Origin of the sequence: Pseudomonas sp. PA-1-3F, from assembly GCF_021609665.1 — a bacterium.
Lineage (GTDB): Bacteria > Pseudomonadota > Gammaproteobacteria > Pseudomonadales > Pseudomonadaceae > Aquipseudomonas > Aquipseudomonas paracarnis.
The window spans coordinates 56417-110787 of record NZ_WJZD01000014.1 but is presented as its reverse complement, the minus strand read 5'-3'; the positions used below and the strand labels follow the sequence as shown (position 1 = coordinate 110787).

The following is a 54371-nucleotide window of genomic DNA, read 5'->3' as shown; positions in this document are numbered from 1 at the left end:
GAACCCCATGAGCACGTCTCTTTCCCTGACGCCCGTGCGCAAGCCCGTCGCGCCACTGATTGCCTTTATCATCCTGGTGGCGGGCGCGCTGTTCCTGCAGAACATGGTCGGCGCACGCCAGGTGTTGCTGCTGGTGGTCGGCGCCGCGCTGGGCCTGACGCTGTATCACGCAGCCTTCGGTTTCACCTCGGCCTGGCGCGTGTTTATCAATGATCGGCGTGGCGCTGGCTTGCGTGCGCAGATGGTGATGCTGGCGGTGGCGGTGCTGCTGTTTTTCCCGGCGCTGGGCGCAGGCACTTTGTTCGGTCAGCCGGTCGTGGGGCTGGTGGCGCCGGCGGGTGTGTCGGTGGTGTTCGGGGCGTTTATCTTCGGGATCGGCATGCAGCTGGGCGGCGGCTGTGCGTCGGGAACCTTGTTCACCGTCGGCGGCGGTAATGCGCGGATGTTGGTGACACTGCTGTTCTTTATCTGTGGCTCGTTGATCGCCACCCATCACGTCGACTGGTGGTTTGCACTGCCATCGTTCCCGGCGGTTTCCATTGTCAAAAGTTTCGGTGTGCTGCCGGCGCTGGTCCTGAGCCTGGCGGTGTTCGCGCTGATTGCTATGGTGACCGTGCGCCTGGAAAAACGTCGCTATGGTCAACTTGAACAAGGCGTGCAAAGCGAGCACCAAGGGCTACGCCGCTTTCTGCGTGGGCCATGGCCGTTAGTGTGGGGCGCGATTGGCCTGGCGCTGCTCAACTACGCCACCCTGGCCTTGGCTGGGCGGCCGTGGGGCATTACCTCGGCGTTCGCGCTGTGGGGCGCCAAGGTGGCGAGCGGGCTGGGCGTGGACGTTGCCAGCTGGGCATTCTGGGAGATGCCGGGCAATGCCAAGGCCCTGGCTGCACCGGTGTGGGAAGACATCACCAGCGTCATGGACATCGGCATTGTCCTCGGCGCGCTGCTGGCCTCTGGCCTGGCCGGGCGTTTCGCGCCCAGCCTGAATATTCCAGCGCGCTCGTTGATCGCGGCTGTGATCGGCGGCCTGATGCTTGGCTACGGTTCGCGCCTGGCCTATGGCTGCAACATCGGCGCGTACTTCAGTGGCATCGCCTCGGGCAGCCTGCATGGCTGGGTGTGGCTGGTGGCGGCCTTTATCGGCAACGGCGTGGGCGTGCGCCTGCGGCCCTTCTTCTTTGCGGGCGAACGGCCCCAGGTGGCCTTGAGTGGCTGCTGAGCAGTCCACCCACATTCGCCTGGCGCGCGCGCAAGATGCCGGTTTGTTGCCCGCCATCGAGCAGAGCGCAGCCCAGGCATTTCGCGCAATCGAAGGGCTGGCTTGGCTGGCGGATGCCGCGCCGATCGGCGTCGAGTGCCATCGGCAGTGGATCGCGCTATCGACCTGTTGGGTGGTGGTTGATCACCACGATCACCCTCAAGGCTTCCTCAGCGCAGAACGCTTTGGCGACGACCTGCATATCCATGAAGTGTCGGTTGCCCAGCCGCTGCAAGGCCAGGGCTGGGGGCGCAGATTGGTGGAAACGGCGATAGAGCATGCCCGCGCCCAACACCTGCGTGCGGTGACGCTGACCACCTTCGTGCATGTACCCTGGAATGCTCCGTTCTACCGGCGCCTTGGCTTTGCCCCTTACCTTGATTCGCGTATGGAAACGATCCTGGCGGATGAGTACGCCCATGGCTTCGAACCCGGCAGCCGTTGTGCCATGGCGTGCCCGGTGACATGTCCGAATCCGTCCTGAAGTAGTCTGCCTTGCGTCTGTCGCGCACTGTGGGTGGTCCTTACCATGGCGTGCATCGCTTACCCGCAGATGCAAGCCACAAGGACTGTCCATGACCCATAAAGCCCTGATCGTGATCGACGCGCAACATTCCTTCCGCCATTCAACCTACTGGTCCGAAAATGACCTGCCCGACTACCTGGAAAAACAGCAGGCGCTCATCGACGGCTGTATTCAGCGGGGCATCCCGGTGATACAAGTCTTCCATGTTGAAGACCTGGGGCATTTCTCCATGCAGTCGGGCAACGTCAGGGCATTGAGCGAGCTATCGATCAATCCGCAGTTGGTCATCCACAAGCGCTATCACAGTGCTTTGGCCGGTACGCCACTGGCCGCTCGGTTGGTGGAAATGGGCGTCACCACCTTGATCATCAGCGGCATCCGCACCGAGCAATGCTGCGAGACCACCACGCGGCAGGCTGCGGACAGCGGCTTCAAGGTGGATTTTGTCAGCGAGGCGACGTTGACCTTCCCGATGACCCACGCGCGTAGCGGCCGGGTCTATACGCCGGCCGAGATTCGCGAACGCACGGAGTTGGTCCTCGATGACCGCTTCGCCCGCATCGTAACGGTCGCCCAGGCCCTGGCAGAGTGAAGCGGTGAGCGTACCGGTGCTGTTCGTGCTATTGCCAAACGTGCTGATGCTCGACCTGGCCGGGCCTGCGGAAGTGCTGCGCCTGGCCGCGCAGGTCGATGACCCGGCGGCGGTGGATTTCGACTTGCAATACGTCAGCCCGGTAGCAACGCTGCACACCTCCATCGGCTTGCCGCTGACGGGGCTGGCGCCGCTGCCGCCGACCCTGGTCCCCGGTACGCTGGTGGTGTTGGTGGGCTCCACGATGAACGTGTCGAAAACCCACCAAAAGGCCTTCGAATCGGCCAGCCATCAGCTCACCCAGTGGCTGCATAACGTCTTCGCGCCCTCGGCCGAGCATCTAGTGTGCGTGTGCGCCGGCGCGTTGAGTGCCGCCAGGGCCGGGCTGCTCGATGGGCGCCAATGCACCACGCATCATTCTCTGTGCGCCACCTTGCAGGCCCTCGCCCCCAAGGCCCGGGTTTTGGAAAACCGCCTGTACGTCACCGATGGCGCGGTCAGTTGCAGCGCCGGTGTCACAGCGGGTATCGACCTGATGCTGCACCTGGTTGCCGAACTGGCCGGGCCACGGCTGGCGTGCGCGGTGGCGCGAGACATGGTGGTGTACCTGCGCCGCAGCGGCAGCGACCCACAGTTGTCGCCCTGGATAACCGGGCGTAATCACCTGCACCCGGCGGTGCATCGCGTGCAAGACGCCATCGCCGCCGCCCCCTGCGAAGCCTGGACACTCACCCGCATGGCAAGCCTGGCCTGCACCAGCAGCCGGCACCTGGCGCGCCTGTTCCAGGAGCACGTACAGATCAGCCCCTTGGATTACTTGCACCGCCTGCGCCTGGCCGTAGCCCGCGAACTGCTGGCCGAGTCGGCCCTGGACATTGAAACCGTCGCCGAACGCGCAGGCTTTGGTTCGGCGCGTCATCTGCGGCGGATCTGGGCTAAATATGAAGCGGCAACCCCTTCAGCCATGCGCCTTACTCAGCAGGCGTCTCGGGGGACGTAACCGGGTCCTGGCCAACTTCGGTTTCCAGCTTCAAACGGTCGGCCTTGCTGATGTATCTGTCTTTGCTTTTTGGCGCCAGCTTGGCACTGGCCTTTTTGGCTTTGGCCTTGAAGAGCTGCTGGAGTTTTTTCTGGCGGTTCATGTTTCGTTGCCTGAAGGGGAAAGGTGCGGATGATACCAGTTTCAACAAATGTGACCGGGCGCTGGGTTAATACCAGTCAGTTAAGGCGGAGCCGGTAACTGTGGCGAGGGAGCTTGCTCCCGCTGGGCTGCCTAGAGGCCCCAAAAAAGCTGGGAGCGCTGCGCACTCCAGCGGGAGCAAGCTCCCTCGCCACAGGCTCAGCGCGCCAGGAACTGGGTGATCAGCGTGGTTATCTGCTGCTGGATCACGGGCCGTGGCCGTGCGCCTTCGCCGTCCTGGCAAATGATGCTGTCACCGGGCACATCCGCGTCGAGTACCGCCGCCGCGCCGGGTTTGCATTGCAACATAAAGCTGAAGTGATTGGCGTCGCTGATCTGCACGTACTGCGTCGAGGCTTTTGGCAGCCGCTTGGCCATGTCGGCCGATTCCATCTGCGCTGGCAAATCCGCTGACGGTACACCGGCCGCTAGCACCAACGCCCGCACCGGCAGCGCCGCCAGGCTTGCATCGGTAAACCCGCGCGACAGGCCCAGGTCCAAAGACACCACGGCGCTGACGCGCTTGTCGCTCAAGTCCGCGGCCAATTGCGCCTTCCCGTTCGGAGTGCCCTCAGGGTTCATCTCACGGTAGGCGGTACACGCGACCAGCGTCGGATGGGCGCTGCAGTCCCGGGCAAACAGCGCCGGGTCGAAACGTGCACCGGCCGTCTCCATCACCGTCCAACCCCCGAGGGAATGACCCACCACCGCGATCCGGCCGCTATCCACTGCACCGAATGGCTCGCGCTGCGCCAACAGCGCATCAATGGCCCGGCTCAAATCCTTGGGCCGTTGCCACAACTGCGCAGCGGCCTCGGCGCTGCGATCCTGGCTGGTAGTGCCAGGGTGGTTCAACGCCGCCACGATATAACCCTGCCGGGCCAGCGCACTGGCCAGCCACGCCTGCTTGCCCCAGTTACCACCGTAGCCGTGGGAGAGCACCACTAAAGGATGCTTGCCGGGCGTTGGTGCGGCATCAGGTACCGCAAGCACACCAATGAATACCAGGTTGTCGGCGATCAGCTTGGGTTGCGCGGTGGTAGTGGCGGGGTACCAGACGGCCATTTCCAATGGGCGGTTGTTGTGGGTGTCCGGCAAGGTGGTGGTTTGGAAGCCGACGGGGTTGTCTGCGGCGAATGCGGGAGCGTTCAGGCACATCAGCAGCAGAGCGGCGAGGGGGGCTTTCATGCTTTTTTCGTCCTTGAAATGAAGGGCGCAGCATGACCTGAAACGGACCGTTCAGGTAGAGGGTAACGGGCGCCTTGGCCGCCCAATGACTTTAGGTTTAAAGTCAACTTCAAGGTCAATGGTTTTTATGGATGGGACATGAGAATAGGCGAGCTGGCAAAAATCAGCGGGTTGGCGGCCTCACGCATCCGCTTTTACGAGGCGAGCGGCCTGATCCAATCGGTTGCGCGTAAATCCAACGGCTATCGAGACTATGCGCCCGGCACCGAGGCGGTGTTGGAGATCATCAAGGGTGCCCAGGCGGCAGGTTTTTCTCTGGAGGAAATCCGGCAGTTAATGCCCAGAAGTGCCGGTGGTTGGCAGCATGACGAGCTGCTCATCGGGCTCAAGCACAAGGTCGAGGAAATCGAGGTCCTGCAACAACGGCTGGCTCACAACAAGGCTCAGTTGTTGAACGTCATCAAGGGCATCGAAGGTAGGCCCGAGGGCATGGCATGTGCCGAGAATGCGCAGATGCTGATTGATCGTCTGCGCGAGGATGGGGCGGCTCCAGCGTCTTCCAAGAGAAAGAGCGCCCGCCAGGCTCCGAGGGCCTGATCGGCGCAAGGCGCTGTCGAGTCGTCGTGAAGTCGATCTTCGCTACTAAACGAAAGGGTGGCGGCTGTACGCAGGTTAGTAGACAGGGGAAACACACAAAGCCGGCGCGCCCGAGGGCGCCCTGCGCACAGCCACCATCAAGCACAGACAAGAACATCTGATTGATGAGGCTCATGCACTTTATGTTGTCACTCGGGCTACTAAACCCGATCACTGAATTGTCAGCGACCGAGCCACCTTAGAGACGCCCATCCAAGCGCACAAGCCGGCGGATTCTGACGCAACTGTAGGCAACGGAGCAAGGTGGTGCAGCGCGCTGTAGGACATGTCTACAGGCTATCGCTACTCGTAGGCGAACTGGTCAATCAACCCCAAACGCGGAACACGACTGTTTGGCTCTAATATTGCGCCTGGAGCAATGACGGCATTTGCGCCGATTTTGCAGCCGTCACCTACCAAGGCACCAAATTTGTTCACGCCAGTCTCGATCACATCGTCTGCGTAGCGGATCTTGATAGCCGCCCCATCCAGTTCGTTACGGTAATTGGCAATGATCGCCCCGGCTTCAATATTTACGCCTTCGCCTATCAACGAGTCGCCGACAAAATTGAAGTGCGCCAGCTTGCTCGCGGCAAGCATGAAGCTGCTTTTCAACTCGCAGCTTGGGCCCACGATGCAATTTTTGCCCAGATAAACGCCGCCACGCAGGTAGGCGCCTGTGGCTACGAATGAGCCTTCACCGATGATGATCGGCCCCTTCAGCACAGCGCCTTCTTCGACAGTGGCCGTTTCGTGGATGGCGCAGTTTCCGTGGCGGCGGTAGCCTGCGCCGAGGCGTGAAAGCAATCCCAGGACTTGGTTTTCGCAGTCCTGGGCTATCAACCAGGCGGCGCGAGTGCCGATGCCGAGTGAGGGCCATTGGGGAATGAATGTGCTGATCTCAGGGGGCTTCATAGGAAGTCCTTCGAAGTGGGTGTGGCGGATAGAATCGTTCGCTCATCTGGAACTCCAAGAGGTTCAGATAAGGTGAAATTACTCTATCGGCGCCGGCATTGCCATTGGGCGTTCAACGATCACTAGCATTAACTGATAAATGAAATTCGACATCGTGTCATTCCAGATATCGTCATGTCCCGTCATCACCGATGCGTCAGTTCGAATGTTTGAAATCGGAAATCGATAGGGGATGAAGCCTTCGTCAATAGGACCTCGTGCCAAATATTTATCCCCTATTACACGTTCGCAGTCATAAGCTTTCTCGCAACGAGTAACTAATAAAGCTGACACTCCGTCGGCTCCAGTACCTGGAATGCATAAGTCTTTTGGGGATTTATTGATGGCCTCCAGTGGAAGTGGGTCGAGCGTAGAGCTTGTGCAAGTTGCTGCCACTAACTGATGAGTGATGTAGGGCTCATAGTGCCCTATCGCCGTAGTATTCAAAGCCCGGTAATATTTGTCCGGGTATGCTTGAAATAAGGTTCCTAAATTTCTGCCCCATGAGAAGGCATCCTTCGTAGCCCAATCAGCAGTGGTCGTGACGACCACCAAACTCGGTCTGAGAGGACTGTAGTACTCATAGGATCTTGCCAAGTCAAAGAGCGGTTTCATGCGCATAGCTTCGAAGGCAGGATTAACTAGAAGCGTTAAGTCGGCAACCGATGTCGCTTTCGAGCTTTCGCTCCCGTATGCGTCGCGGCGGATTTGGTCCCCAAGCGTCTGTGAGATGGAGGAATAAAGAATTGCTCCGCCAAAGCTGTGCCCAATCACGATTAAACGGGAGTCGGGGTTCATTTCGCGGATATTAGATAGCTTGCGTAGAAGCTCCGAAACCCCGCCGCCATTTCCAACGTTATGCGCTGTAGCTTTTCTATCCCAGAATGTAAGTAAATAGCTGCTCCAGCCGACGAGCGGAGTTTGCTTGTCGATAGAGTCGCCGCGCCAAGCGACATAAATGCCCATTGTTTTATTCGGTGTGTTTTTTGTATTACCGAATCTGGTTACCAGGTTTTGAAAATTATCAATGTCACTGTCGTCGACTCTGGAGGAGTGATGCCACCCGTGGATATAAACAATAATGTTGCCCCCAGATCGCGCGACGTCTCGAGCTGTATTCACGCCTGAGTCCAACTGGCGCCGACTAAATGAATTACCAAACTCGTCAAATTCAACAAAGTAAATACAGTTTTGGTTTTTCTCGTCTGAGTCCGCACATTGCATGGTTTTTTGCGCGTCGAGTGTTTTATGTGGGGTAATCCGGCCGTCTGGGCCAGGCGCAGGATCAGGCGTTACTCGATAGGGCCCTTGTGGCATACAGGCGGTACTAAGTGTCGCCATCAAAACGAGCATAGCCAGTCGTTGTACTGTGCTCATTTTCGAGTCCTTTTGTTAGATGGCGTTGTGCCTTTATGGACGATAGCTGACAGTCAGACGCTCTGCAATATCGGGTGAGGGGGGCTGATTTAATTACCCTAGATAAAATCGCCGAGCAGTCATGAATGTGGTCACAACCACTCAGCGATCTTTCAAGTGGGTGGACGATGTGTGAGGGTTGATGGCGCTACTCCAAGGCGACTCGGTGCCTGAGGACACAAGCGCTAATAGTATTGCCCGGCTGCCTGCGCGGAGGCTGGACTAGGATTTTTTCTGGCGGTGCACACCGACATTAAAAATTCACTGGCATCTACAAGAAGTAGCCAGTAGGCTACATATGACTCTGTGATCAATACGATTGGCAGGACGCCCGAGTTCGATACATGGCTCGACGGTATGAGGGATGTGTGGGGAAAAACGGCTGTGCTGATCCGCCTGGATCGAGCCGAAGAAAACAATTTTGGCGATTGCCAGCCTGTAGGCGATGGCATGAGTGAAATGCGCGTGTTTGTCGGGCCCGGCTACAGGATTTACTTTGTGCGCACGGGCGTCACCGCTTACCTGATGCTGTGGGGGAGCGATAAAACCGACCAGAAACGAGGAATCAAGCGGGCAAAAGAGATTCTTGATGCCCTGAGAGGTCAATGACATGAGTCAGTCAACATTCAAACCAGAGGACATGCCGATCCTCGAGCTGGATACATCCGGCACCAGTGCCTATGAGGCTTCACGCTTCCTTGATAGCCCGCAAACCATCAGTGCCTATCTTGCGCAAAGCATGGCGTGCCATGACCCGCAAGTCCTTATGAAAGCGCTGGCCGAGGTTGCCAAGGCCCAGGGTGTGAACAAGGTTGCCGAAGCGGCGGGGGTGAATCGGGAGAGCCTGTATAAAACCCTGAAAGGCGGCTCAAAGACGCGTTATGAGACGGTCCAGAAGCTGATGCTGGCATTGGGGGTGGAACTGACGGTGCGACCGATTACTGCGACCCCCCCTAAAAAAACGGCTGCCATCGGTACAGAGAAGCTGTATTGAAATGCGCATGGTCTTGTAGGAAATCGACCTCTGGAAGCGTAAGGGTTTCCCTATAATACTGTTTATATATCCAGTATTTGCAGGTCTGCGCGCTCATGAACCGAAAATGAGTGAAAAATGGGCCTGTGGCAAAAAAAAGCCACTCCGTTAGGTTGAGGTCCTCTCCTTCAAGAAAGGGAGAGTTCTTAATCAAGTGAATGGAGTCACAACATGAACAAACCACAAACCCAGACACCTCTTCGCCATGGTCGTGTCACATCCCCTTCCAGCCGTGGCGCAGTCGCCGTGGATCTTGGCCTGCTGGAGACCTGGCAGGTCAATGAAATGGAAGGCGGCAAGAACTTCCCGGCACTGACGGCCGGTCCGTTCCCGGCGCCTTACCAAACCGACAGTGACAGCGTCACCCCGCCAGCCGACGGCTTCATCCTCAGCGGTGGCAAGACCGATGCCCGTGACTGCATCAACTTCACCCACGAGGAAATGGCCAAGCAACTCGGCCGCGCCTTCACCTGGCCGTTGCTCAATGTCGAGCCGGGTCAGACCTTCAAGGTCACTTGGGCATACACCGCGCCGCACACCACCCGTGGCTATCGCTGGCTGATCACCAAGGATGGCTGGGATCCGAAACAGCGCATCACCCGCGCACAACTGGAAACCCAGCCGTTCGCTGAAGACTTCTATGCCCAGGTGCCGTACTACAGCCATGCAGGCGAACTGAAGGCCAAGGTCAATCATGAAGTGAAACTGCCGGCCAACAAGAAGGGCCAGCATGTGATTGTGTTGATGTGGATCGTCGCCAACACCGGCAACGCCTTCTATCAAGCCTTCGATGTGGACTTCAAATAAGCCCGCACCGTTAAACCCACACGTTCTGAAGGATTAGAACATGTCAAAGATTGACTTTACCTCACTGCAATCGCCGCTCAACGATGCCGCTTCGCTGATGCCGAGCATTGCCGGCAAAAAGATCCTCATGGGCTTCTGGCACAACTGGCCTGCCGGCCCGAGCGATGGCTACCAGCGTGGCCAGTTCGCCAATATGAGCCTGGTGGATGTGCCAAAGGATTACAACGTGGTGGCCGTGGCCTTCATGAAGGGCAGCGGTATCCCAACCTTCACCCCGTACAAGCTGTCCGACGCCGAGTTCCGTCGCCAGGTGAGTGTGCTGAACAGCCAGGGCAGGGCGGTGCTGATTTCCCTTGGCGGCGCCGATGCACACATCGAACTGCATAAAGGCAACGAACAGCCACTGGCCAGCGAAATTATCCGCCTGGTGGAAACCTATGGCTTTGATGGCCTGGATATCGATCTTGAACAGAGCGCGATTGATTTCGCCGACAACAAGACTGTCCTGCCCGCCGCCTTGAAACTGGTCAAGGACCACTACGCAGGTCAAGGCAAACACTTCATCATCAGCATGGCACCGGAGTTTCCGTACCTCACCACCGCCGGCAAATACGTCGGTTACATCCAGGCGCTGGAAGGCTATTACGACTTCATCGCCCCGCAGTATTACAACCAGGGGGGCGACGGCATCTGGGTGCAGGAGGTCAACAATGGCAACGGCGCCTGGATTGCCCAGAACAACGACGCAATGAAAGAGGACTTTCTGTTTTACCTGACCGAAAGTCTGGTGAGCGGAACGCGCGGGTTTACCAAAATCCCGGCAGACAAGTTCGTCATTGGCCTGCCCGCCAACGTCGATGCGGCTGCCACCGGTTATGTAGTCAACCCGACAGCCGTGACCAATACATTCAAGCGTTTGCACGACAAAGGATTGTCGATCAAGGGCCTGATGACCTGGTCGGTGAATTGGGACAACGGGATCAGCAAAGACCACGTGCCCTACAACTGGGAATTCAGCCGCCGTTATGGGCCGATGATCAGTGGCACTGATCTCGCTGGCCTAGGGCAGGACGAGGCGGATCTGGAGGTCGCCAATCGGCAGTAGCGCAAAAGGGGCCTCTGGCAGACGTGCCAGAGGTCCAACAGCTAAGCTTCTGATCTGACTAAAATCCGATGCCTGTTTGGGCATCGGATTTTTTGCGTCACGCTCAAATTGCGCTGAGCATTCCTAAAGCCGATTTACCGCACCAGACAAGGCCGCTTGTTATCAAAGCCCCAACCCGGGATCAGAAACTGCATCGCCACACTGTCATCCCGGGCTCCAAGGCCCATGCCTTTGTACAGTTCATGAGCCTTGGTCACCGCGTCCATATCGATATCCACACCCAGGCCCGGCTTGGCCGGCACCTTCACATAGCCCCCTTCAATCTTCAACGGCTCCCGCGTCAGGCGCTGGCCGTCCTGCCAGATCCAGTGGGTGTCGATGGCGGTGATCTCGCCCGGTGCGGCCGCCGCCACCTGGGTGAACATTGCCAGGGAAATGTCAAAGTGGTTGTTGGAATGCGAGCCCCAGGTCAGGCCCCACTCGTTGCACATCTGCGCGACGCGCACCGAGCCCTGCATGGTCCAGAAGTGCGGGTCGGCGAGGGGAATGTCCACTGATTGCAGCTGGATGGCGTGGCCCATTTCACGCCAGTCCGTGGCGATCATGTTGGTGGCGGTTTTCAGGCCCGTGGCGCGGCGGAATTCGGCCATGACTTCGCGGCCAGAGTAGCCGTTTTCTGCGCCGCACGGGTCTTCGGCGTAGGCCAGCACATGATGCTGGTCGCGGCACAGGCGGATGGCTTCCTTCAGCGACCATGCGCCGTTGGGATCAAGGGTGATGCGCGCATCGGGAAACCTTTCGGCCAGCGCGGTGACGGCTTCGATTTCCGCGTCGCCACTCAATACGCCGCCCTTGAGCTTGAAATCGTTGAAACCATATTTGGCCTTGGCCGCTTCGGCCAGGCGCACTACCGCGTCGGCAGTCAGGGCTGTTTCATGACGCAGGCGGAACCACTCATCGTCGGCATCGGCCTCGTTGCGGTAGGCCAGGTCGGTGGCGTTGCGATCCCCCACATAGAACAGGTAGCCGAGCATCTTCACTGCGTCGCGTTGCTGGCCTTCGCCAAGCAAGGCGGCCACCGGCACTTCGAGAAACTGGCCCAGCAGGTCGAGCAGCGCGGCCTCCATGGCGGTGACGGCGTGGATGGTGATGCGCAGGTCGAAGGTCTGCAGGCCTCGGCCCGCGCTGTCTCGAGACGCAAAGGTACTGCGCATCTGGTTGAGAACGCGCTGGTACTGGCCAATCGGCTGGCCGATCACCAGGCTGCGGGCATCCTCCAGGGTTTGGCGAATGCGCTCGCCGCCGGGTACTTCGCCCACGCCAGTGTTGCCGCTGCTGTCCTTGAGGATGACGATATTGCGCGTGAAGTAGGGGCCGTGGGCGCCGCTGAGGTTCAGCAACATGCTGTCGTGGCCGGCGACGGGGATGACTTGGAAATGAGTAACGACAGGGGTATTCATGGCGCGTTCCTGGCTGAGTTCAAAGAGGTTTGCTGATGGCGGCGCCGCTGGGCACGGCCGGTACGGCAGAGGGGGAGGTCTTGGCAAAGAACACCAGGATGGCCGCGAGCACCGAGGTGCAGGCCAGGCCATACAGCCCGCCCTGAATCGAGCCGGTGGTTTGTTCCAGAAAGCCGAAGGTAGTCGGTGCCACAAAGCCGCCCAGATTGCCGATGGAGTTGATCAGCGCGATCACCGCGGCAGCGATGCGCACATCCAGATAGCCCTGGGGGATCGGCCAGAACAGCGACGACGCAGACTTGAACCCGATGGCCGCAAAACAGATCGCCACGAAAGCGAAGATCGGCCCGCCGGTGGTGGACATGAACATGCCGGCCGCCGCGATCAGCAGGGCCGCCGCGACCCAGGCCTGCTGGAACTTGAACTTGCCCGACAGCGACGCAAAGGCGTACATGGCAATGATCGAGATCAGCCAGGGGATCGAGTTGAAGAAACCGACCTGCACATCAGTCAGGTCACCCATCTTCTTGATGATGCTGGGCAGCCAGAAGGTGGCGGCGTAGATCGTCAATTGAATGCAAAAGTACAGGGCGCAAAACAGCAGGATCTGGCGGTCCTTGAGCAGCTTGCCGAGGGTGGGTTTCACCGTGGTCAGGGCTTCGCGATCACGTTGCTCCTGATCGATGGCACCCACCAGCGCATCCTGCTCTTCGCGGCTCAGCCACTTGGCGTCATGGGGCTTGGAGTCGAGCCAGAACCACACGAAGAAGCCCAGCGCCACCGAGGCCAGGCCCTCGATGCCGAACATCCATTGCCAGCCATGCAAACCAAAACCTTCGATCTGCAACAACGCACCCGACAATGGCCCGGAGATCAACGACGCCACCGCCGAGCCACTGAGGAAGATCGCGATGGCCTTGCCACGCTCCACACCGGGCAACCAGCGCGTGAAGTAATAGATCACGCCGGGGAAGAAACCGGCCTCCGCCACGCCCAGCAAGAAACGCAAGATGTAGAAGTGGGTTTCGTTCTGGATAAACGCCATCAGCGTGGCGACGATGCCCCAGGTGAACATGATGCGGGTCAGCCAGATGCGGGCGCCGACTTTTTGCAGCAGCATATTGGACGGCACTTCGAACAGCGCATAGCCAATGAAGAACAGCCCGGCACCGAAGCCGTAAGCCGCTGCGCCGATTCCCAGGTCATGCTCCATGTGCGTGCGCACGAAGCCGATATTGACCCGGTCGATGTAGTTGAGGATGAACATGACCACGAACAGTGGGAGCACATGGCCCTTCACTTTGCTCACGGCGCGGGCGAGCGCTGAATCACTTTCGGGTACGGCAGATGCTGGGCTTGAATGCTTCACGAATGAAAACTCCCCCTGATTATTTTTATGCGGGTTTGGTGTTTTGTTGACAGACATCATACAAGTTGTTTTTTAAAGGCCGCAATCCTGTCAGGGCTGTTTTTGTTCTTATAAGCCGGTATTGAGATTGGCTATTTTGGTTATTTGCCAGATTTTATTGGGATTTGTCTCGCTGCTGACGGCTCGGGGTGTGCGCTTCTCTCAAAGCGAAGACAGAGTCTGGTGATGTGGCAAGAGTATGTTGTCATACAAGTTTGGTGTTTTTCGCCACCACCCGTCGCCCCGTGCGCTCAGGGTGATAAGCTCCCCCCAGCCCAACCCCGTGGACCCGTCTCGATGCCGATTAAAAGCACACCGCCTGTGCGCAAACGTTCCGCCAACCTGGCCCAAGGTGTGGTCGAGGCACTGACCCAGCGCATCCAGTTGGGGCAACTCAAGCCGGGTGAAAAACTGCCGTCCGAATCCACCATCGTGCTTGAGCATGGGGTGAGCCGTACCGTGGTGCGTGAAGCCTTGTCCAAGCTGCAGGCGTCGGGGCTGGTGGAGACGCGTCACGGCATCGGCACCTTTGTGCTGGAGCAGCACACGCAGCCGGGCCTGCGCCTGCATGTGGACACGGTCGCCAGCGTGCGCAACATGCTCGAATTGCGCCTGGGCCTGGAAGTGCAAGCGGTGGCGTTGGCCGCGCTGCGCAGGAGCGAGGCACAACTGGCCCACATGCGCCAGGCACTGGACGACTACCAAGCCTCCCTGGCCAACAACGACAGCTGTGTGGAGGAGGACAAGCGCTTTCACCAACTGATCGCCGAAGCCACCGGCAATACGTTTTTCACCGACATCATGCAGCACCTGGGCACGGCGATGATTCCGCGCACCCAGGTGAATGCCGTCGAGCGCGGCGGCGCGGACTTTGCCCAACTGGGGCAGTTGGCGAACCTGGAACACGAGGCCATCTACAACGCTATCAAGCGCCAGGACCCGGACGCCGCACGGGCGGCCATGGTGCTGCACTTGACCAACAGCCGGGATCGATTTTCCGGGCACTCTTAAGGAATCACCGTTGAACGAACACACCTTGTCCCAGCGCCTGGAGCGCGTGGCCGCGCACATACCCGCGGGTGCCCGCCTGGCCGATATCGGCTCAGACCACGCCTACCTGCCGGTGGCGTTGATGCGCCGTGGCGCTATTGCGGCGGCCGTGGCGGGGGAAGTGGCCGCTACGCCGTTTCAGGCGGCCAACCGTACCGTGGCCGACAATGGCCTGACGCAGCACATCACCGTGCGCCTGGCCGATGGTTTGGCGGCGATTGAAGCGGGCGATGACATTACCGCTGTCAGCCTGTGCGGCATGGGTGGCGAGACGATCCGCGACATTCTCGACAGCGGCAAGGCGCACCTCAATGGCCGGGAACTCCTGATCCTGCAACCCAATGGCGGTGAGCAGCAGCTGCGTCAATGGTTGATGGAGAACGGCTACCAGATCCTCCATGAAGAGTTGCTGCGGGAAAACCGCTTCTACTACGAAATCATCGTCGCCGAACGCACCGAGGCGATGACCTATACCGCCGAGCAGCTGTACTTCGGTCCGTTGCAAATGCAGGCGCGTAGCCCGGAATTCCTGGCGAAGTGGCAACGTATATTGCGCGAGAAACGCAAGACATTGGCCAGCCTCGAACAGGCGCGGCAGGCGGTGCCCGAGCAGAAAGTGCAGGAGATCGTGCAGCAGGTGAAGTGGATCGTTCAATTGCTTGCCTGAGCGCCACCGGTCCAGTGTGGCAGATGTGGAGCCTTGGCCAGGCTTCGAGCGGTGTATCAGGCAACATCCATGTCGTGAATGCCGCAGCCTTCGAAGCCTCGCTAAAGCTCGACATCTCCCACATTTGATCGCGCAGGCCGGTGCTGCCTGGCCACATTCGCGGCACTTCACCGCTACGCTGTAGTCTTCTCTTAAATCCCCCCAAGGTGTCGCCTCGATGATCACTGTTCACCACCTCAACAACTCCCGCTCGCAACGTATCCTGTGGGCGCTTGAAGAACTGGGCCTGCCCTACGACATCAAGCGCTACCAGCGCGACGCCAAGACCAACCTGGCGCCGCCTGAACTCAAGGCCATTCACCCCCTGGGCAAATCCCCTGTGATCGAAGACGGCTCTCGTGTGCTGATCGAGTCCGCCGCGATCATCGACTACCTCATCCGCCGCCACGGCAACGGCCAACTGCAACCCGACCCGGCCACCGATGCCTACGACAGCTATGTGCAATGGCTGCATTTTGCTGAAGGCTCGGCGATGTTGCCGTTGATGCTCAACCTTTATGTGGGACGACTGGGTGAAGCAGGCGCACCGCTGCATCCGCGGATTGAATCGGAGCTGGCCAACTACCTGGGGTACCTGAATGACGTGCTGGGCCACACGCCGTACCTGGTGGGCGACGCACTCAGCGGCGCGGATATCCAGATGAGCTTTATCGGCGAAGTCGCCCAGGCCCAGGGCAAATTGCAGGCCTACCCGAACTTGGCCGCGTGGCTGCAAAAGCTCCAGGCGCGCCCGGCATACCGCAAGGCGGTGGAGCGGGGCGGGGAATACGCGTTCGCCAAATAGCGGGCCCACCGACACCGCCTCCTGTAGGAGCGAGCTTGCTCGCGAAAAACGTAAACGATAACGCGTGTTTTCTGGATGAACGCGGCGCCTTTGGGTTTTTCGCGAGCAAGCTCGCTCCTACAGAACCCGTTTCGGCAGGTGAACCTTCGAGTCTCCCAGCGCTCACTTAAAGGTGGCACTGGCTTTTCTCGAAAGGAATCTGCATGCACTCCACCTCGTCAATCGCGCCCGTAGAGCGCGAACTGAGCCTGCGGGCAGTCATCACCGGGATCGTGCTGGGCATCCTGCTGACCCCTTCCAATGTCTACGCAGGCTTGAAGATCGGCTGGTCGTTCAATATGTCGATCATCGCCTTGCTGATCGGTTATGGCATCTGGCAAGGCCTGGCCCGGCGTTCCGCTGAACACCTGCCGTGGACCCTGCACGAGAGCAATATCAACCAGACCGTGGCCTCTGCGGCGGCGTCGATCATTTCCGGCGGGCTGGTCGCGCCCATCCCGGCTTATACCTTGCTCACCGGCAACCAACTGGCAGCGCTGCCGATGATCGCGTGGGTATTTTCGGTGAGCTTCCTGGGGATCTGGATCGCGTGGTACCTGCGGCCTTCATTGCTCAATGACAAGGCGCTGAAGTTTCCCGAAGGCATGGCCACCCTGGAGACCCTGCTGCACATCTACAACCATGGTCGCGAAGCCGCCACGCGCTTGAAAGTGCTGCTCGGCGCAGCGTTGTTGTCCGGGTTGGTCAAGTGGGTGGATACCTTTATGTGGGCCTTCCCGCGCTGGTCGCCGAACGCCCAGTTGGAGCGCCTGACCTTCACCGCCGACCCCTCTCTGCTGTTGCTGGGGTTCGGCGGCATCATCGGCATTCGCGTGGGCCTGACCCTGCTGCTCGGCGCCTTGCTGGCATGGGGCGGGCTGGGGCCGTGGCTGTTGGCCAACGGCCTGGTGAGCCTGCCCGCCGACAGCAGCGGCCCACAGTTTGCCGCGCTGGTGGAATGGCTGCTGTGGCCTGGGGTGAGCCTGATGGTGTGTTCCACCCTGGCGTCCCTGGCGATTCGCCTGTGGGCGTTGCATCGCTCAACCCGAGCGGCTGGCGGCACGCCTTGGGCGGTTCCCAAGCCTGGGCCTGCCGTGGGGTTTGCCTTGGCGATTGCGTTGGTGGTGAGCCTGCAAGCGCTGTTGTTCGGTATCAACCTTGGGATGGCGCTGCTGACCATTCCCCTGGCGATCTGCCTGGCCGCCGTGGCGGCGCGGGTGGTGGGGGCGACCGGTATTCCGCCGATTGGCGCCATCGGGCAACTGTCTCAGCTGAGTTTTGGCATCGTTGCGCCGGGCCAGGTGCCGATCAACCTGATGAGCGCCAACACCGCCGGCGGTTCGGCAGGGCAGTGCACAGACCTGATGAATGACTTCAAGGTGGGCAAAGCGATTGGCGCGACGCCGCACAAACAGGTTATCGCCCAGATTCTCGGGATTTTTGTCGGCAGCATCGTCGGCGTATTCGCGTACCTGGCGTTGATCCCCGACCCGCAAACCATGCTGCTCACCGAACAATGGCCAGCCCCGGCCGTCGCCACCTGGAAAGCCGTGGCCCAAACCCTGACCCACGGGCTGGATTCGTTGTCACCCAGCATCCGCTGGGCCATTGCTGTTGCGAGCCTGTGCGGCGTACTGCTGGGCATACTCGATAGCACGCTGCCCACCCATCGCGCCCGCTATCTGCCAAGTGCGGCAGCCTTGGGACTGGCGTTTGTCTTGCCTGCGTCGGTGTCGCTGATGATGGCCCTTGGCGCGATCATGACCTGGGCCGTGAGCTGTCGCTGGCCAAGTGTGACGCAGCGCTTTGCGATCACGGCAGCGGCGGGGCTGATCGCCGGTGAGAGCATTACTGGCGTGGGCGCGTCGTTATGGCAGATGCTGGGAAGTGGATAAATGGCCCTCGTGGATTTACAACTCTTCACGAATTCAAAAGGCTCATCGTTATAGGCTTGGCGCTGCTACGTCTGGATCAAACCCATTCAACTGACCGTTGAGCCTAGCCCATGAAACTGCCTGCCATCGCTGCCACGTTTCTCGCCGTTGCTACGCTGCATCCTTTACCCGTACACGGCGCAGGCCCCGTCACCCATGTCGCCATCTACCGAGGCCCGGCAGGCTGCCCCGACTGCTCGGAAAACGTGAAAACCGCCCTGCAGCGCCTGGACCCCAATTACCAGATCGACTTCGTCGGTGCCGACGAACCCATCGACATCACCCCGCAAACCCTGGCGCGCTACGATCTATACGTGCAACCCGGCGGTGGCCAGGACATCCCGGCCGCCCTCGACAGCCTGGGCGATGCGCGTGCCGAAGCCATCCGCGATTACGTCGCCAAAGGCGGCCGCTACCTGGGCCTGTGCATGGGCGCCTACCTGGCCGACGACAACAACCTCGGCCTGATTCCCCAGGCGCTTGATACCGAAGCTGGCCGTCCCGGTTTTGAAGTGTCCGGTATTGAGGACGCCGCCGTGCGGGTGACGTGGGACGGGCAACCTGACTCTGTGTTCTATCAGGATGGCCCTTACTTCCCCAAAGCCAGCGCCGCGGCGCCCTACAAGGTCATCGCCACCTACCACAATGGTGACGTGGCGGCGGCGCGCTACACCTACGAACATGGCGTGGTGGTGCTGAGCGGGCCGCACCCGGAAGCCGGGCGGGAATGGTTTGAAAATGCCGATATCGAGCTGAGCAAGATGCCGCGTGGCGAGCTGTTCGGGTCGTTGATACGTAGCGCGCAAGAGTAGGGCGCGCCGCCCGTTACTTCAGGATGCCACTATTCCCCATGTCGATATCAGGCACGATGGTGGCGTAACCAGGCTACTTGTGCCTGGCCTCGGGCACTTAAGGTGAAGGTCATTGGCCGCCCGAGAACAACAAAAACAATGACTAGCCTCAACTGCAACGATTCCAACGGTCAGCTTGCGCAGGGCTTCAAGCCGCGCCATGTGACCATGTTGTCCATCGCCGGCATCATCGGCGCGGGGTTGTTTGTCGGCTCCGGACACGCGATCGCCGCCGCCGGGCCAGCGGTGTTGCTGGCTTATCTGTTTTCCGGCCTGTTGGTGGTGCTGGTCATGCGCATGCTGGGGGAAATGGCGGTGGCACGCCCGGACACTGGCTCGTTTTCCACCTACGCCGACCAGGCCATCGGCCCGTGGGCGGGGTTCACCATCGGCTGGTTGTATTGGTGGTTCTGGGTGCTGGTCATTCCCATCGAAGCCTTGGCCGCCGGGCATGTGCTCAATCAGTGGTTCCCTCAGGTTGATGCGTGGCTCTTTGCCTTGGTTTCAATCGTTCTGCTGGTGATCACCAATCTGTTCAGCGTGGCCAAATACGGCGAATTCGAATTCTGGTTCGCCATGGCCAAGGTGATTGCCATCGTCGGCTTTATCGGCCTGGGCTTCAGCGTCCTCATGGGCTGGATCCCGGATCGCGAAGCCAGCGGCTTGAGCCGCTTGATGGAGGAACACGGCGGGTTTGCTCCCAACGGCCTGTCGGCGGTGGTGGGCGCGTTCATTACCATCATGTTCAGCTTCATCGGCACTGAGGCGGTGACCATCGCCGCAGCCGAGTCGAGCAACCCGGCGCAGAACATCGCCAAGGCCACCCGTTCGGTGATCTGGCGCATTGGCGTGTTCTACCTGTTGTCGATCTCCGTCGTGATTTCCGTGGTGCCCTGGAACGATCCGCTGTTGGCCTCCGTGGGTTCCTATCAGCGCGCACTGGAAATTATGAACATCCCCAACGCCAAATTCATGGTCGATGTGGTGGTGTTGATCGCGGTAGCCAGTTGCATGAACTCCTCGATCTACATTTCTTCGCGCATGCTGTTTTCCCTGGGCAAACGCGGCGATGCGCCGCCGGCGCTTAAAATCACCTCGAAGGCGGGCGTGCCCAGGGCGGCGGTGATCGCCAGCACCATCATCGGTGCGGGCGTTACGTTGCTGAGCTACTTCATGCCGGCCGGTCTGTTCCAGTTCCTGCTCGCCAGCTCCGGGGCCATCGCGTTGTTGGTGTACCTGGTCATCGCTATCTCGCAACTGCGTATGCGTCGCTTGCTGCTTCGGCAGAACGTCGAACTGACCTTTCGCATGTGGCTATTTCCGTGGCTGACTTACCTGGTGATCGTATTCATCTGCCTGGCCCTGGGGGTGATGATGGTGACGCCGGAACATCGCACCGAAGTGTCCTCGACCATTGGCCTGGCGTTGGTGATTTCCTTCATCGGCCTGGTCACGGCGCGCCAGCACAACCGGGCACCCAAGCCGGTGGCGCTGGAACATTCCTGATCACGCCTGTGGGGTAGCGGTGATGGAAACCGAGGCACCTGTTTGCCAGACCATCGGCTTTTTGCTGCTGGACCAATTCACCCTGATATCGCTGTCGTGTGCGGTCGAGCCGCTGCGCATGGCCAACCAATTGGCGGGCGAAGAACTCTACCGTTGGCAAACCCTCAGCCTGGACGGCCAGCCGGTGTGGGCCAGCGATGGCGTGTCGGTGACCCCGGACGCGTGCGCGCAGGACCAGCGCGGCTTCGATGCGGTGATCGTGTGCGGCGGCGTGGGCATTCAACAGGCTATCAGCCCTGCGCTCATCGCCTGGTTGCGCAGCCAGGCGCGCCTGTACTGTAAACGTCTCGGCGCGGTGTGCACCGGCAGTTGGGCACTGGCCCAGGCGGGGTTGCTCGATGGCTTCCAGTGCAGCGTGCATTGGGAGCTGATGGCGTCGATGCAGGAGGCGTTTACCCGCGTCAAAGTCAGCTCCAGCGTATTCACGCTCGATGGCAACCGCTTTACCAGCTCTGGCGGCACTGCGCCGCTGGACATGATGCTGCACCTGATCGGCCGCGATCACGGGCACACGCTGTCGGCGGCGATTTCCCAGATGTTCGTGTACGAGCGCATTCGCAACGAGCGCGACCACCAACGCGTGCCGCTCAAACACCTGCTCGGCACGCAACAGCCCAAGCTGCAAGAAGTGGTCGCCCTGATGGAATCCAACCTGGAAGAACCCATCGACCTCGACGAACTGGCCGCCTACGTGCACGTGTCCCGACGCCAGTTGGAGCGCATGTTCCAGAAGCACCTGTACTGCACGCCATCGCGCTATTACCTCAAGCTGCGCCTGACCCGTGCGCGCCAGTTGCTGATGCAGACGCCCATTTCGATTGTCGAGCTGGCGGTGATTTGCGGCTTTGTGTCCACGCCGCATTTTTCCAAGTGCTACCGGGATTTCTTCGGCGTTGCGCCCAGCGATGAGCGCTCGGACATGCGCCTGCATCCGCCGCCTGCGTTACGGCCAGAGGGGCAATCCCGGGCCCCGCAACAGCCCAGGAATACACTGGAGCAGGCGCGCGACGAGCCGACGTTTGCTACGGTGCAGATTCAAAGGCGATAGGGCTTGGGGCTTGCCCGAATGCCAGTAGGAGCGAGCTCGCTCGCGAAAAATTCACAGGCGCCGCGCTCATTCAGGAAGCACGCGTTATCGTTGGCGTTTTTCGCGAGCAAGCTCGCTCCTACAGAAGGCAATAAGCCTCGGCGCTCAAATCCATTGGTCATTCAGCGCGGTACGCTCACCGCCTTCATGCCCGGTATTCAGAATGCCCCTAGGCTCGATCATCATCAGCCTGGCTTCACCTTCGGCCGCCGTCCTGTGCTCAATGCCACGCGGCACCACATACAACTCACCCGGCTTCACATACACCGGGCCATCCGGCAGGTCGATACGCAGCGTGCCTTCAAGCACCAGGAACGCTTCATCGGTTTCGGGGTGCGAATGCCAAATGAATTCACCCTCGATACGCACCACCTTGAACTGGTAGTCGTTCATTTCGGCAACCACTCTTGGGCTCCATTGTTGGTCGATGAGCGAGGCTTTTTGCGCGAGGTTTATCGGTTGGGCGGGTTGCTGTAGGTGAGTCATGCTGAGCCTTCCTGTCGGTGAGAAGGCCAGATTATCCGGGCCGACAGGTCATAGGCTTGTACGATCCTGCAACGCTTCCACTCCTACACCCCCGCATTCCCCACGGGAATGCAGCACATAAAATTAATGCATTTTTCTTACTGCCACGGTTAACGTAATTTCCTTCAAGGCCACGGAGAACCGCCTTGAACTCATCCAAACCCAACCCTGCTGAAAAATTCGATACCTCAAGAGCCAACGAGTACGCGCGACAAAGCCGTATCGCGTTGGCGGGCTATGACGCGTGCCAGGATCTGGCAGCCTGCATGCTCGCGGCGAGCCTTGGCGATGCCCCTTCGGCCAAGATACTGGTGGTCGGCGCCGGCGGTACGGCGCAGGAGATCATCGCCATGGCCAACCTTGAACCAGGCTGGCGCTTCATGGCGATTGATCCCTCGCAGCCGATGCTGGACGCGGCAAGGCAGCAGTTGGAAGCCAACCACTTGCTTGACAGAACCACCCTGCATCTCGGGACGCTTGAAGACCTGGCAGCAGACGCGTCATACGACGCCGCCACCTTGATCGGTGTGCTCCACCATCTGGAGGGGGATGACGCCAAGGGCCGGATGCTGCGATCGATTCGGGCGCACCTGAAACCCGGGGCACCGCTGATCGTCGCGGGCAATCATTACGCGTATGCCAGCCAGCCGTTGCTGCTGGCGGCATGGGGCCAACGCTGGCGTCAGCATGGCGCCACCCCGGACGAAGTGAAGGCCAAGCTCGGCAAAATCCTTCAAGGCGCTGACCCGCCCCATTCCGAGGCCGCGGTTCAGAAGCTGTTGCATGACGCTGGCTTCGGCGACGCGACGCGTTTCTTCAGCAGCCTTTTCTGGGGGGCTTGGTTGACGTGCAAGGTGGGGTAGCGAGGTCTCCCGTTGCTCAGTGAGCCGTGGCGCGATTCAGTTCGCCCGGAGAGTAGCCAGCCGCCGACGCCAATCGCCGCCATGCCGAAGGTGGCATTCCTCTTCGGAGTCGAAACTGACGCAGCGGCCGATGTTCGGGACGTGCACGTCAGCGTCATCCAGCGCGGCGGTGGTCAGCTCGCGCATACGGGCGTCCGCGCCGGTCGCAAGGGCGCGAGCCTTGCTCGCAACGCTGTCGAACACCCAGATCACCCGCAGGCTTTGGGGAAAGGCGCGGTAGTCGACGGTGTGGGTCAACCATTCAAAGCCTGGCATTTCGGTCTTTGCAATCTCGCAGGCGTCGGTCAGGGCCGCGATGAGACGGCGTTCGATACGGGCGTGGTCGCGTGAGGCAGGCGGCATAAAGGAAATCCGTGAATCCTGGGAGTGGGTTGGGGCGTCAGGCGATAGGCTGATCAGAGCGGGGGTTATTGAAGGGCGGGGCGCAAGCGTTGCCACTCATTCAAGCAATCCTCGGCAACGATATCCGGGTATCCCCGTTTGTGTTCCATCGCCAACGCGGTGGAGAAGGGTACCGCAATGCAAGTGGCTTGGTCATTGCAGCGAAGTGTCATCGACCATCGGCCTGGTCACGGCGCGCCAGCATGGGCGGGCGATCAAGCCGGTGGTGTGGGAGCAATCCTGACAGCGCGGCCCTACCTGTGGGCCGCGTCACTTCAGTGCTGGCGCACCCCTCTTGTCATACGCCGCAGCACCTGCTTATCGCCCTGCCTATAGTGCATGACCACCGCCCCGACATGCCCGAGGATAAGCACCAGCATTGTCCAACCCAGCAAGCTATGAAAGTTGCTGCCCAGATCAACCATCCACTGGATTTTTTCCCCCTCGAACCCCTCCATGACCTGCACGCCAAACGCAGAAAAAGCCCGGCCGGAGCCGTACTGGCGGATCACCCCGATCAGCGGGATCAGGAACATCAGTGCATACAGCATGCCGTGCCCGGCGGCGGCGAAACGGCTGATGCTGAGTGGGCGCCGGTGTTGGTTCAGCAGACTCCAGCCGACGCGTAGGATCAGCAACATCAGTAATAACAACCCTACGGGTTTGTGAAAGGGCCACAGCCATTTATCCAGCGTTGAGTCTGACGCCAGGTAATGGGTTATGGCTGAGCAATAGATCCACGCAAACAACAGGAACATCAGCCAATGCACTGCTCGGCTTACCGAGTCGTAGTGTTCATGTGACCCAGCAGGGGGGGCGCAAGTCGTCATTGTCGTATCCTTCTGGCGAGTCGCCTTGCGTTCTTTTTCAAGGGCATTGAGGCGACAGATGATAAGCGGCCAGAATGAATCTGGCGGTGGCCAGATCATATACAAGGAGACACAGGCAGCGGTCTTGTCGAAACATCAAGAAAACATGCATCCCTCAGGGTGTGATCTGGATGCCCAACGGCATGGGCGTAGCCTGTTCAAATCCACCGAGCATTTTCAGCGGTACGCTCCCCACCTTCATGCCCGGTATTCAAAATGCCCCGTGGCGAGCCTTCGAGCATCAGGAATGCTTCGGGCGCGTGTTCGTTCTTGCGCAGGGCGTGGATCGATCAAAAGCTGTGGCGAGGGAGCTTGCTCCCGTGACGGTCTAAAGCTGACGCGTTTATGGTCGATAACCCGTATGAACCCCGCTAATCAAGGACCGATTAAATGGCACTTTCCGTTAGCCCTGCCTATATTCCACCGGCCAATCTCAACCTCACGCCTTCTGAGCAGAAGCTCGTACCCCAGGCGTCGACGGACCCCGCCAAGCAAGCCCTGGCAAACGCCGGCCCCGCGGCCATTTACCATCCCAGTGAAGCGGCGACAACCACGGCACAAGCCCCGGAGGCCGTTGATACCTGGGTCGGTCGCTCCGAATCGCCGCACTTTCCTCGCTTCGTCGACATGTTCAATGGCGCGCAAAGTGCGCTGAAAGCTTCCTTCCAGACATTCGAAGCGAACCTGGCAGCCACTGCGCCCGACCTGGCCAGCACCGGGTACGGTTTTACCGTTGAGGCTGACGGCCGGCTGAAAGTGCTCGATACGGCTGGCCAGCTCAGCCGTGAGGCGACCGAGAGGCTGACGGTTCTGCTCAATCAATCCGTTGAGCTGAAAGCCACAGCCGTGGCCTACCGCAACGCCGCCATCGACATGGTAGACGCAGGTTCACCCTGGTCGGGAAGCACCCTGGGCTACTACAGCCTGACCAATGAAAACTTCGCCAGCACTATTGATCTGGCGCCCTTGTTCAGAACGCATGACCCGTCGGATATTAAAGCGGGCAGGAACCAGTTTTTCATAAACCAATTGTCTTCCAACGGCGAGCGCGCGACGCAAGAGACTGAGCGGGCGATGTTGGAGCGGCGTGCCGCCCAGGGGGTCAGCACCCAGGCTTGATCGGCGCAGCCTGCGCCTGTCGTCGAGGACCGATCGGCGGCAGTCAGCTCGCGCATGCGTGCGTCTGCCTCAGTGGCAGGGGGCGCTTATTGTTCAGGGTTGATCAACGATCTCAACGTATGGTCCTCCCAGATGCCACCGATTTTCAGATAGGCTCGCGCATGCCCTTCCTTTTCAAACCCCAGCGATTCCAGAAGGCGTTCACTTCGCACATTGCGAGGCAAATGATTGGCCATGATCCGATGAAGACCCAACTGCTCAAAGCAGTGTTGATTAGTGATCTGAAGCGTTCTTTTCATCAGGCCGCGACCCTGGGCAGATTCCGCCAGCGAGAAGCCGAGATGACTGGCCTGAAAAACGCCCCTCACAATGTTCGTGTAGTTACACCGCGCTATGACCTCTCCGCTCTCGGGTTCAAGCAAGAGGAAACACAGAGCATTGCCAGCGTGCATATTGTTCACCTGTTGCTCGACCCTGGCCTTGGCGTTGCCCATGGTGAAATATTCCTCGTCCCTGAGCGGCTCCCAGGGTTGCAGATGCCTGCGATTGACGCGTTCGTAACGGCTGATCCTCTCGAAATCGTCGCCCCACAATGGCCGAAGGCAGTAGCCTTCAACGCAATACTCCATAAGCCCCTCCAGATTTACCAATGCCCCAATCTGACTGCGTAGCCGCAAAGAATAGCGCCGCTGCGCGTAAAGCGACCCCTTTCATGGCAAACAGGTCTACCATGCCAGCCCCGGCAGTGGTTCCACTCGCTCCCGAACTCAATTTTTCAAGGTAGCGATAATGTCCATCGACCAGATCTCCCTCCCCAAAGGCGTCGGCCCTCACGCCGCCAAGCTGCTTGACGCTATTACTGGCGCCTCCACCCATGAAGAACTCAACCGTGCTGGCGGTAAAGCCGAGGGTTTTGTGCTGGGGCTGGAGGCCACCAAGGCGATCAAAAGCCAAATTGCAGAGTCGCTGTATGTGGCGTATGACGACGCGGCGAGCAATCGAGCTGGTGAACTGAAGGGCTAGTGCACCTCAGCCCATGGTTCCGGAATGAGCGCCAATCGCCGGACTAGGCTGACGAACATAATAATTGTCGAACTCACTGCTTTCGATGAACTGGAAGCCATGGCGGGTATAAAAGCGATTCGAAGCGCTTTCTTTGAGAGCCCCTACTTTGATAGGCAGCGCAGCCGCATCCGCCTCTTTGAAAACCTGAGTGAGAACAGCAGACCCTACCCCTGACCCCTGCGCGCCCGGCCTGACATACAAGTGGTCGAGCAAGAGTTCATTGGGGTGATGTTTCACCACTACGAAACCCACCCGCTCTCCAGATGCCTCGATATAGCGTGTGTCGCGAGCTTCAAAGCCGCCAACAAACCGCTCCCGCGCACGGGCTGGATCAAATCGCCCAACACGCTCCAGACTTTCGCGCATGGCCTCAATTCGAATGGCTACCAGATTATCCAAGTCGCTTTGTTGAACTGGGGCCAAAGTGATGGGGGAATTTTGATTGGGTGCGACGGGCATATTGGGTGCTCTAGCTACCATCCTGGGGGCTCAGTATAGAGAGCCCGATACTGATGAAGCGACCCGCATGGTATGTTCACGGCATACATGGAGTAACGAACCCCAGGAAGGAAATTGCAATGCCAGTGGACACCCACCCAATCCGCATTCTCTCGCAGCGCCTGAGCATCGAGCCCTTCTGCGAGCAGGACGCTGTTGAGTCGTTCTCTTGTATCTCACTGTCTCTGACTCGCTACATGTCCTGGGAACCGCCTGCCTCACTGGAAGAGTACGCGCAAGTCTGGGGGCAGTGGCTGCCTGCGATAGCGGATGGCAGCGACATCGTGTTCACAGTCAGGGAGCGGGTAGGTGCTCGTTTTACCGGCTTGGTCGGGCTGCACCATACCGGCAGTGAAACGCCGGAGTTGGGGATCTGGGTTCGTGAAGATAAACATGGGTTGGGGTTTGGTGGTGAAGCGCTGCGGGCGGTTGTTCAGTGGGCTAGCCAGTGGGTGGTGGCAACGCACTTTATCTATCCTGTTGCGACGCAGAATCGTGCGAGTCGACGTATTGCTGAAGCTTTGGGGGGAGTGGTCATCGAAAGGCGGATGGCGGAGAAATATGATTCGGTTGTGTACCGGATACCGGTGGTTTGACTCTGGGTATCAGGTTGGCCGATTGCTGTCCTTCACGAACGGCAGAAATCGGCCAGGAGCGGACGATAACACTAGTCCACTCTCGCTCGCAGCAAGCCGTCGTCACCCCGCGATTTGCAAAAAACGAACGCACATTGCCTATCAGATTTAGAAGCCAGTGGAGGCTGCATACTTAGTACTAGCTATCGCAATGAAAGCTCCCGGTGAAAGTATCGACTGAGTGCTAGTCTAAGGGTTGCCGTGATTATCTATAATTTAGTTGAGTGTCCTCTATGCCGACGCACGAACAGTACAACGGAATTTTTCTCTCGACAAACAGCCAATTTGCCGGGCTACTCAAAATTGATGGTGCGGATAGCATCCTTAATCTCGTAGGAAAAAGTTTCTGGGATCATCCCGAAAACGGACCTGCTGATATTCATGGAATGCTAAACGATGGCAAGAAAGTCTCGCTTCTGGATTGCGTGCTCCATGGTAAAAACCAACACCGCTTCGATGAGAATTCTCAGTTTGAGAGCGTTTTTTTTCCGCACTACATTGTAGTAGGTGAAGAGTCTATTACTTCTGATGAACCTGTTATTCAGGCAGTTCGCTATCATTTTCAGAATGTCGATTGCCTTGTGAGCGGGCGTGAGACCTTTCAATCAATATATCCAGAAATAGAAGAAATCCATCAGATTCTAGAGATGGATTACAAGCGCAGTGAAAAGATAGCAGAAGAGTATGGTTGGGAAAGCCGCGCTTTCAAGCCTCAGATCAGCGAGCACCCTCACTTGCTGTATTTTAGCGGTTTGTGGGAAATCGTAGCGAGCAACGCAAAGATTGGGAAAGTCTCACTGACGAATCGGTCCTCCCATAACTCGGGAAGTGCTGCTGGCATAGGCATCAACAACGAAGTCACCGCCAATATCGAATTCGCAGAACCTAAGACACTGGACGAAGCGATCGATGCTCTTCGCACCTTACACGGGCTGTTTGAGCTTAGCCTCGGGCATCGTCAGCGCTTCCGTTGGATCGAGTTGGAACTGACTCAGCGCTCAAAGGAGCCCTCGCCCAATAGACCTCAGACTGCCCGACTGTACTGGAGCTTGTGCAATGAACGCGTCGAGGGGGATTCCTCAGCTAGCTTAGGTGACATTCTTCTTTGCCCAGATCATAACCCTGAAGAATTTGCCAAGGTGGTGACAGGTTGGATGGATAGTGCGGATACTATGGGTGATCCAAGGGTACGATTTGCGACCGCATTTTTTGGGAGCTACAGCATCAATCGTATAGTTGGCGCTGCCAACATGTTTGATTTGCTACCAGATAGCCATGCTCCTAAAACGAAGGCAACTGATGCGTCGCTGAAAGATGCGGTGACGCAGTGCCGAAAAATATTCGCAGGCATGCCGGAAAGTTTCGCTAGACAGTCAGTTCTCTCAAGCTTGGGACGCATTGGTAAGGCAAGCCTGCGCGACAAGATACATCATCGTGCCGACAAGATAATCGAGGTGGCCGGCGATAAGTTTCCGGAACTTTATCTGCCATGCAATCATGCAGTTTTGTCTCGAAATCACTATGTGCATGGCAGTGCCGGGTCGTTCGACTATCAAAAACACTTCACAGAATTCGCGTTTATAATTGACACGCTAGAATTTGTTTTCGCTGCCTCAGATCTACTTGATCTTGGGTGGGATATGAGAAGGTGGATGGATCAAGGTGTAACGATGACGCATTCATTTGGGGCCTATATAGTAGATTACTCACAAAATATTAGTCGACTAAAGAGCCTGGTAGGTCGGTAGGTGTTGCGATAAAGTAATGCAAGCTGCGCGGAAAAAGGGGACAGATTTATTTAGGAAAAAATAAATCTGTCCCCTTTTCGCCCGTGGGGCGAAAGTACTAGGTTTTTTAGCAGTACGATTTAACTTTACTCTTCGAGATATTGATCAGCTTGTTGTTAGGTTAAGATTGATGCTGCGCAGCATTCCAAAGGATCATTTCTTAGATATTCCTTTGCTAATTCCTCTAATGGTATTGCGCCAAGAAAATTCGGACCTCTATCATAGATATACGGCAAATGCTTCATGCGCAAATGAAGTGGCCGAGTTTATCCTGGGTGGCCCAATCGGAAATGTAGTCTTTGACCATTCAATGGCTGTGGTTGTCGGTTATATAATCGCAGCGGCACGAGATCCATATGAGCAAGTTTCCGTTGAGCATTTGATTGTTCCTTGGAGAGACTGGGTTGGACAAATGCTAGATAAAGACCCGCAGGAAGCAGTTGTACGAACTGTTATAGATTTTGCATCTGCTGCTAGAGATTTTCGACGTCGTAGAGAAATGCAGAAGCTTGCATTTTCACGGATCGAACTCGTCAATAAAATGGATGTTTCTTGAATTCAAGCTGCAAGAAGCAATCGCGGTTTTATGCTGTTTCTCGGCCTGGCTACTTTTGGGTGCTGAATCGAATCTGATTTTTAGGCGCTTCCGAATGGCTGCTGTTGGCAGAGGTTGTATGAGAACGTTTTAGAGAAAGTTTGACAGTCAACGAAAAAGGAGACGGATTTTTCTCTAGAGATAAATTTGTCTCCTTTTCGCGTTTTTTGCGAAAATCTAGAAGGGGATATCTCTATCGAAATCAACGGTATCCACTTTCTTATTTGCTTTATGAAGCAACTCCTCATTTTCCAACAGGTAATCTATTCCGTCGGCAGTTATTGAAAATGTATAATATTCAGAGCCATTATACTCGTGATCTATAGCGATGCTCTTATCTAGAAATCCGACCCTTTCTAGCTTAATTGCCGCTAAACTCAGTACACCTTGTTCAACCCCTTTCAAATCGTTAAATGTACTCCATACAGATACGCCATCCGGTGAGCTAGCGTAGCTTTCAAGAACTTTTGCCAATAGGCGATGTTCAACGTCACCAAGTTTGTAATTGTATCCGGCTTGCCTGCGGGGTTTTGTTTGAATGTTTAGATCCTTTGAAAGCAAGCCTAAATTTGCCACTTCTTTCTTGATTAGTACACATGGATGATTTACAGCAGCCTCTAAATTTCCATCAGACCTTTCACCGTTGTAATCTGCGGGTGTAAGGCCTAAAAGATCAGTTGGAAAATGCAGCTCGGTCTCTCGGGGTTTAACGATGAAGCATCGCTCTTTACCTAAAGTGCCGACGAATAGGCCAAGTTCAAAAAGCACATTATCTCGGACAATGTGTTTTTGCTGGTCTCTGATTTCTGCAATATCATCTGGTGTAAAAACGAAAATTGCGAAGTCCACTGATTCTGCCATTTTCACCAGAGAGTCAATCGTGTTCTGAGAAAGGCTAAACCCATGTTTCCAAACCGTTACCTCAGCCTGATGATCTAGGTTTACGTTGAATGCATCAGCCACATCCAAGCTTTCTACCGCTGAAGCTATAAATATTCTAGGCTTTCTCATATGACTTCCTTAAAAACTCGACTCAGGCTGACTGCTAATGTGAAGCTAACAGGTAAACAAAAAATGCACCTTTTTGACGTCCAGCCTGCGAAGTGGAAAAAGGGAGCGGATTCACTTCTAAGAAAATCACTTTGTTTCCTTTTCGATTAATTACCAACTCTTCGCTGCCACTCTAAGCCAAATACCGGCTGCCTACACATTGTTTTGCAGAAGCCATCAAGACCTGGATAAATGTTGGCTGCATTGATGTTCATCTGGTTTAGCTTTTTTAAACCGCTATAGCGTAATTTTTTTGGGATTATGTACTTGACAATATCAGGGTTGCCTATCTGATAGTCTTTAACTATTTCTTCATGCGAGTGCTTCAATGTGTTTGTAGCCACAAACAATCCTTGCTGAGAAAGCAGGCGATGATTAGAAAATGTCGGCTCAAAGGCGAACAGACATGGGTCATCAGATGCTTTATCACCTTCAAGTATTCTTGAGTAAACTTCAAGACGATTTTTGCCAAAATATTCGTCGTCATCATTTTTTATAGCATGATGATTTAAACAATAAATTGCAGCGCTCCCTTCACCTGCCTCAAGAGCAAAAAATAACGCAATGTATGGAGAGAACGTAAAATCAAGAAGCCTAGTTGGTGCTCCATGGTGCTGCATTAACGATAACCAACTTAGAGGATCGCCTTCTTTGGGTAATGATGATAAATAAATATGTGCGTGGCATATAAAGCGATCGATCATTACTCGCTCATGCTCCACTTTGTTTATGCGCTTTTCTGTTCTTGCATATGCCTTGTGAATTGCTTGGGCTTCTTCAAATGCGCGGTATAAGGAACTTTCCAGCTTCCAAGAGGCATCTGTTTGGCCACGATAAATCCATTTTCTATAATGCTTTCTTGAGACAGCTTTGTCGTACTCATCCCAGCTCTTGAGAGTTATGACTTCCATAATTATTATTCACTCATAACTATGAATAGATGACATAAGTTGCGTACTTTTGCCGCCATTTGTGTTTGATAACGTCCCTTGCTCATGCGTAACTCCCTGCTCGGCTTGAGTGGTGCTCCTGAAAAGGCGCCAGAAGATTTTATGGCAAAACGACATGACGCGTGTTGCACATTACCGTCGGATAAGCGGCGTGTCCATAATCTGATTTTGGCCGAAAGCAGTCGCCGCTCTCGTCATCGCAGAGGGCTTTGTGTCGAGGCTGAATCCACCAAAGCCATCAAGTGCCAAACCGCCGAGTCGTTGTACGTGGCTTACAACGACGCGACGAGTCATCGACCTAATGAGTTGAAGAGCTGATCATCAGCCAGGGCAGGGCGCTTCGCGGTCGAGGAGTCTGGCGGTGAGGAGTACGCCCAGTTCGCTCAGTTGGTGTATGGCGAGGGCGATGTCGCGGTGTTTGCCGTTGAGGTCTTCGGACAGGTCGAGCAGCAGGGTGCTGACGCTGGTGAAGGTTTCGTAGCTGTTGGTGATGAGGGTTTCGTTGCTGGCGTTTGGGGCAACGGTGAAGAGGGTGGTTGAATCGTTAACCATGGTTAAGTTCCTTGCTTGGGCCACTTCCCCATCGCTACTAAACAATAAGGGCGGTAGCTGTACGCAGGTTAGTAGACCGGTGGAACCTAACAAAACCGGCGCGTCCGAGGACGCCCTACGCACAGCCACCATCAAGCACAGATGCACTGTCTGATTGGTGACGCTCATGCACCTTATAGATACCCAAATTCAGGCTACTAAACCCGAATCACTGAACAATTCAGCGACCGAGCCACCTTAGAGACGGCCACTCCAGCGCACAAGCCGGCGGATTCTGACGCAGGCGTAGGCAATGGAGCAAGGTGCGGCAGGGGAATCGGATTTTGCCTTCAGGCGCTGCGTGATCGTTTGGGGTTTTCGCGAGCAAGCTCGCTCCTACAGGAGTGACCTTGCAGTGTTCGTCACCTCAAACGAAATTGTTAGCATTGAACGCGTTTCATATTGGAGGCAGGGATGGATGAAACGATATGAGGTTCAACGGATCCCCCACCTTCCGCGCCAGATACAAACGCTGGAAAAGGAAGCCGTTGGCGAGGGTTTCAGGTTCCTCACGCGTCTGATTAACGAATGGCACTCCGGGGCAAACCGCTTTGATGCACCCCGCGAGTGTCTGATGGCGGCCTATTTTAATCAGCAACTGATAGGCATCGGCGGTCTTTCAGTTGATCCCTATGCTGACAATAATGTGGCCAGACTGCGACGGGTGTACATCGCACCTTCGTCAAGGGGGCAACGCGTCGGACAGATGCTGGTAAAGGCGCTTGTTGAACGCGCCGCTCTCAGGTTTCAGGTCGTGCGTCTTTTCACGGATACGGTTGAAGGAAGCGCCTTTTATGAGCGCTGTGGCTTCAAGCGGACAGATGAGGCTCAGGCGACTCATATCATGCTGCTTGGCGGTTTCTGAGGCATTGGCTGCAATGGCAATGGCTCACTGCGTTGGGCGTGGCCGATAGCTTGTAAGTGACGGGATTGGGAGAGCAACCCCACAACACTGCAACATCGCCGCAGCACTGTGGGGTTGCTATGACAACGCCTACACCGACCCGAAACGTACCTCCACTGACAGACTGCCCTGGTTATCGCTCAGGCCAGCCCCGTAACGCCCGGCCAGGTCGTCATTGATGCACAACTGCAACTCCCCCTGCTGGCCACGCGGCAATTGCGCCTGGTTGCCGACCAGGAACGGCGCGCCGCTGGTGCCGATACGCCCGATCAATGCGCCTTCCGCTTGACCGGGCAAGGTATAGCCGGGCTTGGCGGTCAGGCCTGGGTGGCCCGCCGCACCAACCATGCCGGTGCCCGGGTTGGCCGTCCACTGCCCACCGGTACACACCGCCAGTTGCCAGCTCTGTCCGTTGACCTGCACGCCGGTGCCCTGCCAGGGGTCTCTGGCCTGCACCTGCACGGTACGCTTGAGCAGATCGCTGGCGACCACGTCGGCGGCCTGGAAGGTCAGCGCGGTGATGGTCAAGGTCGGGTTGGCGGTGCCGGTGGAGGGGAACACGCCGTCGCCCACCAGGAACAGGTTGGGGTGGTCCCAACTGCGTTGGTCCTTGTCCACCACTGAATATCTGCGGTCCGAGCCCATGCGGTAGGTACCCATCAGGTGGCCAGCGCCGTAGAAGGCGTAGTTCTGACCGTCGTACTCGAACACGGTTTGCGAGCCGGGCTTGAGCTTGGGCTTCAGGTCGGTCAGCTCGGTGGCGCCCATCAGTTTGGTGATGATATGCGTGGCGGCCAGGCGCGCCTGCTTGAAGCCCTTCATGGTGTATTCGGACAGTTCGTAGGCGATCTCTGGCCGAGGCAGGCCCAAGCCGTCGGTGAAATGCTTGCTACTGTCCACCCGGCACTGCGCATGCTCGGGGTCTTCCTCCACCTGCTCGATCAAGAAGGCCAAGCGGAACTGGCGGGTCAGCACGCTGTTGAGCTTCTGCACCAGCGCCACGCCGGACAATGCCTCGCTCTTGTGGTCGGCGCCGCCATTGTTGGTGCCGCCATTGTTGTCGCCGTCGATAAAATCGCAGACCGTGGTATACGGATCATTCGCCGACCAATTCCAGCCCTCGTTGCCGATCTCGATACGCCACGCGGCACGCTCGCAGCGGAACGGGCCATCGCGCATGTCTTCGATCCCCGAGGTGGACAGTGGCCCACGGAACGGGAACAACGGCTTGCCTTCGGGCATCAGGCCCCAGGCCAGGTACACCGGGTGGTCGGCCAACGACTTGCCGACCTGTTCACTGCTGTTGGCGACCCCTTTTGGGCTGTGCGGGCTGATGGAGTTGAGCAGCAGCTTGGGCGTTTCGATCGCGTGGGCGGCGATCACGTAGCGCTTGCCCTGGGCCGTGCCGTTCTGTTGCGTGCCGTTGTTCTGGTACTGGATGAAATCGATACCCGTGACCCCATTGGCATCGACCTGCACCTTGCTCGCCACACACTGGTAAAGAATACGCACGTTGCCGGTATCCAGCGCCTTGGCCATGGTCACGGTGGCGTCGTATTTGGCCTGGATCGGGCAGATCGGCGTGCAGCTGGTGTTGCCGGCGCATACCCGGCGGCCGTTGTCGTTCTGCGAGTTACGCCCGGCTGGCGTTTGCCGCACGTTGAGGGTGAAGCCCTGGTACTGCTTGTCATTGATGGCATTGCCCACTCCCTGGTCGACCAACGATGGAGGAATGCCGTGCATGCTGTATTGGTAGCCCTGGGGGAAGGTCACGCCCAGGTAAGTCTGCGACGCCACATCGGCAGAGACGCCCATCTCTTCCTCGGCGCGGCAGTAGGCGGTCTGCAGGTCGTCGTAGCTGATCGGCCAGTCGACCCCGACCTTGTACTTGCTCTGCATACGAAAGTCGTTGGGTAACAGGCGCAGAGCCGTGCCCATCCAGTGCCACATGGTACCGCCGCCCACCCGCTCGTAGGTGCTGGCGAACAGTTGCGGCCCGTTCTGTACCAAGTAGCTCTTCTGCACCTTGTCCTTGTCGTGGCTGCCGGCGGTGATCAAGTCCTGGATAGTCGCTCGCGGGGCGAACTGTTTGGCCGGGGTCTGCTCGCTCTGCTCCGGTGGGTAGGGTGACTCGGGCGCCTTGAGCACGGCCGTGTAGAAACGCTCCAGGTACTCGCTGCGGTTAGGCGGTATCGCCGGGCCCGACTCGAGCACCAGCACTTTCAAGCCGGCCAGGCCCAGCTGGTAGGCCATGACGCTGCCGGCCATGCCGGCGCCCACGACGATCACGTCGGCGGTTTCGATGTTCTGGGTGTTTAGAGTGCTCATGGCTGCTGCCCTTCCTTGGCGTCGACACCGGTGAATTGCTTGAGGGTCGGTGGCTGCTCGGCCCAGTAGCCGAAGTGGTACTCGCTGTAGCCCATGGGGTGGGATTGGGCGATTTTCCACGCCCAGCTTTCCTTGTAAGCCTGGTCGGAGACCACGCGGATGTCACCCGTGTGGGCGGCGCCTTGGTCATAAGGCTGGTACCAGCTGCCAAGCAGCCACAGCTTCATGATCGAGCGGGCGCCTTTGGCGATCTGCGGGTCCGAACTGCCGAGTATGGCGCTGGCGATCTGCTTATGGGGTTGGCCTTTGATAGGGACGTACAGGTTCAGCAGTTTGCTGAACGCTTCGGTGCCCATGCCTTGCTGGGCGGTGTCGAAGAACACCGGAGGCAGGTTGATCGGGTCGACGGCAGGCGCCAGCAGCTTGGCTGACAGGCCAGTGAGCTCGGCAGACAGGTCGATGAAGTCTTGCAGGTTCGGGTCGCTCATGGCATCACTCCTTGGCACCGGTGGATTGGGCACGTTCAAGCAGAAAGGTGAAGTCGGCGAAGCTGGTGCGCGGTGACTGGGTCACCCGGGTGGTCGCGTTGTTGTGGCATTCCATGCAACTGGATGAAGCCTGCGGCGTAGTGCCCTGGTTGTAGGTTTCCAGCGTGGCGTTGGCCAGGAAGTTCGGCGCAGGCGTGCCCAGCGGGTTGGTTGGCGACGGCACCTGGCAGTCATCGGCGGGGGCGGTTGGCCATTGGGTGCTGATCAACTGGTAGTTGGCCCACACCGTACCCTTGAGCGCGCCTTGCCATTGCGCGTTGAGCTGGTGGGTTGCGGCGGTGAGCGGAATTTCCCGCACGATCTGCGAGGGTGTGGCTTTCTTCGACGGGTCCCACGGCTGCGGGGGCGGCTCGTTCACCGGGCGGTCGCTGGCCTGGGCGTTGTAGAACAGGTAGGGGCCCTTGCGCTCGTTCATGGGGGTGGTCTTTTCCGGTACGTTGCGCACGTGCTCGAAGCTTGACCACACCCACTGCGGCGCATCTTTGGTCTTGTGCACGATGTGCAGGCCGACCAGCCCGACCTTCTGCGCGTTGCACGATTCGGGGATCACCGCGCCCTTGCTCGGGTCGGCATTGCCTGGGGTGTAGACCAGCGCGTCGACGGCGTGGAAGTCCTGCGGGTTGTCGTTGCCGCCGAGTACCTTCCAGGCCGACTTGACCATGATCGCGCCGACCTGCTTGTCCTCCTTCACGCCGCAGGAGAAGGCGATGCGGTTGTCGGCCTTGGTGAAGAAAGCCTGTTGGCCTTCCTTGCTGTACAGACCATTGTTGACGATGTTGTCGAACATCGGCTGGTTGACCATGATCGCGTTGCGCGTGTAAGTGCCGTTCTGGTCCACCAGTGGGCCGGTCTTGAACGGTTGGATGGTCTCGTCGAGCACACCGGCGACCTTGCCCATCTGCTGCAGCACGGGCAGGTCACCCTTGCCTTGACAGGCCGGGGGTAGCGGCGACTTCTGGTTCCAGGCGACAGGCATCTGGCCTTGGGGCAGGAAAATCTCGTAGCTCTCCTTCCACGACTCCCACACCGTCTGCCCCGGCGCGCCGATCTGCGCCGAGGTATTGGCGCTGCCGTCGGCGTTGGCGGGCCAGTTCAGCGCGACGAAGGTCTGCCACGACAGCACGTCGAAATCGTGTTGCAGGTTGTCCAGGGTGAAGGGGGCATTGGCGGTGACGTCGAAGGGAATCACAGGTGACAGCGGCGGCGGGCTGGCCGCATCGGCCATGGCGAGCACGCTGGTGAAGCTTGCACCCAGGCACGCCAACCGTTTCAAGGTTATTTTCATTATCGTCTCCTCAGCAGATAAAGCGTCGGGACGACGAGGCGTACTAGCCCTTCATGGACCGATAGGTCAGCGTTATCCCTTACGCTAGGCTGAAGGCTAGCCGTTGCGCTTGAACCGCCAGAAATATCCGACTAAAGGTAGGGATAAGCAGGAGGGCTCAGTGGGTGAATGGTCCGGGGGCGATGTCGAGGAGATGAAGGCGGGGCCTCCATCAAGCACCAGGTTGGCCCCCGGCGGCATCAGTAAGCGCGTGCCTCTTCTCGGCTGGATGGGGCAGCGTTGCGCTCGAATAACCTATGCGAAAACTCCAGCACCGCCAGCAACAATTGAACGGCACCCAGCACCAGCAGGAAAGGTGAAGCGCCACTGCTGACGGCCACTACCTGCACTACCACTACGATCACGCGTAGCAAAGCGCTGAGACGGGCATGTTCGCGTGTAGGGGCTCGCCAACGTACAACGCCCCACACAAGGTATGCCCAGGCGCCGATGTTGAGCAGGAACATGGCGGTGGGGTCGAGCGCCGAGAAGTGGCTGTCGAAGCCCAGTTGCAAATCAACCCATTGGATCAGTGCATAGGCCCAGACGGACACGATCGGCAAGGCGAAGGGAGCCATCGCGAGAATGTCGTACGCAGCGCCGGCACGTACGATTTTTTCATGGGTGGATTGGGTCATTGCGGGTCTCCTCCTGGAGTGGCTGGTTCAACAAGTCGCGGATTTCCTGGAACTCACCCGATTTCAGTCCAAGATGATGGCGCTCGGCCAAGACCTGAACGATATGCGCAGCGCGGGATTCTGCGTCGACGATGTAGCCGGGCACTGCCGCCCGTTGGCGGAGTGCGACAAGATCACCGAAGCGTTCATCCGCCGCCATGATGGTCTTCGCCACCGTCGTCTGGACGTTGCAGAGCCCCAGCACGGCAAAGAATGTGTGTGGGTTTTCCAGGTGATAGATTTTTGCCAGAGCGTTCAGCGCCGCCTTGGAGACCGAATATGAGAGCATCCCGGCCCGTTGGCGCAGTGCCGAAATCGATGATGAAAACACCACGGTGCCGGGAGGTTGCGTCGCACTCAGCAGGATATCCAGGACCATTTTCACCGCGCCCAGGTTAAGCGCCAGGACGCTGTTGAACTCCTGCATCGAAGTTTGCGTGGCCAGTTGTGGAGGGCTGCCGAACCGACCCGCATTCAGGTAGACGGTGTCTACCGGGGCAGGGGAGCGCGACAGCAACGCCTGCAGGATTGCCGGGGCGCGGTCGATATCGGTCAAGTCGCACCTGAGGAAGTGAAAGCGCTCCTGTGACGGGATATTGGCCGCAGGATTGCGTGATACCGCAAGCACCTCGTCGCCCCTGGCCAAGTGATAACGTGCCAGAGCGTTGCCGATACCGGTGCTCACACCGGTGATCAATATGCTAGCCATGATTGCCCCTAGAATTTGCCGATGTGATAGCCGCCATCGGCACTGAGCACCGAGCCGGTGATGTAGCTGGATCTGCGGCTCAACAAAAACAGGATCGCGTCGGCGATTTCCTCTGGATGGGCAAAGCGTTTCATGGCGGTCACGTCACGCTTGCGCTGGGTGTTTTCCGGATGGGCCGCCAGCCGTTCCGCAGAGTTCATACCGCCCAGTGTCGGTCCGGGCGCTACGGCGTTGACGCGTACGGCAAAACCGGATTCGCTGTCGCAGGCATTCTCCATCGCGGCGACCTGCGTCAAGGCATTGAGCGCGGTCTTGCTGGCGACGTAGGCGGCCTGATTGGCCATAGGCATCACGCCCGCGCACGAAGACACATTGACGATCGCTCCATCGGGGTACCGGCTGATCAGTTCCAGTTCTTTTTGCAGGCAGTAAAAGGGGCCGTTCAGGTTGGTGTGGATGACCCTGTCCCAATCCTGCGGTGCGCTGGTCGCGATCGGTGCGTAGGGGGCGGTAATGCCGGCGTTGTTGATTGCAAAGTGCAACTGATCCACCTCGCCATCCACCGTCGCGAATGCCTCGGCTACCGACGTGTGCGACGCCACATCGCAAAAGATGAACTGCGCCGAAGCCCCCAGTATCTCTAGAGCGGCGTCGGCCTTTTGCTGGTTCCTGCTCATCAGGAACAGGCGTGCGCCCGCTTTGGCCAGTTGTTTTGCCACCGCCAGGCCGATGCCGCTGGCACCGCCGGTAATGACGATGTTCTTGTCTTGAAATTCCATGTTATTGATTTCCGTAGTGGATGTGAGCGGGACGCTTGTAGTGCTCATTCACGCAGCAATACACCCGGTCGAGTTGCGGGTTGCTCTTGTCCCGAAAGCAGTTACCGTCAAACCGGCATTGCTGAACCTTGTCTTCATGGCCGGCGAGCGATTTGTTGATCAGGTCGTTATCGGCAAAAAGCGCTCGGCTCATACCGATCAGGTCACAGTGACCCAGCTGCAGTTGATTTTCTGCTTCCTGCAGGGAGCCAATGAAACCGGCATAGCCGACCGGCAGCGAGGTGAATGACTTGATCAGGCGTACCCCTTCGACGAACTGTTGCTGAATGCTCGGATGGGCAGACAGCATGTAGCGGAAGGTTTCCTTGATGGTGATCGAGCACATGATTGCCGAGGTCCCGGCGTTTTCCAGGGCCGCCACCACATCCTGGAGCAGTTCCGGTTGCTGCCCGTTGGCGCCTACGCAATCATCAATGCCCAGGCGCACGGAAACCTCCAGCTCTCCTGCGGTAACCCTGTGAATGCGGTCGATGACTTCCAACAGAAACCGTGCTCGCTTGAGCGGGCTGCCGCCGTAAGCGTCATGGCGATGGTTGGTCCAGGGCGATAGAAAACTGCTCAGCAGGTAGCCATTGGAGGCCTGAAGCTGGACCATCCTGGCGCCGGCCTGTCTGGCTCGCAGAGCCGCTTGAGCAAACTGATCGCAAACGGCGTCGATGTCCTCGACACTCATCTCCAATGCCTCGGCGCTGCGGCTGCCGGATAACGCACTGCGGCTCGGGCAAAGCAGCGGTTGGCCGCTGATCTGTGTACCACCTTGGGCGCCGTAATGCTGAAGTTGCACCACCACTGGACAGTCCCGCTGGCGACCGTACTCCACCAGCGGCGCGAGCTTTTCCACGTTGGCATGGCTGTGCAGGCACAGGCCACGCGCATGCAGACGCGTGGAGGGCGCTATGGAGGAGTTGCCCAGCACCACCATGGCGCAGCCTCCGTCGATTACATGTTGATAGAACCTGAGCATTTCCTCGGACAGCGAACCGTCCGAGGTGGCCAGGTCGATGCCCATCGGCGCGAAATACATGCGGTTTTTCAGCGAAACGCCCTGACCGATCATCAGTGGGCGTTGTGATAACTCATAGCTCATGGGCGCAGGATCCTCATGCCACGATTTGCTCGGGGGCCAGAGGGTCAGGTGAGGAGCCAGCGTTCCATTGCATCTGCCCGGCAAAGAAGCAGTGGCACTTGATCGTTTCACGCAGTTCGCTGGCCTGGCTCTTGGACAGTTTGTCGAACACCAGCACGCGCTGGTCGGGTTCGCCGGTGGAGCAAGTCGAAGCAACGGGCAGGCTGAGGAAGCCGCCCCCTTCGATATACAGCGATACGGTCGTGACCGTGCTCCAATTGATGCCTTCGGCCTGGTGAGTCACCAGCACGCCCAGTACCGAGAGCAGGCTCAGCCTGGCTTGCAGCGCACTGTCGGCGTGATGCACGAGGATGTTCTTGGGCAAGCGATCGGAAGGGGTGAACCAGTGATCCTGAGGGTAGTTCAACGAACGCATGCGTTTGAACAGCGGTAACTTGATCACTGCGCCTTGCAGCCAGAGACGCGATACCAGCCGGCCGTTCTGATAGAAGTTTGCGCACTTGTCGATGGACTTGGGTTGCGATCGCTTCAGGCCGTGTGTCTGTTGCACCACGACTTCGACCTCGTAAGCCGATTCGGTGTAGGCGTTGAAGGAAATGCGCAAGTCTTCGATGGAAATGGAAACCGCACCGCGCTGATGGCCCAAGTAGTTGTAGACGTAGTGGTACATGGCTTGCCTGGCTACTTCGATCAACATCAGGCCCGGTACATGTTCGTGCTGCTTGTTGTAGAAGTAGTAATTCTTGGTGTCGTTGATCAACAGGTAAGAGCCCTGCCTGGCCTTGTCCCACTGCGCGAGCGACTCAAGGCATTCGATCATGCGTATTACCTGGTCGGGCGGTATGTGGGCATCACCGCCTTGGAAATGCTGGGCCAGGTAGCGTTGGGCTTGGTGGGGGATGAATTCAGCCGTGAGGATGAAGCGGTCGTCGCACTCGGTATAGAAGTCAGCCAGGCGGATCTCGAAGGTGGAGAGTGTGCCGGCCTGTTCCGCACTGAGGGTCAGGGGCAGATGGCGCAGCACATACCGGCCGTCTTGGGCACGGTACAGCTGTTTGAACAGCTCCTGATCCTGGGGGTTGCCAGCCAGTATGTCGGCACCGATCGAAGCACTGAGAAAGCTGGGCAGAATCAGCCTGGGTCGTCCGATCAATACATCCCTGGGTGTGTCTTTGTGCAACAGATGAGGGTCAATTGAGTCTGCGCTGTTCATGAGTTGCGATCTCCAAGTGAGCGAGTTGGGGAATGTAGGGGGAGACGGGACAGCAAACGCTTGATGATGAGCCCATGCACCGGCGCCACCGGCAGCATGTACAGGCGGCCGAACGTGTTGTAGGTCTTGACGGAGGTGGTGATATGCAGGCAGCGCGGTTGCGTGAGAGGTGTATCGATCGAGACCATGACCGCCAGGTGGGTGTCGCGTGAGGTCAGTACCAGCTTCTGTGCGCTGATGGCTTCGATGGTGAAGAAGTCGAGCTTTTCGCCGACCACCGGGGCGCACTGGGGTGTGACACCCGAGAACCCGCCGATCCGCTCGACGTGAAAGTGCTGTGAGATGCTGTCGCGCAACCTGAACGCGCCTTTGAGCCAGGCGGGCGTCGCGGCAGTCATCTGGCAGTACAGTTCCAGTGGCGTGGCTTGGGTGTCGATGAGTGCGCTGGCAGAGTGCAGAAAACCCAGCTCGTTGCGCGCGGCCACCAGGCTGGCGCACGGTGGGATCTGGTTATTTGACGTCTTCATGCGTGAGGGCACCTTATTGCAGCAGCGCGATTTGTGCCTGCTCGGCCTGCAACAGCATGTTCTCGTAGAGTTGGTCGGCGCTGGCCTGGTCCTCAATCACTTGTGCGGCGACATTCCGAGCGGTGACGTCGATTGATTCGTCATCGATGAACACCGATTCGTAAATCCCGACTACAGGCAGGTAGATGCCTTTGACGTACGCCACCGTCTGCTGCAACGGCCTGAGCAATTCATCCAGGGTGTAACGGTTGAACCCGCCAGCGCGGTAGCCGGTGGAGGGCGCACCCACCGTGGTGATGATCATGAATTCCTTGTCTTTGAGCTTGTCGCCGCCGCGTGCGTAGGCATAGCCGGGGGTGAAGACTTCATCGATCCACTGTTTCATGATTGCCGGGCAGGAATACCAGTACAACGGAAACAGCAACACGATGCGGTCATGGGCATTGAGCAATGCCTGCTCTGCACCCATATCGAACCCGGTGGGCGTCACCGCGCTGGCCAGACTATGGACCTTGACGCCACGCTGGCTGATCTTGCCCATGATCGCGGTATTGACGCGGGAAACCGAAAGATCAGGATGGCCAGAAATGACAATGACTTTTTTCATGTAGATCGTGTGTCCCATTTATAGTCGGTTGGAATGCCGATGCAGCGTTATTTAAGAGCAGGCGCCTGAGGTTGTAACCTAACCTTTTGGGGAGTCGGCTCGGCCGACTTGCCCGCAGCGGCAGGCCATTTGCGCTGCTTCAGGCCACTTCTCGATCAGCCAGGCAGGGCGGCACACTGATCCAGTTGGCCATGATCTTGTGCCCGTCGATCACGGTCAGCTTGCCCTCGCAATGAGCGTCGAAACCCGCGTTGCGCAACAAGCGGGTAATTCCCGGCGGCGATACCGTGATCAATTGGCGAACCTTGTGGCAAGCGGCGACCTTGAGCACTTCATGCAGCAGCGCCACGGCGTTGGGCGATGACAGGGAGTGGCCCGTGAAGGTCTGTTGTTGCAGGTCGACGGCGGCAAACCGGGAAATTTCCCAGATGTGCGCAGAATGAGGGAGTGCCTGGCCACCCAGCACCTGGGGGAACACTTCCTTGAGCAGATAGGGCTTGTGCGTGGGCAGCAGCCGCGCCACACCGACGATGTGCGGGCCTTGACGGGCGATTACGTACACCGTGTCGTCGCGGTCAAATTGGTCCAGTTCCTCACCGACCGCACAGTCCAGATGCCACCCAAGTTTTTCGACAAATACGCGATAGCGATACAGCAACAGGGCCTGCCACAGTTCGGTCGGTAATGTCAGGCGCGTACCCGTGGTTATATACATGAGGAACCCTCGGCAAAAAATCGAGGGGCCATTCGGCAGAATAATCGAACACTTAGGTACTGCTCTTTTGGGCAGGTGTGTCGTGAGGGTGCGCGTATTATTGTTGTTGTTCACACTGAGCGGCATTAACGCATCAGGGGTGCGCCAATCAGGTATGTGTCAGACAAGCAAGCCCAGTGAAGTGGCGCGCACGACGGTAGCGGTGCAGTTATGCACGCCCAGTTTCGAGCCTGCATTGCGCAGGTGAAATTTGATGGTTTCCCGCGATAGCGAGAGGATCAAACCGATCTCGTGGGCGGTCTTGCCGTCGGCTGCCCACTTGAGCACTTCACATTCACGCTGCGACAGGGTTTTTTCCTGCGGTAACTGCCAGTGCGGCGTCAGCACGCGCAAGAACCCCTGATGAGCGACATGCACCAAAAACCGCATGTATTTTTGATTGGCGGCAAGCTCTTGGGCCGTAATAGGGTCATTGGAGCGCGCCAGTGTCAGCATGCCGCCGCTGCCGCGGCCGTCTAGGCAGGATTGCGCCCAACCATGGGCCAGCCCGGCGCCACGGGCTTCTTCCCACATCTGCGGGTTTTGCCGGGTCATTTGCTCGTCCCAGACAATCGGTATCGTCGATTTCGTGCAGTGCTGTACCGTCGGGTCCACGGCGATGTATTTGCAGTGGGCGTAGCGTTGTCGCCATGAAGGCAAAAAATTATTGCTCATCACGATTTTAGGGCGGGTGACGGGGATAGGGATTCGGATTCCATAGGCGCAATAGTCGAACCCCAGGTGTTTTGCCGTGCTGACGATCCGAGCCAACAATTCAGCTTCGGTTCGGGCATTGTCGATCGTGTCCAGCACATCATCCATCCACTTCACTGTCATTCTCCTTGAATTGACCTTTACGCTCTATCTGCGCCGAAAACGATGACGGCACTACGCCGGTGTCATCAACGGTGTGGGTTTAGATGCTCGGCGTTAAAGTTAGACACATTTATGCAGCGCTCTCGGCCTTCATACTTTTGGCGCGAGAAGGCGTTGCAGGTATCGCGATACGCACCTTTAAGAGTGAGCGGTGGGGCGTGCAAGGGGCGAACTCCATTTAGCCGGTGTCCTGATCAATTTCAGCGGGGGCAGCTGAGGTAGGGCGTGTAAGGGTAGTGCTGCGTAAAGTTGCTTTACAAGCAAGTGGGGGCATTCTTCATGTTGGTTTCATTTGTTCGGCTTCGCGCTGAGTTGTACGCAGGGCGCGAGGTGATTTCGTCAAACTTCTGATTCGTTTCGGTGTGAAAAGCCCGCGCCTACAGGAGTGACATGTTGGGGTGGTACTGTGGCGTCAGACGATGGAGGACTGAACATGACATTGACGGTCGACACCCTGCTCGAATTGGCCATGGCCAACCCTATCAATGCGCAACTCACCGCGCGCTTGCCGGATCTTGGTGTGCAGCAGTGCATGCTCACGGCGGGCTGTTTGTTCCAGGCGGTGTGGAACCATCAGGCGAATCTGCCGGCGGCTCAGGGCGTGAAGGACTACGACGTTTTTTACTTTGACGAGGACCTGTCCTACGAGGCGGAAGACGCGGTAATTCGTGCGGCGCAGGGGCTGTTCCAAGACCTGGGGGTGAGTGTGGAGGTCAGGAATCAGGCGCGGGTGCACCTTTGGTATGGTCAGCGGTTTGGCCGGCCTTACCCGCAGTTGCATTCGGCTCGGCAGGGGGTTGACCGTTACCTGGTGGCGGGCACGTGCATTGCGCTGGATATCGCTTGCGGTGAGGTGTATGCGCCTTATGGATTGGAAGATGTGGAGCAGGGGGTGTTGCGTATCAACCCTTTGCATCCGGAGCCGGAGCTGTTTTTGCACAAGGCCAGGAGTTATCAGGCGCGTTGGCCGTGGCTCAAGATAGTCGAGCCGGGCTGAGCCCCAATGCTGTAGGAGCGAGCTTGCTCGCGAAAATCGTTAACGATAACGCGTGCCTTCAGATTAAACGCGGCGCCTGTGAGTTTTTCGCGAGCAAGCTCGCTCCTACAGTAACGTGCCGAGTAGGCCGCAACTTATCACTACCAGCCATGGCGGCAGTTTCCACACCATCAACGCGACCAGTGCCAGCAACGCCAGGGCGAGGTCGTAGCCGTTGAAAATCGCGCTGGTCCACACCGGCTGGTACAGCGCCGCCAACAACAGGCCAACCACCGCCGCGTTCACCCCGGCGAGTGCGGCCTGGGTACGTGGGCTTCTGCGCAGGTTGGCCCAGAAGGGCAAAGCGCCGAAGATCAGCAGGAACGACGGGGCGAAGATCGCCAGCAGCGCGATTACTCCGCCAAGCCAACCGCTCGGGGCGTGGGTCATCGAGGCGCCGAGGAAGGCGGCGAAGGTGAACAGCGGGCCGGGCACGGCCTGGGTGGCGCCGTAACCGGCGAGGAACACATCGTTGTTGACCCATTGGCTGGGCACCACTTCGGCTTGCAGTAGCGGCAACACTACGTGGCCGCCGCCGAATACCAGTGCGCCGGTGCGGTAGAAGGCGTCCACCAGCGCCAGTGTGGGGTTGAGCGCCCATGCGGCGAGGATCGGCAAACCCACCAGCAACAGCAAAAACAGCATCAACCACAGGGCTCCGGCACGGCGGCTGATGGCGATGGGCAGGGCGTCGGGCTCGGCACTGCTCTCGGGCTTGAACAACAGCAGGCCAGCCACGCCTGCGACCACCATGACCCCGACCTGAGCCCAGGCGGAGGGTTGCAGCACCACCACGCAGGCGGCGATCAACATCAACGCCACCCGTAAAACACCTCGGCACAGGTTACGCGCCATGCCCCACACGGCCTGGGCCACCACGGCTACGGCGACCACCTTAAGGCCGTGCAGCGCGCCAGGGGGCAGGGCGCTGCCGTAGTGGGCCAGCCCCAGGGCAAACAGGATCAGGGCGATGGCCGACGGCAAGGTGAACCCGGCCCAGGCTGCCGCCGCGCCCCGGTAACCTGCGCGGGACAGGCCCAACGCGATACCGACCTGGCTGCTGGCCGGGCCTGGGAGGAACTGGCACAGCGCGACCAGTTCGGCATAGCTGCGCTCGCTGAGCCAGCGGCGGCGGGTGACGAACTCTTGGCGAAAATAACCCAGGTGTGCAATCGGCCCGCCGAAGGAGGTAAGGCCCAGGCGCAGGAAAATCAGGAACACTGACCAGGGGCGGCTGCGGTGATCGGCAAGCTGGGGCAAGGGGATGTCTCGGGCAACGGTGCTGGATGTTGCCGACCATAACCAATTTTCATGACGCGTAGAAGCGCGGGTATTTTGCCGCCCCATTGAATTTATCCGCGGTTGTTCGAGTCACTTAAAAGCAGTGTACTGTTTTCCATCCACTGGACCTCAAGGACCGACCATGACCTTTTTCATCTTCCTGCTCGCCTGCGCCGCCGCCGCCAGCACTGGCGTGATCTTCAAACCCGGCGCCTGGTACGAATCCCTGGTCAAGCCCAGCTTCACCCCGCCTAATTGGCTGTTCCCGGTGGCATGGACGATCATCTACCTGCTGTTGGCCTGGGCTGGTTACCGCTTGACCCTGATCCCCGGCAGCGAAATGGTGTTGGCCCTGTGGGCGGTGCAGATTGCGTTGAATACCCTGTGGACGCCGGTGTTCTTTGGTGCCCATCGGTTGTTCGCCGGGATGGTGATTATCGTGCTCTTGTGGCTCACCGTGGCAGCGATGGTGGTGCTGGCCGTTCGCCTGGATTTGATCACCGGCCTGATCCTGTTCCCGTACCTGGCGTGGCTGTGCGTGGCCGCGGCGTTGAACTTCTCGATCCTGCGTAATAATCGCTGATGGCCTACCAGCATTGGCCCGCCAGCGAGCCCGAACTGGCCCAGATGCGCCGCTTCAATCGCAAACTGGCGTGGATGCCGCGCTTCAAGGTCCGCAACCGCGTGATGCCGCGCCTGATCCAGGCGCTGCTGCGTGCCAGCCAGACCTTCAAGAAGGCGCCCCTGGCGGAACGCAAAATGCTCGGGGCGATCCCCTTGCGCATCCTGCGCCCCGCTGGCCCGCCCAGAGGCGTGGTGCTGGATATCCACGGCGGTGGCTGGGTGATCGGTAATGCGCAAATGGATGACGACCTTAACCTTGGCATGGTCAACGCGTGCGATGTGGCGGTGGTGTCGGTGGATTATCGGCTGGCGGTGGATACGCCGATCGAAGGGCTGCTGGATGACTGCCTGACGGCTGCGCGCTGGCTTTTGGCGGACTGCCCGGAATTTGCCGACCTGCCGGTGTTTTTTGTCGGGGAGTCGGCCGGCGGGCACCTGGCGGCGGCCACTTTGTTGGCGCTCAAGCAATGGCCCGAGTTGCTCCAGCGGGTAAGCGGCGCGGTGTTGTATTACGGCGTCTACGATTTGACCGGCACCCCCAGTGTGCGCACGGCCGGGCCGGACACCTTGTTGCTGGACGGGCCGGGCATGGTTCAGGCGCTGAGCCTGTTGACGCCGGGGATCAGCGACGAGACGCGCCGACAGCCACCGTTGTCGCCCTTGTATGGGGACTTTGAGGGGCTGCCGCCAGCGTTGATGTTCGTGGGCGAACTGGACCCGCTCAAGGATGACACCCTGCTGATTGCCGAGCGATGGCCAACGGTGGAGGCTCATTTGCTGCCGGAAGCGGCCCATGGGTTTATTCACTTTCCGGTGGCGATGGCCGATCGCGTGTTGGCTTACGCTCGCCATTGGATAACGGGCCGGATCCTTTGCGATGAGCGTTAGCATTGATGCGGTGCAGGCCGCTGACATTCCCCAGGTGCTGAGCTTTGCTTTGCAGGCGCGTGATGAACTGTTTCCCACGCTCAGTGCCACCGGTGTCCCCCACGATCTGGCGCAGTTTAAAGCCATCTACCTTGAGGGCGGCGGGCGGTTTTTGATTGCTCGTGCCGAAGGCCGGATCGTTGCCTCGGTGGCTTATCGGCCCTACGACGGCCGCTTCCCGCAGTTGAACTACCAGGGGCGCAAGACGGTGGAAGTGGTGCGCCTGTATGTGCTCCCGGCTGTGCGACGCTTGGGCCTGGCGGGCCGGTTATACCGCTCGCTGCAAGCGCTGGCGCGGGCCGATGGCGTAGAGGTGATGTACCTGCACACCCATCCGTTTCTGCCCGGTGCGATTGATTTCTGGCAGCGGCAGGGGTTCGAGGTGGTGGATGTCGAGGCCGACCCGATCTGGCAAACCATCCATATGCACCAACTTCTGTAGGAGCGAGCTTGCTCGCGAAAAACGTCAACGATAACGCGTGTTTTCTGAATGAACGCGGCGCCTGGAAGTTTTTCGCGAGCAAGCTCGCTCCTACAGGTTCAGTTGGAGCGCAGGCGCAGGATTTGCGCGCCGTCGAACGGGTCCGTCAGGTAATGCCCCTGCACCCCGAATGTCTCCTGCAAGCGCTGTGGCGTCAGCACCTCTAGCGGCGCGCCCAGTGCCACCAGTTGTCCGCGATCCAGCACGGCCAGGCGATCACAGGTTAACGCCTGATTCAGATCATGCAGGGCAATCAAGGTGGTCACCGGCAAGCCTTGCACACCTTTGAGGATCGCCAGTTGATGCTGGATATCCAGGTGATTGGTCGGCTCATCCAGCAACAAAATCTGCGGGCGTTGCGCCAGGGCGCGGGCGATGTGCACGCGCTGGCGTTCGCCACCCGAGAGGCTGCGCCAGGCGCGTTGGCTCAGGTGGGTGGCGTCTACGTCATGCAGGGCCTGGTGCACGATGGCATCGTCTTCACGCGACCAGGGGCTCAATGCCGACAGCCACGGCGTGCGACCCAGGGCCACGGCGTCGAACACGCGGATGGCGTCGTCGGTGTCGGCCTGTTGCTCCACCACCGCCAGCTGTTGCGCGATGGTGCGGCGCGACAACTCACCGAGCCGTTTGCCACCCAGGCGAACTTCGCCGCTGGCCGGCACACGTAATCCGGCCAGCAATTTGAGCAGGGTGGATTTGCCTGAACCATTGGGCCCGACGATACCGAGGGTTTCACCTGACTGCACGTGCAGGTCAATATCACGCAGCAACTGCGCGTCACGCACTTTGAAGCCCAGGCCGCGGCAACTGAGTACGCTCATCGCGCATTCCTCCGGCCGATCAGGATCAGCGCAAACACTGGCGCGCCCACCAATGCGGTGACCACACCCACCGGAATCACCTGGCCCTTGATCAAGGTGCGCGACAGCACGTCCGCAGCGATCAAAAACAGCGCGCCCCCCAAGGCGCTGGCCGGCAGCAAGCGCGAATGCCCGGTGCCAAGCAACAGGCGCACCGCATGGGGAATCACCAAGCCGACAAACCCGATGGAGCCGACGATGGATACCATCACCGCCGTCACCAGCGCGGCGCAGGCCACCAGCACAAATTGCACGCGGCGCACCGGGATGCCGAGGGAGGCTGCCGAGTCGCTGCCGAAGGTGAACGCATCCAGTGCACGCCGGTGCCACAGGCACACCGCGAGCCCCACGACCGCCACCGGCACCGCCAACCACACCGACGGCCAGCGCACGCCGCTGAGGTTGCCCAGCAGCCAGAACATAATGCCGCGGGCTTGTTCGGAGCTGGCCGACTTGGTGATCAGGAAGGCCGTCAGGGCATTGAACAACTGTGAACCGGCGATGCCCGCGAGGATGATCTGCCCGGTACCGCTGGACGATCCGCTGGCCCGTGCGAGCAGCGTCACCAGCGCAAAGGCCGCCATCGCCCCCACAAACGCGCCCGCCGACAACGACACCAGGCCACCGCCCACGCCGATCAAGGCCACGAGTACCGCGCCGGTTGACGCGCCGGCGCTGATGCCCAGCAGGTACGGGTCGGCCAGCGGGTTACGCAGCAGCGATTGCAGGATCACGCCGCACGTCGCCAACCCTGCGCCGCAAGCTGCGGCCACCAATGCACGGGTGAGGCGGTAGTTCCACACCACGCCTTCGTCGATGGGGTCCAGTGCATAGCTGGCGCCCCAGAGTTTATTGGCGAGCACCTGCAGCACCACCTGCGGTTCTATGGCGGTTTCACCGATGGCGACGCCAGCGAGCAGGGCGAGCAGCAGCAACGCCAGGGCGAGTAGGGTGCGCATCATTGGCCCAGGTGGTAGCCGTCAATGGCGGCCGCCAGTTGTTCAAGGCCCTCGAAGGTGCGCAGGCTCGCCTGCAAGGCCAGAGCGTCGAGGATGATGATGCGGTTGTTCTTCACCGCGTCCATGTTGCGGGTCACGGGGTCGCTGCGCAGAAAGGCGAGTTTCTTTTCATGGTCGTCGGCCGGGTAGCGACGGCGATCCATGCGTGCGATCACCAGGAAGGTGGGATTGGCCTTGGCGATGGTTTCCCAGCCGACGGCAGGCCACTCCTCATCGGACTGCACCACGTTACGCAGGCCAAGGGTTTGCAGCATGAATTGCGGCACGCCTTTGTGGCCGGCTACGTAAGGGTCGCTGGCCATTTCGGCGCTGGAAAACCACACCAGTGCGCTGGCTTGCTGCAAGCCCTTGCCCTGGGCCGTGGCGACGGACTTGGCCAGGCGCGCCTTGAGTTCGTCGGTCAGTTGTTGGCCGCGATCCTGCACGTCGAAAATCTGCGCCAGTTGCTGGAGGCTCTGGTAGATCGTCTCGATGCGAAAGGGCTCCAATCGCGTGCCGTCGGCGCCGACCAGGTTGTCCTTGCCTTCGCAATCGGACGGCAACAGGTAGGTGGGGATCTTCAGTTCATGAAACTGCTCACGGGTACCGACCACGCCTTGGGGGCCCACCACCCATTCCAGCTCGGCGGCCACCAGTTGCGGGCGCTTGGCGAGTACGGCTTCGAAGCTGGGCTCGTTGTTGGCCAGGCGCTCGATGTGATCGTCCTGGGCCTTGTACTGCGCCGCCACGTTGTTGAACCACAGCGAAGTGCCGACCACCTTGTCGCCCACGCCCAGGGCATACAGCATCTCGGTGGCGGCCTGGCCGATGGTAACGCTGCGGGCGGGGGCGTGCTGGAAGGTCAGGGTGCTGCCGCAGTTTTGCAGGGTCAGCGGGTACTGAGTGGGCGCGGCTTGCGCCAGGGCACACATACCCAAGCCTGCGATCAGGGCGGTAACGCGTGGCAGCATGAGGCGATCTCCTTGTGAACCGTAGGTGCAGCAGGGGAGGTACGGCTCGGAAATACGCCCATGGAGGCTGCTGATGCGCAGGGCCAGGATGTCCTTCCCGGACACCCCGCCGGTTAGTGAGTTAGCTGGGCCGGCAGGTCTCCTGACTGATGCGTCGTCGCCATGCCCCGCCTTCCCGGACGTGGTCCAGTGGCATTCAAGGGCAGGCTCGGCATCTACAGTTGCGGGGGCAGTTTCGTTTCACGTCGCGTGCGGCGTTTCGAATTCCCTGTTAGTCCCATACGGGAACCGGCGGCGGTATGGTAAGCGATCACCCCCTGTAGGAGCGAGCTTGCTCGCGAAGGTCGTCAACGATAACGCGGGGAGCCTGATGCGCCGCGGCGTTCTCAGGTGCTTCGCGAGCAAGCTCGCTCCTACAAAAGAAGCGTCAGAGCCGAATATCCTGGGGGCCGCGGATCAGCGCTTCGATCCGGGTGCCTGTGGCGCGCTCTTCGTTGCTGAAGCCGTCGTAGTCGGCCAGGTTGGCGAAGCGGATACCGGTCAATTGTTCGATCGCAATCACACTGCGCTGGTAGGTTCGAAGCGGGCCGAATACCAGGTCGAGTTGGCCCAGTTCGCGGCTCTGGTCAATCATGTAGGCGCTGGCGGACGGCTTGCCATCGTCGCTGAGGTAGGCCACTACTTTCCAGAACGCCTTGGGGATTTTCACGCCACGGTACAGTCGGTCGTCATCGGCGAACACTGGCCCGGTAAACACCGTGGCCCGGGCTTTCCAGCGCTGGGTGTTGTCGAGGATGTAGTCTTCGAGCTCCAGCCAGGTCTTCTGGTTGAAGCCGCTCATTTGGGGTGAGCAATTGGTGAAGTGAAAGGTGTCGAAGTTGGCGGTGTTGGCCTCGTCGCCCCAGTTGGCGTCCTGGTGCCGCACCAGATGGCCGCGGTCCAGGCCATTGCCGGCATAAAGGTCTTCACCTACCTGCGCCTCCAGGGGCAGGCGACCATCGTAGGCCCAGGTGTCGTTGCTGCGCGTGATGTCCACATGCTTGGCGCCATCGATATTCACCCCCACGTACAGCGCCAGTCGTCGAGCGCGCGACATTGTGATGGAGAAGTGCGTGTAGTCCAGGCGCTTGGGTTGCACATCGCCCGCCAGTGGCTGGTCAACCGTGGGCCATGGCACCACGAAGTCGCTGAGGAAGTCGTCGGCATAGCCCGCGCGGTTTTTGAGGTCCTTGGCCGCGGTGACGCGCGGCGTCGCGGCTCTGGCTTCCAGCAGGGTGGGGCTGGCCGCGACCAATGGGCGCAGGTCGGCAAGCCTTGGGCGGTGGGAAAGGTCGATGTTGGCTGCGCGGGCGGGCATGGGCATGTTCCTTATGGGCCTGGGATAAACACCACTGAAACACAAAACCATGACAATTTGGCCCAGGTGGCTAACTCAGGACTATCCTGAAAACCGTTACCCGGACGTTCATCACACGCCAAAAAGGAGCCAGCTCATGTGTGTTCGCCAACCGCGCAACCCGATTTTTTGCCTGATCCCGCCGTACATGCTCGACCAGATCGCCCGCCACGGCGACAAAGCCCAACGGGAAGTCGCATTACGCACGCGTGCCAAGGACAGCACGTTCCGCTCATTGCGCATGGTCGCGGTACCCGCCAAGGGGCCGGCCCGCATGGCACTGGCCGTGGGCGCCGAGAAGCAACGCTCGATCTACAGCGCCGAAAACACCGACAGCCTGCCCGGCAAGCTGATTCGCAGTGAAGGGCAGCCCGCCAGTGGCGATGCCGCAGTAGACGAAGCCTATGACGGCCTGGGCGCAACCTTCGATTTTTTTGACCAGGTATTCGATCGCAATTCCATCGACGATGCGGGCATGGCGCTGGACGCCACGGTGCACTTCGGCCAGGACTACAACAATGCCTTCTGGAATTCGACCCAGATGGTGTTCGGCGATGGTGACCAGCAGTTGTTCAACCGCTTCACCGTGGCACTCGACGTTATTGGCCATGAGTTGGCCCATGGCGTGACCGAGGATGAGGCCAAGCTGATGTACTTCAACCAGTCCGGTGCGCTGAACGAGTCGTTGTCGGATGTGTTTGGTTCGTTGATCAAGCAGTACGCGCTGAAGCAAAAGGCCGAGGACGCAGACTGGTTGATCGGCAAGGGGCTGTTTACCAAAAAGATCAAGGGCACGGCGCTGCGCTCGATGA

At 58.9% G+C, this 54371-nt stretch carries 58 protein-coding genes, 2 pseudogenes and 1 riboswitch (1 of these 61 cut by a window edge); of the genes and pseudogenes, 28 read left to right on the top strand and 32 right to left on the bottom strand.

From position 1 onward, the window contains the following. The first annotated feature begins 7 nt into the window (after window positions 1-7). From GIV26_RS12325 to GIV26_RS12310, 4 genes are all read left to right on the top strand, one after another. Complete coding sequence (locus GIV26_RS12325; protein ID WP_103299821.1) at window positions 8-1219, top strand: YeeE/YedE family protein; 1212 nt, start codon at window positions 8-10, stop codon at window positions 1217-1219. Further along, window positions 1209-1742 carry a GNAT family N-acetyltransferase gene (locus tag GIV26_RS12320; protein ID WP_236280756.1) on the top strand — a complete coding sequence of 178 codons (534 nt, stop codon included), beginning with the start codon at window positions 1209-1211 and terminating at the stop codon, window positions 1740-1742. The genes GIV26_RS12325 and GIV26_RS12320 overlap by 11 nt, the downstream gene beginning before the upstream one ends. 91 nt (window positions 1743-1833) lie before the next feature. After that, window positions 1834-2376 (top strand): cysteine hydrolase family protein, encoded by a 543-nt coding sequence (locus tag GIV26_RS12315; protein ID WP_236280755.1) that lies wholly within the window; start codon window positions 1834-1836, stop codon window positions 2374-2376. Between the two features lie 4 nt (window positions 2377-2380). Beyond that, window positions 2381-3376, top strand: coding sequence for a GlxA family transcriptional regulator (locus GIV26_RS12310; protein ID WP_236280753.1), 996 nt, complete (start codon window positions 2381-2383; stop codon window positions 3374-3376). Here the strand turns inward: GIV26_RS12310 and GIV26_RS12305 are convergent. Continuing rightward, window positions 3348-3518: a DUF2986 domain-containing protein gene (locus GIV26_RS12305; protein WP_105227431.1), complete on the bottom strand. Its 171-nt coding sequence runs from the start codon at window positions 3516-3518 to the stop codon at window positions 3348-3350. The genes GIV26_RS12310 and GIV26_RS12305 overlap by 29 nt on opposite strands. A 197-nt stretch (window positions 3519-3715) precedes the next feature. After that, window positions 3716-4744, bottom strand: a complete 1029-nt coding sequence (locus tag GIV26_RS12300; RefSeq protein ID WP_236280750.1) for an alpha/beta hydrolase family protein — start codon at window positions 4742-4744, stop codon at window positions 3716-3718. 138 nt (window positions 4745-4882) lie between these two features. On the opposite strand from GIV26_RS12300, the gene GIV26_RS12295 reads away from it, so the two are divergent. Next, window positions 4883-5341: a MerR family transcriptional regulator gene (locus tag GIV26_RS12295; protein WP_236280748.1), complete on the top strand. Its 459-nt coding sequence runs from the start codon at window positions 4883-4885 to the stop codon at window positions 5339-5341. Window positions 5342-5683: 342 nt separating this feature from the next. Here the strand turns inward: GIV26_RS12295 and GIV26_RS12290 are convergent, their stop codons facing one another. Then, a complete protein-coding gene (locus tag GIV26_RS12290) occupies window positions 5684-6295 on the bottom strand; it encodes a DapH/DapD/GlmU-related protein (protein WP_236280746.1) in 612 nt (203 codons plus the stop codon). Window positions 6296-6373: 78 nt separating this feature from the next. Then, the gene (locus tag GIV26_RS12285) at window positions 6374-7711 is read right to left on the bottom strand and encodes a hypothetical protein (protein ID WP_236280744.1); all 1338 of its coding nucleotides are present in this window, start codon (window positions 7709-7711) and stop codon (window positions 6374-6376) included. 345 nt (window positions 7712-8056) lie between these two features. On the opposite strand from GIV26_RS12285, the gene GIV26_RS12280 reads away from it, so the two are divergent. The 4 genes and pseudogenes from GIV26_RS12280 to GIV26_RS12265 all read left to right on the top strand — a co-directional run. Continuing rightward, window positions 8057-8359, top strand: a complete 303-nt coding sequence (locus tag GIV26_RS12280; protein ID WP_236280742.1) for a type II toxin-antitoxin system RelE/ParE family toxin — start codon at window positions 8057-8059, stop codon at window positions 8357-8359. A gap of 1 nt (window position 8360) precedes the next feature. Next, the gene (locus tag GIV26_RS12275; protein WP_056785934.1) at window positions 8361-8744 is read left to right on the top strand and encodes an addiction module antidote protein; all 384 of its coding nucleotides are present in this window, start codon (window positions 8361-8363) and stop codon (window positions 8742-8744) included. 210 nt (window positions 8745-8954) lie between these two features. Then, window positions 8955-9590, top strand: a complete 636-nt coding sequence (locus GIV26_RS12270) for a lytic polysaccharide monooxygenase auxiliary activity family 9 protein (RefSeq protein ID WP_034126182.1) — start codon at window positions 8955-8957, stop codon at window positions 9588-9590. A gap of 40 nt (window positions 9591-9630) precedes the next feature. Next, a pseudogene (locus GIV26_RS12265) lies at window positions 9631-10629 on the top strand (chitinase); the annotation flags it as partial. 200 nt (window positions 10630-10829) lie between these two features. On the opposite strand, the gene gudD reads toward GIV26_RS12265, so the two are convergent. Next, window positions 10830-12155: a glucarate dehydratase gene (gene gudD, locus GIV26_RS12260; RefSeq protein ID WP_236280741.1), complete on the bottom strand. Its 1326-nt coding sequence runs from the start codon at window positions 12153-12155 to the stop codon at window positions 10830-10832. Window positions 12156-12174: 19 nt separating this feature from the next. After that, complete coding sequence (locus tag GIV26_RS12255; protein WP_236280740.1) at window positions 12175-13524, bottom strand: MFS transporter; 1350 nt, start codon at window positions 13522-13524, stop codon at window positions 12175-12177. A gap of 336 nt (window positions 13525-13860) precedes the next feature. Here GIV26_RS12255 and GIV26_RS12250 point away from each other — a divergent pair, with 336 nt between their 5' ends. The 7 genes from GIV26_RS12250 to GIV26_RS12220 all read left to right on the top strand — a co-directional run bounded on the left by GIV26_RS12250 (window position 13861) and on the right by GIV26_RS12220 (window position 21562). Beyond that, window positions 13861-14574, top strand: a complete 714-nt coding sequence (locus GIV26_RS12250; RefSeq protein WP_032896089.1) for a FadR/GntR family transcriptional regulator — start codon at window positions 13861-13863, stop codon at window positions 14572-14574. 10 nt (window positions 14575-14584) lie between these two features. Then, a complete protein-coding gene (locus tag GIV26_RS12245; RefSeq protein ID WP_236280738.1) occupies window positions 14585-15280 on the top strand; it encodes a tRNA (adenine(22)-N(1))-methyltransferase in 696 nt (231 codons plus the stop codon). Between the two features lie 217 nt (window positions 15281-15497). Beyond that, window positions 15498-16124, top strand: a complete 627-nt coding sequence (locus GIV26_RS12240; protein WP_034126187.1) for a glutathione S-transferase family protein — start codon at window positions 15498-15500, stop codon at window positions 16122-16124. A 203-nt stretch (window positions 16125-16327) separates the two neighbouring features. After that, on the top strand, window positions 16328-18058 hold the full coding sequence (locus GIV26_RS12235) for an OPT family oligopeptide transporter (protein ID WP_236280736.1): 1731 nt from the start codon (window positions 16328-16330) through the stop codon (window positions 18056-18058). A 110-nt stretch (window positions 18059-18168) separates the two neighbouring features. Then, window positions 18169-18909 carry a BPL-N domain-containing protein gene (locus GIV26_RS12230; RefSeq protein ID WP_236280733.1) on the top strand — a complete coding sequence of 247 codons (741 nt, stop codon included), beginning with the start codon at window positions 18169-18171 and terminating at the stop codon, window positions 18907-18909. Between the two features lie 138 nt (window positions 18910-19047). Further along, window positions 19048-20454, top strand: a complete 1407-nt coding sequence (locus tag GIV26_RS12225; RefSeq protein WP_236280730.1) for an amino acid permease — start codon at window positions 19048-19050, stop codon at window positions 20452-20454. Between the two features lie 22 nt (window positions 20455-20476). Continuing rightward, window positions 20477-21562, top strand: coding sequence for a GlxA family transcriptional regulator (locus tag GIV26_RS12220; RefSeq protein WP_054896289.1), 1086 nt, complete (start codon window positions 20477-20479; stop codon window positions 21560-21562). A 144-nt stretch (window positions 21563-21706) separates the two neighbouring features. Here the strand turns inward: GIV26_RS12220 and GIV26_RS12215 are convergent, their stop codons facing one another. Continuing rightward, entirely contained in the window at window positions 21707-22087 is a 381-nt protein-coding gene (locus GIV26_RS12215; RefSeq protein ID WP_072447965.1) for a cupin domain-containing protein, read from the bottom strand. Between the two features lie 185 nt (window positions 22088-22272). On the opposite strand from GIV26_RS12215, the gene GIV26_RS12210 reads away from it, so the two are divergent. Then, window positions 22273-22989, top strand: a complete 717-nt coding sequence (locus tag GIV26_RS12210; protein WP_236280727.1) for a class I SAM-dependent methyltransferase — start codon at window positions 22273-22275, stop codon at window positions 22987-22989. A 36-nt stretch (window positions 22990-23025) separates the two neighbouring features. Here GIV26_RS12210 and GIV26_RS12205 read toward each other — a convergent pair whose 3' ends face one another. The 3 genes and pseudogenes from GIV26_RS12205 to GIV26_RS27365 all read right to left on the bottom strand — a co-directional run. After that, window positions 23026-23391, bottom strand: coding sequence for a hypothetical protein (locus tag GIV26_RS12205; protein ID WP_236280725.1), 366 nt, complete (start codon window positions 23389-23391; stop codon window positions 23026-23028). A gap of 314 nt (window positions 23392-23705) precedes the next feature. Next, window positions 23706-24260 carry a cytochrome b gene (locus GIV26_RS12200; RefSeq protein ID WP_268942548.1) on the bottom strand — a complete coding sequence of 185 codons (555 nt, stop codon included), beginning with the start codon at window positions 24258-24260 and terminating at the stop codon, window positions 23706-23708. Between the two features lie 197 nt (window positions 24261-24457). After that, window positions 24458-24553, bottom strand: a pseudogene (locus tag GIV26_RS27365) (cupin domain-containing protein); the annotation flags it as partial. Between the two features lie 136 nt (window positions 24554-24689). Between GIV26_RS27365 and GIV26_RS12190 the strand changes: the two are divergent. Then, window positions 24690-25418, top strand: coding sequence for a hypothetical protein (locus GIV26_RS12190; protein ID WP_236280720.1), 729 nt, complete (start codon window positions 24690-24692; stop codon window positions 25416-25418). An 86-nt stretch (window positions 25419-25504) separates the two neighbouring features. Here GIV26_RS12190 and GIV26_RS12185 read toward each other — a convergent pair whose 3' ends face one another. Next, window positions 25505-26047, bottom strand: coding sequence for a GNAT family N-acetyltransferase (locus GIV26_RS12185; RefSeq protein WP_236280716.1), 543 nt, complete (start codon window positions 26045-26047; stop codon window positions 25505-25507). A 160-nt stretch (window positions 26048-26207) separates the two neighbouring features. On the opposite strand from GIV26_RS12185, the gene GIV26_RS12180 reads away from it, so the two are divergent. Next, on the top strand, window positions 26208-26441 hold the full coding sequence (locus tag GIV26_RS12180; RefSeq protein ID WP_003192651.1) for a hypothetical protein: 234 nt from the start codon (window positions 26208-26210) through the stop codon (window positions 26439-26441). Between the two features lie 6 nt (window positions 26442-26447). On the opposite strand, the gene GIV26_RS12175 is transcribed toward GIV26_RS12180, so the two are convergent. Beyond that, on the bottom strand, window positions 26448-26942 hold the full coding sequence (locus GIV26_RS12175) for a GNAT family N-acetyltransferase (protein ID WP_236280712.1): 495 nt from the start codon (window positions 26940-26942) through the stop codon (window positions 26448-26450). Window positions 26943-27061: 119 nt separating this feature from the next. Here GIV26_RS12175 and GIV26_RS12170 point away from each other — a divergent pair, with 119 nt between their 5' ends. From GIV26_RS12170 to GIV26_RS12160, 3 genes are all read left to right on the top strand, one after another. Further along, on the top strand, window positions 27062-27577 hold the full coding sequence (locus tag GIV26_RS12170; protein ID WP_236280709.1) for a GNAT family N-acetyltransferase: 516 nt from the start codon (window positions 27062-27064) through the stop codon (window positions 27575-27577). 272 nt (window positions 27578-27849) lie between these two features. Beyond that, window positions 27850-29364, top strand: coding sequence for a HEPN domain-containing protein (locus GIV26_RS12165; protein WP_236280706.1), 1515 nt, complete (start codon window positions 27850-27852; stop codon window positions 29362-29364). A gap of 169 nt (window positions 29365-29533) precedes the next feature. Beyond that, window positions 29534-29959, top strand: a complete 426-nt coding sequence (locus GIV26_RS12160; RefSeq protein WP_236280703.1) for a hypothetical protein — start codon at window positions 29534-29536, stop codon at window positions 29957-29959. Between the two features lie 216 nt (window positions 29960-30175). Here the strand turns inward: GIV26_RS12160 and GIV26_RS12155 are convergent, their stop codons facing one another. The 3 genes from GIV26_RS12155 to GIV26_RS12145 form a co-directional block, all read right to left on the bottom strand. After that, window positions 30176-31009: a TIR domain-containing protein gene (locus tag GIV26_RS12155; protein ID WP_236280700.1), complete on the bottom strand. Its 834-nt coding sequence runs from the start codon at window positions 31007-31009 to the stop codon at window positions 30176-30178. Window positions 31010-31155: 146 nt separating this feature from the next. Next, window positions 31156-31959, bottom strand: coding sequence for an FRG domain-containing protein (locus GIV26_RS12150; protein ID WP_236280697.1), 804 nt, complete (start codon window positions 31957-31959; stop codon window positions 31156-31158). Between the two features lie 360 nt (window positions 31960-32319). Beyond that, window positions 32320-32550: a DUF6124 family protein gene (locus GIV26_RS12145; protein WP_057700777.1), complete on the bottom strand. Its 231-nt coding sequence runs from the start codon at window positions 32548-32550 to the stop codon at window positions 32320-32322. Window positions 32551-33007: 457 nt separating this feature from the next. Between GIV26_RS12145 and GIV26_RS12140 the strand changes: the two genes are divergently transcribed. After that, window positions 33008-33454, top strand: coding sequence for a GNAT family N-acetyltransferase (locus GIV26_RS12140; protein ID WP_236280878.1), 447 nt, complete (start codon window positions 33008-33010; stop codon window positions 33452-33454). 129 nt (window positions 33455-33583) lie between these two features. Here GIV26_RS12140 and GIV26_RS12135 read toward each other — a convergent pair whose 3' ends face one another. From GIV26_RS12135 to GIV26_RS12080, 12 genes are all read right to left on the bottom strand, one after another. After that, window positions 33584-35821, bottom strand: coding sequence for a GMC oxidoreductase (locus GIV26_RS12135; RefSeq protein WP_236280694.1), 2238 nt, complete (start codon window positions 35819-35821; stop codon window positions 33584-33586). Continuing rightward, window positions 35818-36309, bottom strand: coding sequence for a sorbitol dehydrogenase (locus tag GIV26_RS12130; RefSeq protein ID WP_236280690.1), 492 nt, complete (start codon window positions 36307-36309; stop codon window positions 35818-35820). The genes GIV26_RS12135 and GIV26_RS12130 overlap by 4 nt, the downstream gene beginning before the upstream one ends. 4 nt (window positions 36310-36313) lie before the next feature. Then, window positions 36314-37654 (bottom strand): cytochrome C, encoded by a 1341-nt coding sequence (locus GIV26_RS12125; protein WP_236280688.1) that lies wholly within the window; start codon window positions 37652-37654, stop codon window positions 36314-36316. Between the two features lie 239 nt (window positions 37655-37893). Then, window positions 37894-38331, bottom strand: a complete 438-nt coding sequence (locus GIV26_RS12120; protein WP_236280685.1) for a hypothetical protein — start codon at window positions 38329-38331, stop codon at window positions 37894-37896. Further along, window positions 38312-39079 carry an SDR family NAD(P)-dependent oxidoreductase gene (locus tag GIV26_RS12115; protein ID WP_096143273.1) on the bottom strand — a complete coding sequence of 256 codons (768 nt, stop codon included), beginning with the start codon at window positions 39077-39079 and terminating at the stop codon, window positions 38312-38314. The genes GIV26_RS12120 and GIV26_RS12115 overlap by 20 nt, the downstream gene beginning before the upstream one ends. Window positions 39080-39087: 8 nt before the next feature. Continuing rightward, window positions 39088-39858 carry an SDR family NAD(P)-dependent oxidoreductase gene (locus GIV26_RS12110; RefSeq protein ID WP_236280684.1) on the bottom strand — a complete coding sequence of 257 codons (771 nt, stop codon included), beginning with the start codon at window positions 39856-39858 and terminating at the stop codon, window positions 39088-39090. Between the two features lies 1 nt (window position 39859). Beyond that, window positions 39860-41005 carry an oxidoreductase gene (locus GIV26_RS12105; RefSeq protein ID WP_236280680.1) on the bottom strand — a complete coding sequence of 382 codons (1146 nt, stop codon included), beginning with the start codon at window positions 41003-41005 and terminating at the stop codon, window positions 39860-39862. Window positions 41006-41018: 13 nt separating this feature from the next. After that, window positions 41019-42218 carry an AfsA-related hotdog domain-containing protein gene (locus tag GIV26_RS12100; RefSeq protein WP_236280677.1) on the bottom strand — a complete coding sequence of 400 codons (1200 nt, stop codon included), beginning with the start codon at window positions 42216-42218 and terminating at the stop codon, window positions 41019-41021. Further along, entirely contained in the window at window positions 42215-42745 is a 531-nt protein-coding gene (locus tag GIV26_RS12095) for a DUF2867 domain-containing protein (protein WP_054898587.1), read from the bottom strand. Before GIV26_RS12095 ends, GIV26_RS12100 begins: the two co-directional genes overlap by 4 nt. Before the next feature lie 13 nt (window positions 42746-42758). Continuing rightward, entirely contained in the window at window positions 42759-43352 is a 594-nt protein-coding gene (locus tag GIV26_RS12090) for an NAD(P)H-dependent oxidoreductase (RefSeq protein ID WP_052199940.1), read from the bottom strand. Between the two features lie 139 nt (window positions 43353-43491). After that, window positions 43492-44067 carry an acyl-homoserine-lactone synthase gene (locus tag GIV26_RS12085; protein WP_034126215.1) on the bottom strand — a complete coding sequence of 192 codons (576 nt, stop codon included), beginning with the start codon at window positions 44065-44067 and terminating at the stop codon, window positions 43492-43494. A 159-nt stretch (window positions 44068-44226) separates the two neighbouring features. Beyond that, on the bottom strand, window positions 44227-44943 hold the full coding sequence (locus tag GIV26_RS12080) for a helix-turn-helix transcriptional regulator (protein ID WP_054898586.1): 717 nt from the start codon (window positions 44941-44943) through the stop codon (window positions 44227-44229). 472 nt (window positions 44944-45415) lie between these two features. On the opposite strand from GIV26_RS12080, the gene GIV26_RS12075 reads away from it, so the two are divergent. Next, entirely contained in the window at window positions 45416-45979 is a 564-nt protein-coding gene (locus GIV26_RS12075; protein WP_198790784.1) for a nucleotidyltransferase family protein, read from the top strand. Window positions 45980-46084: 105 nt separating this feature from the next. On the opposite strand, the gene chrA is transcribed toward GIV26_RS12075, so the two are convergent. Beyond that, complete coding sequence (gene chrA, locus GIV26_RS12070) at window positions 46085-47278, bottom strand: chromate efflux transporter (protein WP_072447910.1); 1194 nt, start codon at window positions 47276-47278, stop codon at window positions 46085-46087. A gap of 163 nt (window positions 47279-47441) precedes the next feature. On the opposite strand from chrA, the gene tspO reads away from it, so the two are divergent. The 3 genes from tspO to GIV26_RS12055 are packed head-to-tail and all read left to right on the top strand — an operon-like array spanning window position 47442 to window position 49292. Further along, entirely contained in the window at window positions 47442-47882 is a 441-nt protein-coding gene (gene tspO, locus GIV26_RS12065) for a tryptophan-rich sensory protein TspO (RefSeq protein WP_236280674.1), read from the top strand. After that, the gene (locus GIV26_RS12060; RefSeq protein WP_236280671.1) at window positions 47882-48811 is read left to right on the top strand and encodes an alpha/beta hydrolase fold domain-containing protein; all 930 of its coding nucleotides are present in this window, start codon (window positions 47882-47884) and stop codon (window positions 48809-48811) included. Before tspO ends, GIV26_RS12060 begins: the two co-directional genes overlap by 1 nt. After that, window positions 48801-49292: a GNAT family N-acetyltransferase gene (locus GIV26_RS12055; protein ID WP_236280669.1), complete on the top strand. Its 492-nt coding sequence runs from the start codon at window positions 48801-48803 to the stop codon at window positions 49290-49292. The genes GIV26_RS12060 and GIV26_RS12055 overlap by 11 nt, the downstream gene beginning before the upstream one ends. Window positions 49293-49390: 98 nt before the next feature. On the opposite strand, the gene GIV26_RS12050 is transcribed toward GIV26_RS12055, so the two are convergent. The 4 genes from GIV26_RS12050 to GIV26_RS12035 form a co-directional block, all read right to left on the bottom strand. Beyond that, on the bottom strand, window positions 49391-50155 hold the full coding sequence (locus GIV26_RS12050) for an ABC transporter ATP-binding protein (protein WP_236280665.1): 765 nt from the start codon (window positions 50153-50155) through the stop codon (window positions 49391-49393). Continuing rightward, window positions 50152-51156 (bottom strand): FecCD family ABC transporter permease, encoded by a 1005-nt coding sequence (locus tag GIV26_RS12045; RefSeq protein ID WP_034126222.1) that lies wholly within the window; start codon window positions 51154-51156, stop codon window positions 50152-50154. Before GIV26_RS12045 ends, GIV26_RS12050 begins: the two co-directional genes overlap by 4 nt. After that, window positions 51153-52163, bottom strand: a complete 1011-nt coding sequence (locus GIV26_RS12040; RefSeq protein ID WP_034126223.1) for an ABC transporter substrate-binding protein — start codon at window positions 52161-52163, stop codon at window positions 51153-51155. Before GIV26_RS12040 ends, GIV26_RS12045 begins: the two co-directional genes overlap by 4 nt. Window positions 52164-52278: 115 nt before the next feature. After that, a riboswitch (cobalamin riboswitch) is annotated at window positions 52279-52471 on the bottom strand. A gap of 119 nt (window positions 52472-52590) precedes the next feature. Further along, window positions 52591-53520, bottom strand: a complete 930-nt coding sequence (locus tag GIV26_RS12035; RefSeq protein ID WP_236280662.1) for a DNA/RNA non-specific endonuclease — start codon at window positions 53518-53520, stop codon at window positions 52591-52593. Window positions 53521-53656: 136 nt separating this feature from the next. Between GIV26_RS12035 and GIV26_RS12030 the strand changes: the two genes are divergently transcribed. After that, a protein-coding gene (locus tag GIV26_RS12030; protein WP_236280659.1) for a M4 family metallopeptidase crosses the window boundary here: on the top strand, window positions 53657-54371 show its 5' portion. Its footprint extends 347 nt past the window's final position; the window shows 715 of its 1062 coding nt (coding positions 1-715); the start codon lies at window positions 53657-53659; its stop codon lies off the right edge, out of view.

Bases quoted from the DNA above. Each gene is read 5' to 3' on its own strand.
- GIV26_RS12085 (WP_034126215.1), bottom strand. From the start codon at position 44,067: ATGTATATAACCACGGGTACGCGCCTGACATTACCGACCGAACTGTGG.
- GIV26_RS12325 (WP_103299821.1), top strand. From the start codon at position 8: ATGAGCACGTCTCTTTCCCTGACGCCCGTGCGCAAGCCCGTCGCGCCA.
- GIV26_RS12130 (WP_236280690.1), bottom strand. From the start codon at position 36,309: ATGAGCGACCCGAACCTGCAAGACTTCATCGACCTGTCTGCCGAGCTC.
- GIV26_RS12050 (WP_236280665.1), bottom strand. From the start codon at position 50,155: ATGAGCGTACTCAGTTGCCGCGGCCTGGGCTTCAAAGTGCGTGACGCG.
- GIV26_RS12305 (WP_105227431.1), bottom strand. From the start codon at position 3,518: ATGAACCGCCAGAAAAAACTCCAGCAGCTCTTCAAGGCCAAAGCCAAA.
- gudD (WP_236280741.1), bottom strand. From the start codon at position 12,155: ATGAATACCCCTGTCGTTACTCATTTCCAAGTCATCCCCGTCGCCGGC.
- GIV26_RS12165 (WP_236280706.1), top strand. From the start codon at position 27,850: ATGCCGACGCACGAACAGTACAACGGAATTTTTCTCTCGACAAACAGC.
- GIV26_RS12240 (WP_034126187.1), top strand. From the start codon at position 15,498: ATGATCACTGTTCACCACCTCAACAACTCCCGCTCGCAACGTATCCTG.
- GIV26_RS12060 (WP_236280671.1), top strand. From the start codon at position 47,882: ATGGCCTACCAGCATTGGCCCGCCAGCGAGCCCGAACTGGCCCAGATG.
- GIV26_RS12125 (WP_236280688.1), bottom strand. From the start codon at position 37,654: ATGAAAATAACCTTGAAACGGTTGGCGTGCCTGGGTGCAAGCTTCACC.
- GIV26_RS12315 (WP_236280755.1), top strand. From the start codon at position 1,834: ATGACCCATAAAGCCCTGATCGTGATCGACGCGCAACATTCCTTCCGC.
- GIV26_RS12290 (WP_236280746.1), bottom strand. From the start codon at position 6,295: ATGAAGCCCCCTGAGATCAGCACATTCATTCCCCAATGGCCCTCACTC.
- GIV26_RS12220 (WP_054896289.1), top strand. From the start codon at position 20,477: ATGGAAACCGAGGCACCTGTTTGCCAGACCATCGGCTTTTTGCTGCTG.
- GIV26_RS12300 (WP_236280750.1), bottom strand. From the start codon at position 4,744: ATGAAAGCCCCCCTCGCCGCTCTGCTGCTGATGTGCCTGAACGCTCCC.
- GIV26_RS12045 (WP_034126222.1), bottom strand. From the start codon at position 51,156: ATGATGCGCACCCTACTCGCCCTGGCGTTGCTGCTGCTCGCCCTGCTC.
- GIV26_RS12120 (WP_236280685.1), bottom strand. From the start codon at position 38,331: ATGACCCAATCCACCCATGAAAAAATCGTACGTGCCGGCGCTGCGTAC.
- GIV26_RS12150 (WP_236280697.1), bottom strand. From the start codon at position 31,959: ATGGAAGTCATAACTCTCAAGAGCTGGGATGAGTACGACAAAGCTGTC.
- GIV26_RS12110 (WP_236280684.1), bottom strand. From the start codon at position 39,858: ATGGAATTTCAAGACAAGAACATCGTCATTACCGGCGGTGCCAGCGGC.
- GIV26_RS12200 (WP_268942548.1), bottom strand. From the start codon at position 24,260: ATGACGACTTGCGCCCCCCCTGCTGGGTCACATGAACACTACGACTCG.
- GIV26_RS12205 (WP_236280725.1), bottom strand. From the start codon at position 23,391: ATGCCGCCTGCCTCACGCGACCACGCCCGTATCGAACGCCGTCTCATC.
- GIV26_RS12095 (WP_054898587.1), bottom strand. From the start codon at position 42,745: ATGAAGACGTCAAATAACCAGATCCCACCGTGCGCCAGCCTGGTGGCC.
- GIV26_RS12040 (WP_034126223.1), bottom strand. From the start codon at position 52,163: ATGCTGCCACGCGTTACCGCCCTGATCGCAGGCTTGGGTATGTGTGCC.
- GIV26_RS12170 (WP_236280709.1), top strand. From the start codon at position 27,062: ATGCCAGTGGACACCCACCCAATCCGCATTCTCTCGCAGCGCCTGAGC.
- GIV26_RS12285 (WP_236280744.1), bottom strand. From the start codon at position 7,711: ATGAGCACAGTACAACGACTGGCTATGCTCGTTTTGATGGCGACACTT.
- GIV26_RS12270 (WP_034126182.1), top strand. From the start codon at position 8,955: ATGAACAAACCACAAACCCAGACACCTCTTCGCCATGGTCGTGTCACA.
- GIV26_RS12215 (WP_072447965.1), bottom strand. From the start codon at position 22,087: ATGACTCACCTACAGCAACCCGCCCAACCGATAAACCTCGCGCAAAAA.
- GIV26_RS12105 (WP_236280680.1), bottom strand. From the start codon at position 41,005: ATGAGCTATGAGTTATCACAACGCCCACTGATGATCGGTCAGGGCGTT.
- GIV26_RS12135 (WP_236280694.1), bottom strand. From the start codon at position 35,821: ATGAGCACTCTAAACACCCAGAACATCGAAACCGCCGACGTGATCGTC.
- GIV26_RS12080 (WP_054898586.1), bottom strand. From the start codon at position 44,943: ATGACAGTGAAGTGGATGGATGATGTGCTGGACACGATCGACAATGCC.
- tspO (WP_236280674.1), top strand. From the start codon at position 47,442: ATGACCTTTTTCATCTTCCTGCTCGCCTGCGCCGCCGCCGCCAGCACT.
- GIV26_RS12140 (WP_236280878.1), top strand. From the start codon at position 33,008: ATGAAACGATATGAGGTTCAACGGATCCCCCACCTTCCGCGCCAGATA.
- GIV26_RS12100 (WP_236280677.1), bottom strand. From the start codon at position 42,218: ATGAACAGCGCAGACTCAATTGACCCTCATCTGTTGCACAAAGACACA.
- GIV26_RS12090 (WP_052199940.1), bottom strand. From the start codon at position 43,352: ATGAAAAAAGTCATTGTCATTTCTGGCCATCCTGATCTTTCGGTTTCC.
- GIV26_RS12190 (WP_236280720.1), top strand. From the start codon at position 24,690: ATGGCACTTTCCGTTAGCCCTGCCTATATTCCACCGGCCAATCTCAAC.
- GIV26_RS12275 (WP_056785934.1), top strand. From the start codon at position 8,361: ATGAGTCAGTCAACATTCAAACCAGAGGACATGCCGATCCTCGAGCTG.
- GIV26_RS12180 (WP_003192651.1), top strand. From the start codon at position 26,208: ATGTCCATCGACCAGATCTCCCTCCCCAAAGGCGTCGGCCCTCACGCC.
- GIV26_RS12075 (WP_198790784.1), top strand. From the start codon at position 45,416: ATGACATTGACGGTCGACACCCTGCTCGAATTGGCCATGGCCAACCCT.
- GIV26_RS12230 (WP_236280733.1), top strand. From the start codon at position 18,169: ATGAAACTGCCTGCCATCGCTGCCACGTTTCTCGCCGTTGCTACGCTG.
- GIV26_RS12055 (WP_236280669.1), top strand. From the start codon at position 48,801: ATGAGCGTTAGCATTGATGCGGTGCAGGCCGCTGACATTCCCCAGGTG.
- GIV26_RS12155 (WP_236280700.1), bottom strand. From the start codon at position 31,009: ATGAGAAAGCCTAGAATATTTATAGCTTCAGCGGTAGAAAGCTTGGAT.
- GIV26_RS12145 (WP_057700777.1), bottom strand. From the start codon at position 32,550: ATGGTTAACGATTCAACCACCCTCTTCACCGTTGCCCCAAACGCCAGC.
- GIV26_RS12295 (WP_236280748.1), top strand. From the start codon at position 4,883: ATGAGAATAGGCGAGCTGGCAAAAATCAGCGGGTTGGCGGCCTCACGC.
- GIV26_RS12250 (WP_032896089.1), top strand. From the start codon at position 13,861: ATGCCGATTAAAAGCACACCGCCTGTGCGCAAACGTTCCGCCAACCTG.
- GIV26_RS12225 (WP_236280730.1), top strand. From the start codon at position 19,048: ATGACTAGCCTCAACTGCAACGATTCCAACGGTCAGCTTGCGCAGGGC.
- GIV26_RS12175 (WP_236280712.1), bottom strand. From the start codon at position 26,942: ATGCCCGTCGCACCCAATCAAAATTCCCCCATCACTTTGGCCCCAGTT.
- GIV26_RS12235 (WP_236280736.1), top strand. From the start codon at position 16,328: ATGCACTCCACCTCGTCAATCGCGCCCGTAGAGCGCGAACTGAGCCTG.
- GIV26_RS12035 (WP_236280662.1), bottom strand. From the start codon at position 53,520: ATGCCCGCCCGCGCAGCCAACATCGACCTTTCCCACCGCCCAAGGCTT.
- GIV26_RS12160 (WP_236280703.1), top strand. From the start codon at position 29,534: ATGCTGCGCAGCATTCCAAAGGATCATTTCTTAGATATTCCTTTGCTA.
- GIV26_RS12115 (WP_096143273.1), bottom strand. From the start codon at position 39,079: ATGGCTAGCATATTGATCACCGGTGTGAGCACCGGTATCGGCAACGCT.
- GIV26_RS12185 (WP_236280716.1), bottom strand. From the start codon at position 26,047: ATGGAGTATTGCGTTGAAGGCTACTGCCTTCGGCCATTGTGGGGCGAC.